Origin of the sequence: Actinoplanes sp. KI2 (genome assembly GCF_025630775.1) — a bacterium.
Lineage (GTDB): Bacteria > Actinomycetota > Actinomycetes > Mycobacteriales > Micromonosporaceae > Actinoplanes.
This window is the reverse complement of the sequence record NZ_JAOSZE010000061.1, coordinates 1-51,490: the sequence shown is the minus strand read 5'-3', so window position 1 is coordinate 51,490 and position 51,490 is coordinate 1. Positions and strand designations below refer to the sequence as shown.

Annotated in this window: 42 protein-coding genes and 1 pseudogene; 24 read left to right on the top strand and 19 right to left on the bottom strand. The window is 71.6% G+C overall.

Translation table 11 applies throughout. The annotated features are described in order from the left end of the window. Positions 1 to 516 (top strand): annotated as a pseudogene (locus ODJ79_RS41705) (hypothetical protein); the annotation flags it as partial. A 361-nt stretch (positions 517 to 877) separates the two neighbouring features. Here the strand turns inward: ODJ79_RS41705 and ODJ79_RS41700 are convergent. The 4 genes from ODJ79_RS41700 to ODJ79_RS41685 all read right to left on the bottom strand — a co-directional run bounded on the left by ODJ79_RS41700 (position 878) and on the right by ODJ79_RS41685 (position 5,156). Next, positions 878 to 2,494 carry a DUF885 domain-containing protein gene (locus tag ODJ79_RS41700; protein WP_263029249.1) on the bottom strand — a complete coding sequence of 539 codons (1,617 nt, stop codon included), beginning with the start codon at positions 2,492 to 2,494 and terminating at the stop codon, positions 878 to 880. A gap of 10 nt (positions 2,495 to 2,504) precedes the next feature. Next, positions 2,505 to 3,470 (bottom strand): MazG family protein, encoded by a 966-nt coding sequence (locus ODJ79_RS41695; protein WP_263029248.1) that lies wholly within the window; start codon positions 3,468 to 3,470, stop codon positions 2,505 to 2,507. Positions 3,471 to 3,472: 2 nt separating this feature from the next. Further along, on the bottom strand, positions 3,473 to 4,117 hold the full coding sequence (locus ODJ79_RS41690) for a hypothetical protein (RefSeq protein WP_263029247.1): 645 nt from the start codon (positions 4,115 to 4,117) through the stop codon (positions 3,473 to 3,475). Positions 4,118 to 4,259: 142 nt separating this feature from the next. Next, the gene (locus ODJ79_RS41685; RefSeq protein WP_263029246.1) at positions 4,260 to 5,156 is read right to left on the bottom strand and encodes a rhomboid family intramembrane serine protease; all 897 of its coding nucleotides are present in this window, start codon (positions 5,154 to 5,156) and stop codon (positions 4,260 to 4,262) included. A 242-nt stretch (positions 5,157 to 5,398) separates the two neighbouring features. Between ODJ79_RS41685 and ODJ79_RS41680 the strand changes: the two genes are divergently transcribed. Beyond that, positions 5,399 to 7,123: an ATP-binding protein gene (locus ODJ79_RS41680; RefSeq protein WP_263029245.1), complete on the top strand. Its 1,725-nt coding sequence runs from the start codon at positions 5,399 to 5,401 to the stop codon at positions 7,121 to 7,123. Between the two features lie 6 nt (positions 7,124 to 7,129). Here the strand turns inward: ODJ79_RS41680 and mfd are convergent, their stop codons facing one another. After that, positions 7,130 to 10,762 carry a transcription-repair coupling factor gene (gene mfd, locus ODJ79_RS41675; RefSeq protein ID WP_263029250.1) on the bottom strand — a complete coding sequence of 1,211 codons (3,633 nt, stop codon included), beginning with the start codon at positions 10,760 to 10,762 and terminating at the stop codon, positions 7,130 to 7,132. Positions 10,763 to 10,932: 170 nt separating this feature from the next. Between mfd and ODJ79_RS41670 the strand changes: the two genes are divergently transcribed. The 6 genes from ODJ79_RS41670 to ODJ79_RS41645 all read left to right on the top strand — a co-directional run bounded on the left by ODJ79_RS41670 (position 10,933) and on the right by ODJ79_RS41645 (position 19,100). Next, positions 10,933 to 12,687: a hydrogenase maturation protein gene (locus ODJ79_RS41670; protein WP_263029244.1), complete on the top strand. Its 1,755-nt coding sequence runs from the start codon at positions 10,933 to 10,935 to the stop codon at positions 12,685 to 12,687. A 120-nt stretch (positions 12,688 to 12,807) separates the two neighbouring features. Further along, on the top strand, positions 12,808 to 15,603 hold the full coding sequence (gene ppc / locus ODJ79_RS41665) for a phosphoenolpyruvate carboxylase (protein ID WP_263029243.1): 2,796 nt from the start codon (positions 12,808 to 12,810) through the stop codon (positions 15,601 to 15,603). A 108-nt stretch (positions 15,604 to 15,711) separates the two neighbouring features. Then, complete coding sequence (locus ODJ79_RS41660) at positions 15,712 to 16,626, top strand: ABC transporter ATP-binding protein (protein WP_263029242.1); 915 nt, start codon at positions 15,712 to 15,714, stop codon at positions 16,624 to 16,626. After that, entirely contained in the window at positions 16,619 to 17,482 is an 864-nt protein-coding gene (locus ODJ79_RS41655; RefSeq protein ID WP_263029241.1) for an ABC transporter permease, read from the top strand. Before ODJ79_RS41660 ends, ODJ79_RS41655 begins: the two co-directional genes overlap by 8 nt. Then, positions 17,479 to 18,390 (top strand): ABC transporter ATP-binding protein, encoded by a 912-nt coding sequence (locus ODJ79_RS41650; protein WP_263029240.1) that lies wholly within the window; start codon positions 17,479 to 17,481, stop codon positions 18,388 to 18,390. The genes ODJ79_RS41655 and ODJ79_RS41650 overlap by 4 nt, the downstream gene beginning before the upstream one ends. After that, positions 18,390 to 19,100: an ABC transporter permease gene (locus tag ODJ79_RS41645; RefSeq protein WP_263029239.1), complete on the top strand. Its 711-nt coding sequence runs from the start codon at positions 18,390 to 18,392 to the stop codon at positions 19,098 to 19,100. Before ODJ79_RS41650 ends, ODJ79_RS41645 begins: the two co-directional genes overlap by 1 nt. Positions 19,101 to 19,227: 127 nt before the next feature. Here ODJ79_RS41645 and ODJ79_RS41640 read toward each other — a convergent pair whose 3' ends face one another. After that, positions 19,228 to 20,388, bottom strand: a complete 1,161-nt coding sequence (locus ODJ79_RS41640; protein ID WP_263029238.1) for an endoglucanase — start codon at positions 20,386 to 20,388, stop codon at positions 19,228 to 19,230. 157 nt (positions 20,389 to 20,545) lie between these two features. Between ODJ79_RS41640 and cysC the strand changes: the two genes are divergently transcribed. From cysC to ODJ79_RS41600, 8 genes are all read left to right on the top strand, one after another. Next, positions 20,546 to 22,054 carry an adenylyl-sulfate kinase gene (cysC, locus tag ODJ79_RS41635; protein WP_263029237.1) on the top strand — a complete coding sequence of 503 codons (1,509 nt, stop codon included), beginning with the start codon at positions 20,546 to 20,548 and terminating at the stop codon, positions 22,052 to 22,054. 97 nt (positions 22,055 to 22,151) lie between these two features. Then, entirely contained in the window at positions 22,152 to 24,032 is a 1,881-nt protein-coding gene (locus tag ODJ79_RS41630) for a Wzz/FepE/Etk N-terminal domain-containing protein (RefSeq protein WP_263029236.1), read from the top strand. Further along, positions 24,029 to 25,417: an O-antigen ligase family protein gene (locus ODJ79_RS41625; protein ID WP_263029235.1), complete on the top strand. Its 1,389-nt coding sequence runs from the start codon at positions 24,029 to 24,031 to the stop codon at positions 25,415 to 25,417. Before ODJ79_RS41630 ends, ODJ79_RS41625 begins: the two co-directional genes overlap by 4 nt. Next, on the top strand, positions 25,414 to 26,643 hold the full coding sequence (locus ODJ79_RS41620; protein WP_263029234.1) for a hypothetical protein: 1,230 nt from the start codon (positions 25,414 to 25,416) through the stop codon (positions 26,641 to 26,643). The genes ODJ79_RS41625 and ODJ79_RS41620 overlap by 4 nt, the downstream gene beginning before the upstream one ends. 10 nt (positions 26,644 to 26,653) lie before the next feature. After that, positions 26,654 to 27,532, top strand: coding sequence for a sulfotransferase domain-containing protein (locus ODJ79_RS41615; protein WP_263029233.1), 879 nt, complete (start codon positions 26,654 to 26,656; stop codon positions 27,530 to 27,532). Beyond that, positions 27,529 to 29,085 (top strand): polysaccharide biosynthesis C-terminal domain-containing protein, encoded by a 1,557-nt coding sequence (locus ODJ79_RS41610; RefSeq protein WP_263029232.1) that lies wholly within the window; start codon positions 27,529 to 27,531, stop codon positions 29,083 to 29,085. The genes ODJ79_RS41615 and ODJ79_RS41610 overlap by 4 nt, the downstream gene beginning before the upstream one ends. Beyond that, positions 29,082 to 29,816, top strand: a complete 735-nt coding sequence (locus ODJ79_RS41605) for a class I SAM-dependent methyltransferase (protein WP_263029231.1) — start codon at positions 29,082 to 29,084, stop codon at positions 29,814 to 29,816. Before ODJ79_RS41610 ends, ODJ79_RS41605 begins: the two co-directional genes overlap by 4 nt. After that, positions 29,809 to 30,804, top strand: a complete 996-nt coding sequence (locus ODJ79_RS41600) for a glycoside hydrolase family 26 protein (RefSeq protein ID WP_263029230.1) — start codon at positions 29,809 to 29,811, stop codon at positions 30,802 to 30,804. The genes ODJ79_RS41605 and ODJ79_RS41600 overlap by 8 nt, the downstream gene beginning before the upstream one ends. On the opposite strand, the gene ODJ79_RS41595 is transcribed toward ODJ79_RS41600, so the two are convergent. Both ODJ79_RS41595 and ODJ79_RS41590 read right to left on the bottom strand, forming a co-directional pair. Continuing rightward, positions 30,794 to 31,174 carry a glyoxalase gene (locus tag ODJ79_RS41595; protein WP_263029229.1) on the bottom strand — a complete coding sequence of 127 codons (381 nt, stop codon included), beginning with the start codon at positions 31,172 to 31,174 and terminating at the stop codon, positions 30,794 to 30,796. The two genes, ODJ79_RS41600 and ODJ79_RS41595, sit on opposite strands and share 11 nt — an antisense overlap. Positions 31,175 to 31,197: 23 nt before the next feature. Next, positions 31,198 to 32,043 carry a WecB/TagA/CpsF family glycosyltransferase gene (locus ODJ79_RS41590; RefSeq protein ID WP_263029228.1) on the bottom strand — a complete coding sequence of 282 codons (846 nt, stop codon included), beginning with the start codon at positions 32,041 to 32,043 and terminating at the stop codon, positions 31,198 to 31,200. A gap of 62 nt (positions 32,044 to 32,105) precedes the next feature. On the opposite strand from ODJ79_RS41590, the gene ODJ79_RS41585 reads away from it, so the two are divergent. The 5 genes from ODJ79_RS41585 (at position 32,106) to ODJ79_RS41565 (ending at position 36,476) form a co-directional block, all read left to right on the top strand. Next, positions 32,106 to 33,041 carry a sulfotransferase gene (locus tag ODJ79_RS41585; protein ID WP_263029227.1) on the top strand — a complete coding sequence of 312 codons (936 nt, stop codon included), beginning with the start codon at positions 32,106 to 32,108 and terminating at the stop codon, positions 33,039 to 33,041. After that, positions 33,038 to 33,952 (top strand): glycosyltransferase family 2 protein, encoded by a 915-nt coding sequence (locus ODJ79_RS41580; protein WP_263029226.1) that lies wholly within the window; start codon positions 33,038 to 33,040, stop codon positions 33,950 to 33,952. The genes ODJ79_RS41585 and ODJ79_RS41580 overlap by 4 nt, the downstream gene beginning before the upstream one ends. A gap of 84 nt (positions 33,953 to 34,036) precedes the next feature. Beyond that, a complete protein-coding gene (locus ODJ79_RS41575) occupies positions 34,037 to 34,813 on the top strand; it encodes a DeoR/GlpR family DNA-binding transcription regulator (RefSeq protein ID WP_263029225.1) in 777 nt (258 codons plus the stop codon). Beyond that, the gene (gene galT, locus ODJ79_RS41570) at positions 34,810 to 35,898 is read left to right on the top strand and encodes a galactose-1-phosphate uridylyltransferase (RefSeq protein ID WP_263029224.1); all 1,089 of its coding nucleotides are present in this window, start codon (positions 34,810 to 34,812) and stop codon (positions 35,896 to 35,898) included. Before ODJ79_RS41575 ends, galT begins: the two co-directional genes overlap by 4 nt. A 44-nt stretch (positions 35,899 to 35,942) precedes the next feature. Next, entirely contained in the window at positions 35,943 to 36,476 is a 534-nt protein-coding gene (locus ODJ79_RS41565) for a DinB family protein (protein WP_263029223.1), read from the top strand. A 413-nt stretch (positions 36,477 to 36,889) separates the two neighbouring features. Here ODJ79_RS41565 and ODJ79_RS41560 read toward each other — a convergent pair whose 3' ends face one another. The 3 genes from ODJ79_RS41560 to ODJ79_RS41550 all read right to left on the bottom strand — a co-directional run bounded on the left by ODJ79_RS41560 (position 36,890) and on the right by ODJ79_RS41550 (position 40,122). Continuing rightward, entirely contained in the window at positions 36,890 to 37,522 is a 633-nt protein-coding gene (locus tag ODJ79_RS41560) for a DJ-1/PfpI family protein (protein ID WP_263029222.1), read from the bottom strand. A gap of 12 nt (positions 37,523 to 37,534) precedes the next feature. Then, the gene (locus tag ODJ79_RS41555) at positions 37,535 to 38,452 is read right to left on the bottom strand and encodes a GlxA family transcriptional regulator (protein ID WP_263029221.1); all 918 of its coding nucleotides are present in this window, start codon (positions 38,450 to 38,452) and stop codon (positions 37,535 to 37,537) included. A gap of 455 nt (positions 38,453 to 38,907) precedes the next feature. After that, the gene (locus tag ODJ79_RS41550) at positions 38,908 to 40,122 is read right to left on the bottom strand and encodes an NADP-dependent isocitrate dehydrogenase (RefSeq protein WP_263029220.1); all 1,215 of its coding nucleotides are present in this window, start codon (positions 40,120 to 40,122) and stop codon (positions 38,908 to 38,910) included. Between the two features lie 149 nt (positions 40,123 to 40,271). On the opposite strand from ODJ79_RS41550, the gene ODJ79_RS41545 reads away from it, so the two are divergent. Then, positions 40,272 to 41,072, top strand: a complete 801-nt coding sequence (locus ODJ79_RS41545; protein WP_263029219.1) for an MBL fold metallo-hydrolase — start codon at positions 40,272 to 40,274, stop codon at positions 41,070 to 41,072. A 137-nt stretch (positions 41,073 to 41,209) separates the two neighbouring features. Here ODJ79_RS41545 and mdh read toward each other — a convergent pair whose 3' ends face one another. The 8 genes from mdh to ODJ79_RS41505 all read right to left on the bottom strand — a co-directional run bounded on the left by mdh (position 41,210) and on the right by ODJ79_RS41505 (position 49,436). Further along, positions 41,210 to 42,160 carry a malate dehydrogenase gene (gene mdh, locus ODJ79_RS41540; RefSeq protein WP_263029218.1) on the bottom strand — a complete coding sequence of 317 codons (951 nt, stop codon included), beginning with the start codon at positions 42,158 to 42,160 and terminating at the stop codon, positions 41,210 to 41,212. Positions 42,161 to 42,265: 105 nt separating this feature from the next. After that, entirely contained in the window at positions 42,266 to 42,862 is a 597-nt protein-coding gene (locus ODJ79_RS41535; protein ID WP_263029217.1) for a pentapeptide repeat-containing protein, read from the bottom strand. 7 nt (positions 42,863 to 42,869) lie between these two features. Continuing rightward, entirely contained in the window at positions 42,870 to 44,420 is a 1,551-nt protein-coding gene (gene purH / locus ODJ79_RS41530; RefSeq protein ID WP_263029216.1) for a bifunctional phosphoribosylaminoimidazolecarboxamide formyltransferase/IMP cyclohydrolase, read from the bottom strand. Continuing rightward, positions 44,417 to 45,034, bottom strand: a complete 618-nt coding sequence (gene purN, locus ODJ79_RS41525) for a phosphoribosylglycinamide formyltransferase (protein WP_263029215.1) — start codon at positions 45,032 to 45,034, stop codon at positions 44,417 to 44,419. The genes purH and purN overlap by 4 nt, the downstream gene beginning before the upstream one ends. A 30-nt stretch (positions 45,035 to 45,064) precedes the next feature. Further along, complete coding sequence (locus tag ODJ79_RS41520; protein WP_263029214.1) at positions 45,065 to 46,435, bottom strand: DUF6350 family protein; 1,371 nt, start codon at positions 46,433 to 46,435, stop codon at positions 45,065 to 45,067. A 98-nt stretch (positions 46,436 to 46,533) separates the two neighbouring features. Beyond that, a complete protein-coding gene (gene sucD / locus ODJ79_RS41515; RefSeq protein ID WP_263029213.1) occupies positions 46,534 to 47,415 on the bottom strand; it encodes a succinate--CoA ligase subunit alpha in 882 nt (293 codons plus the stop codon). A gap of 4 nt (positions 47,416 to 47,419) precedes the next feature. Beyond that, positions 47,420 to 48,598 (bottom strand): ADP-forming succinate--CoA ligase subunit beta, encoded by a 1,179-nt coding sequence (sucC, locus tag ODJ79_RS41510; protein WP_411267425.1) that lies wholly within the window; start codon positions 48,596 to 48,598, stop codon positions 47,420 to 47,422. Positions 48,599 to 49,031: 433 nt separating this feature from the next. Beyond that, positions 49,032 to 49,436, bottom strand: a complete 405-nt coding sequence (locus ODJ79_RS41505) for a cobalamin B12-binding domain-containing protein (RefSeq protein WP_263029211.1) — start codon at positions 49,434 to 49,436, stop codon at positions 49,032 to 49,034. A gap of 381 nt (positions 49,437 to 49,817) precedes the next feature. Here ODJ79_RS41505 and ODJ79_RS41500 point away from each other — a divergent pair, with 381 nt between their 5' ends. Next, on the top strand, positions 49,818 to 50,558 hold the full coding sequence (locus ODJ79_RS41500; protein WP_263029210.1) for a M23 family metallopeptidase: 741 nt from the start codon (positions 49,818 to 49,820) through the stop codon (positions 50,556 to 50,558). Between the two features lie 121 nt (positions 50,559 to 50,679). Continuing rightward, positions 50,680 to 51,489, top strand: a complete 810-nt coding sequence (locus ODJ79_RS41495) for a M23 family metallopeptidase (RefSeq protein ID WP_263029209.1) — start codon at positions 50,680 to 50,682, stop codon at positions 51,487 to 51,489. The last annotated feature ends 1 nt before the right edge of the window (position 51,490 follow it).

Here is a 51,490-nt window from a genome sequence, read left to right as displayed (position 1 = left end):
AGCAGCGGAGGCGGCGCGACCAGCAGCGGAGGCGGCGCGACCAGCAGCGGGGGCAGCGCGACCGCGAGCCAACCCGACGGCACGACCGGCAGCAAGGCCGGCGACCAAGCCGGTGGCAAGGCCGGCGGCCAACCCGACGGCAAGTCCCCGGCCTGCACCGAGACCGACCCGGCGCCCGCGACGACCGCCCCGCTGGCCGGCAGCGCGCTGATCACACCCGAGGCGGCCCTGGCGATACTCAACACGGCCGCGCTGGACGAGGACGTCGACGCCATCCAGCACGACACCACGATCGCCGGCCGCCACGCGATCTGCCTCGACCTGGACAACGTCGACGGCACCCCGACACGCCGGTTCAGCCTCTGCGTTACCAACGAGGGGGCGCTGGGCAGCTTCGCCGCCACGATCGCGGGCACGCATTACGAGCAGGCCCTGACCGCGTACGCGGAAACGGCCCCGCCGGACGCCTTCGACCTCCCCTCCACCGCCAAACTGGACGACAAGCGCACCAAGTAGGCGAGGCGCCCCCACCGGCAACCTGACACGCCCCGCCGAGGTGGAGAGCCGCGCTCCGGCATCGCCACCGCCCTGGCACGCCCAGCGAATGGCGCGGAAGCCGTGCGCCAACGCCGACCACGGTCGACCTCCCATGTCACGCTCGCAATGGCGCTGGAGGAGGAGCCGCGCGGCGGCGCCGCCCCTCCGATGCCCAGGAGCGTGCGCAGGTGGCCCCGGGCCGAGAGCCCGGCATTGGCGCCGCCCTCAAACGCCCAGGAGCGTGCGCAGGCGCCCCGGGCCGGGAGCCCCCGGCATCGGCGCCGCCCGCAAACGCCCAGGAGCGTGCGCAGGCGCCCCGGGAGCCCGCGTCGCGGCGGCCTCAGACGCCCAGGAGGGTGCGCAGGTGGCGCGGGGCCGGGGAGCCGTGCGCCAGCATCGCGTCGTGCCAGGCTTTGGGGGTGGCGCCGAACGGGCGGGCCGCGGCGATCGCGGCGACCTCGGTGTAGCCGACGAAATAGGTGCTCAGCTGGGTCGACGTCAGCAGGGCGCGGCGCCACTTGCCGGCCGCCTCGCCCTCCTCCTGGAAGCCGGCGCCGGTCATCAGGCCCATCGCCTCGGCCTCGGGCAGCTCCTCGCAGTGGACCAGCTGGTCGATGATCGCGTTGAGCGACATGCGGAGCTGCATCTTCAGCTGCTGGAGCCGCACCGGGAGACCGCCGAAGCCGAGGCCGGCCATCAGCTCCTCGGCGTAGACCGCCCAGCCCTCCACGAACGGGCCGGACCAGCCGAGCGCGCGCACCCGGGTCTCGGCACGGAACCGGCGGGAGTGTGCCAGCTGCAGGAAGTGGCCGGGCATCGCCTCGTGCACGGTCAGCTCGCGGATCATGTGGTCGTTGTACTCCCGGTAGAACGACTCGACTCGCTCCGGCGACCAGCCGGCGGGGGTGGGCGAGATGCAGTAGAAGGTGGGCACGTCGGCGGTCTCGAGCGGGCCGGGCGGGTCGCAATAGGCCACCGCGACGCCGCGGGCGAACTCGGGCATCTCCTCGATCACGCACGGGTCGTCGAGCAGGGTGAGCACGTCGTGCTTGCGGACGAACTCGGTCGCCTCGTCCATCGTCACGCGGGCCAGGTCGACGATCGTGGCGTCGCCGGGGTGGTCGGCGGCGAGCTGGCTCAGCGCGCGGCGGACCGTCTCGTCGCTTTCCGGCCCGCCGATCAGCTCGGCGGCGGCCGCCCGCAGCTCGGCGCCGACCCGGTCGAGCCGCGCGCGGGCGCGGGACAGCACCTCGGCGGCGGGCAGCTCGGTGTCGAGCGTGTGCCACAGCCGTGCCTCCCACAGCGGGCGGCCCAGGCGCGGGTCGCGGCCCGGGTCGCCACCGTCGAGCAGGCCGTGCAGCCAGCCGTCGAACTCGTCGAGCGCGACCAACGCCGCCGCGGCGGCCGGCTCGACCGCCGGGCGCATGCCGGGCTCCTCGGCGAGCAGGGCGGGAAGCTCGTCACGGATCAGCGCGGCGGTGCCGGCGAACTGGCCGATCGCCGTCTCGGCGTGGATGCGCGGCACGTCGCGCAGCACCGCCCGAGCGGTGGCCAGCGCGTCGGGGATCGCCGCCAGCCGGCCGCCCAGGCTGGCCAGCCGCTCCTCGGCGGGCGCGAACTGGCGGGCGATCAGCGCATGCAGCAGCGGGCCGGGGTTGTGGTGCAGCGGGTTCCACTCGTGCTCGCGCACGTCGGTCAGCTCGAAGAGCCCGCGCTCGACGATGGCCGAGAGGATGGCGTGGTCGGCCTGGTCCTCGGGGCCGAACGCCTCGGGGTCGATGCCGGAGAGCGCGTCGGCCGCGTCACGCAGCATGGCCACCTGCTCGGACACGGCGCCCGGGGAGAGGTCGGGCATGCGGTCGTCGAATCGGTGGTCGCCCGTGGCGGACGCGAGCCCCGGATCGCTGCGCAGGATGGCGTCGACGATGCTCTCGGCGAGAGGAACGAACTCCGGCATGCCGTGAAAGCTACTCGGCCGGTCTGACACTTTCCCGCTCGGCGCTCCGCGCGACCTCCGCGTAATCGAGAGTGGCGCGGCGTACCTCCGCCTCGGGATCGGCGCCGGCGGCGCGAGCCTCGGCAACCAGCCGGAGCAGCGCCGGGCCGAGTCCGTCGCCGTCGGGCAGCGGCACGTCGAGGCCGGCCCGTTCGACCCGCTGCAGGATCTGAGCGGCCAGCGCGAGCGCGGGCTGGCTCAGCGCGACGCCGTCCAGGATCGAGTCGCGGGACTTCTCGGCCTTCTTGATCCGCTCCCAGTTGTCGGTGATCTCGTCGAGGCCGGTCACCTCGGCGCCGGCGAAGACGTGCGGGTTGCGCCGCACCATCTTCTCCACCAGCCCGCCGGCCACGTCGTCGATGCCCCAGGCCGCGCCGTCCGGCAGCTCCTCGGCCAGCCGGGCGTGCAGCACGATCTGCAGCAACACGTCGCCCAACTCCTCACGGAGGGCGGCCATGTCCTCGTCGACGATCGCGTCGTACGCCTCGTACGCCTCCTCCAGGATGTACGGCGCGAGCGTGCGATGGTTCTGGGCGCGCTTCCACGGGTCGCCGCCCGGCGAGACCAGGCGATCCATCACGGCGACCGCGTCCAGCAGGCGGGCGCCGGGCGGGTCCCAGGAGCCGTACATCAGCTCGAGCTCGGCCAGATCGGGCCGGCGGGTCAACCGCAAACCCAGCTGGCGGGCGAAGTCCTGGTCACCGGCCGGTCCGGCCAGCCAGATCACGGCCTCGAGCGAGCCCAGCTCGGCGAGCAGCCGCTCGGGATCGGGCTCGATCACGGTGACCGGCACGCCGGACTGGCGCAGCACGGCGGCCTGCTCGGACTCGGCGGCGGCGAAGACCGGGTAGGCCCGGACGGCGTCCCACGCGGCCGCGGTCAGCAGGCCGGCCGGGAGGCGCGGAGAGGTGACGAGCAGGACGATCCGCGCGGTCATGCTCAGGGGGCGGCGTTGACCGGGGCCGGGCTGACCGGGGCCTTGTCGTCCGGGGCGAGGGGGGCCGTCATCAGGACCACGACCTCGCCGTTCTGCAGCTGGGTCTGCAGCAGCGGAAGGGCGGCCGGCTGGAACCGCGGGTTGATCCGGAGATCTGCCTTCGCGGCGGCGTTGTCGATCTCGTTGCGCACCCCGACGGCGGCCTGCACGGCCTGCTTGCTGTTGTCGTTGAGGCTGCCCTTGAACTGCTCGAACGTGGTGGCGCCGCTGCTGCCGCCGCTGGCCTTGATCAGGGCGTCGTAGACCTCGCGCAGGTCGGCGTCGGTCGGCGCGGGACCGCCGGTCACCTTCTGCAGCAGCTGGTTGGCGTACATGCTCGCCTGGACGTAGAGGCGGGTGTACTCGGCGTTCGCCGGGAGGCCGAGGGCCGACGCGTAACTCTCGACCGGCAGCTCGGCCGGCAGCGACACGCCGTGCTGCTTCGCCACCTCGGGCAGCAGCTCGGCACCGACCAGCGCGGCCACCACGTCGGCACGGCTGACCTGGGCCGCGCCCGACCCGCCGGCGGCAGGCGCGTTGTGCACCTCGTCGTACACGGCCTGCACACGCGTGTCGGCGATCTGCACGTCGCCCACGTAGGCGGCCATCGTCGGAGCGGAACGACAGGCGGAAAGCCCGGTCACGGCCAGGGTGGCGACGACGGCGACGGATACGAGTCGGCGAGCACGGCGCATGGCCATGACTCTCTCACGTCCTCTGTGACGCACGTCGCCGACCCCCGGAAATCGATCAACCGGTCGCCTTGGCCGCAATCGCGGCGATCAATACCAGCGTGACCACCGCCAGGACGATCAGTTGCGCTTGCGTCTGGTGCTTCTTGGGCGCGTACGCGATCCCGAGCGCGACAACCGCACCCGTGAGCAAGCCACCGAGGTGCCCCTGCCAGGACGTGAACCCGGCGGCGAGCACCAGCCACAGCACGAACGAGAGCATCAGCCGGTTCCGGTCGATCGGGTAGTGGTGCAGCTTCCGTGTGACCACGAAGTACGCCGCGGCCAGGCCGAACCCGGCGCCCGACGCGCCGATCGAGCGCTGGTGCGGGTCGAGGACCACCTCCAACACCGAACTGCCCAGCGCCGCGAGCAGGTAGACCGCGAGGAACCGGGCCCAGCCCAGCTCGCGCTCCAGGAACACGCCGAGCGTGAAGATCCACATAAGGTTGAAGGCGATGTGGGTGAGCCCGAACCCGCCGCCCGGCAACTCGTGCAGGAACGCGCCGGTGAGCAGCCGCCACACCTCGCCGTGCAGCACGCCGATTTGGTGGTACCCCGGGTACGCCCCGTCGTCGATGTAGTAGTGGCCGGCACTGTCGACCAGCGCCGTCCCGAGCGTGTCGAACCGCTCGATGATCGCCGGCCGGAGCAGTTCGACCAGGTACACGAGAAGATTGATCGCGATGATCGAGTAGGTGACGTAGGCGGTGGTCACGCCGGCCGGCGCCCCGAAGATCGTGCGGGCCTGTCGGATGGTGCGGTTCTCGCCCTTCACACACTCGGGGCAGCGCTGGCCGACCGGCGCCGCGCGCATGCAGTCCGAGCAGATGAACCGATCGCACCGGCTGCACCGGACGTACGTCTCCCGCCGCGGATGGCGATAACAGGTGGTCTCCGCACCCACGGTCTCCACTGCGCAACTCCCCCGTCTCCAAGAACCAGGCCGCGGAGATTCTGCCCGCTCGATGCCGGCAAACGCACCTCCCGATGCGCACCTGCAATCAGCTCGTCCTCTGGTGTCCGGCGCCCGGAGGAGCCTCTGTGTAGTACAGGTGGGCTCCTGTGTAGTACCACAGTGCGTCTGTGTTGCACGTCGGCGCTGCTGTGTGGGAAGCTGTGTCGCAGCGATGGCGTCAGCCGAATCGGAGACCGCCAGTGGAACAGTCGGAGCTCACCGAACTGATCGAGTCGCTGCGCGCGCACGGCGCCGACCACCTCACCTGCGAGGTGAAGCGGGCGAAGGGCGGCTTGCCGGCCACGCTGTGGGAGTCGATCAGCGCCTTCGCCAACGCCGGTGGTGGCCAGATCCTCCTCGGCGTCGACGAGAAAAGCGGCTTCACCGTTACCGGAGTCGACGACCCCGGCATGACGGAAGCCCAGGTGGGTGCTGTCTGCTCCGAAATGGAGCCGCCAGTCCGAGCCGAGATCGTGACCTTGACTCTTGACCGTCGGAGCGTGGTGCTGTGCACGGTCCCGCCCGTCCCGCGCGACCAGCGCCCCTGTCACAAGCGGGCCCTCGGGCCGTGGGCGGGTTCGCGGATCCGCATCGCGGATGGCGACCGCAAACTGACCGACTATGAGGTCGCCGTTCTCCTGGCCAACCGGACGGAGCCGCGCCACGACCTGACGCCCATTCCCGCGGCAACGTTGGAGGACCTGGACCCCGCTCTTGTCACGGCGTTCCTCAGACGCGTTCGGGACACGAAGAGCGACATCTTTCGCCGGGTGGACGACCAGCGCGCACTCACGATGCTAAATGTCTTGACCGTGCACGAGGGAAGGGTGGTGCCGACCCTGGCGGGGCTGCTCGTCTTCGGCTTCTATCCGCAGACATTCGAGCCTCAACTCGACCTCACGGTCGTCGCCTTCCCCGCCACCGAGGCCGGCGTCCTGGGAAAGTTCGGGGAGCGCTTCACGGAGAATCGCTCGATCGACGGCCCGATCCCCGCGATCGTCGCCGAGTGCATCCGCGTACTCAAACGGAACATGCGCCGACGCAGCATCGTCTCCGGCATCTTCCGTGTCGACGAATGGGAGTACCCGGAGGAGGTTCTCCGCGAGGCGCTCGTCAACGCGCTCGTCCACCGCGACTATTCGGAGTTCGCCCGCGGCATGCAGGTGCAGGTCGAGATGTACCCCGACCGACTGCTCATCCGGAACCCGGGCGGACTGTACGGTCCGGTCGACGTCGGCTCACTCGGCGCGTCCACGGTCACGTCCTCGCGGAACCGTGCGCTGCTCAAGATCCTCGAGGACACCCCGTTCGGCGACGGGCACATGGTCTGTGAGAACAGAGGCACCGGTATCACCCGCATCCTCGTGGCGCTGGGCGAGGCAGGCATGGAGCCCCCGCGGTTCACCGACGACATCTCCTCGTTCGCCGTCGAGTTCCCGAACCACACCCTCCTGGACGAGGACGCGCTCACCTGGCTCGCTTCTCTTCCCGTACCGCCGCTGTCCCGCTCGCAGATGACTGCGCTGGTGATCATGCGGAATGGCGCCGCGCTGACCAACAGCACTTTCCGGTCGTCGACCGGCGTGCAGGACAGCCGGATCGCGACTCGCGAGCTCAAGGAACTCGTCGATGCCGGCGTGGTCGAGCAGGCGGGAACCCGCGGCTCCGCGACGTATCAACTGACGACGCTGGCCCGAGCCGGCTCGGGCGATGACCCGCTACACGACGGCGACCTCACCGCCAACGAGCGGCATATCCTGGCTGCGCTGGCGGGCGAGCCTCGCCTCCGAGCCGAGCTGGAGCAGACCACGGGATTGACCAAAGTCCAGGTGCAACACGCGTTGGAGACTCTTCGGAAGAAGGGCCGCATCGTGATGCTCGGCAAGCCTCGATCGCGGAGCGCCCGGTGGTCGGCGAGCCCGTGACGCGGTTCAGGCCGGGATCTTGGCGGGCACCTCCCCCAGGACGTCCTTGAGGAGCTGGGCGCACCACTGCAGCAGCGCCTGGTCGCGCAGGGGCTCGCCGCCGATGCGGCGGGTGGCCGGGCGGGGGACGCTGACCTGGTCGGTCGCCTGCTTGTAGACGGCGTCGGGGTGGTAGCGCTTCAGGCGCAGCTGCTTCGAGTCGGGCAGGGGCAGCGGGGAGAAGCGGATGTGCTTGCCCTGCATCGACACGTCGGTCAGGCCGTACGCGCGGGCCACCTGGCGGAAGCGTGCGACCGCGATCAGGTTGGCGACCTGCTCGGGGGGCTCGCCGTAGCGGTCGGTCATCTCGGCGACCACCTCGTCGAGCTGTTTGTCGTCGCGGGCCTCGGCCAGTTTGCGGTACATCTCCAGGCGGAGGCGCTCGACCGCGATGTACTCGACCGGGAGGTGGGCGTCGACCGGGAGGTCGATCTTCACCTCGGGCTCCTCCTCGGGGCGCTCGCCCTTGAAGGCCTGGACTGCCTCGCCGACCATGCGGACGTACAGGTCGAAGCCGACGCCCTCGATGTGGCCGGACTGCTCGCCGCCGAGCAGGTTGCCGGCGCCGCGGATCTCGAGGTCCTTCATCGCCACGTACATGCCGGCGCCCAGCTCGGTGTGCTGGGCGATGGTGGCGAGGCGCTCGTGGGCCTGCTCGGTCAGCGGCTTTTCCCGCGGGTAGAGGAAGTACGCGTACGCCCGCTCGCGGCCCCGGCCGACCCGGCCGCGGATCTGGTGCAGCTGGGCCAGGCCGAGCAGGTCGGCGCGCTCGACGATCAGCGTGTTGGCGTTCGGGATGTCGATGCCGGACTCGACGATCGTGGTGCAGACCAGGACGTCGAACTCCTTCTCCCAGAAGCCGACCATCACCTTTTCCAGCTGGTCCTCGCTCATCTGGCCGTGCGCCACCGCGACCCGGGCCTCGGGGACCAGCTCGCGCAGCTTGCGGGCGGCCCGGTCGATCGACTCGACCCGGTTGTGCAGGTAGAAGACCTGTCCGTCGCGCAGCAGCTCGCGGTGGATGGCCGCGGCCACCTGCTTCTCGTCGTGGGCGCCGACGAAGGTGAGCACCGGGTGGCGTTCCTCGGGCGGGGTGGCGATGGTGGACATCTCGCGGATGCCGGTGATCGCCATCTCGAGCGTACGAGGGATCGGGGTGGCCGACATGGTGAGCACGTCGACCGACGCGCGCAGGGCCTTGAGCTGCTCCTTGTGCTCGACGCCGAAGCGCTGCTCCTCGTCCACGATGATCAGGCCGAGGTTTTTGAACCTGGTCGAGTTGGCGAGCAGGCGGTGCGTGCCGATCACGATGTCGGCCGTGCCGGCGGCGGCCTCGTCGAGCGTCTGCCGGGCCTCGGCGGGGGTTTGGAAGCGGGACAGCTGCTTGATCTTGACGGGGAACTGGCCCATCCGGTCGGTGAAGGTGTTGAAGTGCTGCTGGGCGAGCAGCGTGGTGGGCACCAGCACGGCGACCTGCTTGCCGTCCTGCACCGCCTTGAACGCCGCGCGCACCGCGATCTCGGTCTTGCCGTAGCCGACGTCGCCGCAGATCAGCCTGTCCATCGGGACGGCCAGCTCCATGTCGTGCTTGACCTCGCTGATCGCGGCCAGCTGGTCGGGGGTCTCGGTGTACGGGAACGCGTCTTCCAGCTCGCGCTGCCAGGGTGAGTCCGGCCCGAACGCGTGGCCCTTGGACGCCTGGCGGGCCGCGTACAGCTGGATCAGCTGCGCGGCGATCTCGCGTACCGCCTTGCGGGCCCGCGCCTTGCTCTTCTGCCAGTCGGCGCCGCCCATCTTGTGCAGCGAGGGCTGCTCGCCGCCGACGTAGCGGGACAGCTGGTCGAGCTGATCGGTCGGGACGTACAGCCGGTCGCCCGGCTGGCCGCGCTTGGACGGCGCGTACTCGATGACCAGGTATTCCCGGTCGGCGCCGTTGACCGTGCGCTGCACCAGTTCGACGTACTTGCCGATGCCGTGCTGCTCGTGCACCACGAAGTCACCGGGCTTGAGCTCGAGCGGGTCGATCGTGTTGCGCCGGCGCGACGGCATCCGCCGCATGTCCTTGGTGGAGGCACCGCGGCCGCCGCTGATGTCGTTGCCGGTGATCACGGCGAGCTGGGAGCCGGCGTCGACGAAGCCGTGGTTGAGCCCGCCGCAGGTGATCAGCAGCTGGCCGGGCTCGATCGGGGTCTCGATCGAGTCGACCGGGGTGACGCCGACGCCGGAGTCGCGCAGCACCTCGGTGGCCCGCTGGGCGGTGCCGTGGCCCTCGAAGACCAGCGCGATCGCCCACCCCGCGCTCGACCATTCGGAAATGTCCGAGACGAGCCGGGAGGTGTCGCCGTGATAGAGCGCCACCGGCTGCGCGGAGAGCGCGATCGCGTCCCCAAGATCCGGCGAGACCTCCACCGACGGCGCAGCCTCGAGCCACGGCTGATCGTCGGCCGGCGCGTCGTCGGAAGAAGCCAGGCCGAACGGCGACACCGTCCACCACGGCTGCGACAGGGTGGCGGCGTGCGCGCGTACGTCGGCAAGGGTTTTGAAGGCGGCGGCGCCGACGTCGATCGGCGCCTGGCCGCCGACCGCCGCGGCCGCCCAGGAAGCCTCGAGAAACTCGTCCGACGTACGGGTCAGGTCGTGCGCGCGGGTGCGGATCCGCTCGGGGTCGCAGAGCAGCACGTGGGTGCCGGCCGGCATGCAGTCGAGCAGCAGCTCCATGCTGTCGGTGCCGTGCAGCAGCGCCGGGGCCAGCGATTCCATGCCCTCGACCGGGATGCCCTCGGCCAATTTTTCCAGGATCTCGGAAATTTCCGGATGCGCGGCGGCCAGCGAAGCCGCCCGCGCGCGCACGTCAGGCGTCAGCAGCAGCTCACGACAGGGCGGCGCCCAGAGCCGCGAGACGGGGTCGATGGTGCGCTGGTCGGCGACGGCGAAGGTGCGAATCTCCTCCACCTCGTCGCCCCAGAACTCGACCCGGGACGGGTGCTCGTCGGTCGGCGGGAAGACGTCGAGGATGCCGCCGCGCACCGCGAACTCGCCGCGCTTGGTGACCAGGTCGACCCGCGCGTACGCCATATCGGTCAGGCGCCGCGCCACCGCCTCGAGCTCGGCCTCGCCGCCGGTGACCAGCTCGACCGGCTCGAGGTCGCCGAGGCCCTTGAGCTGGGGCTGCAGCACGCTGCGCACCGGCGCCACGATCACCTCGAGCGGCTGGCCCTCGGGGTGGGCGAGCCGGCGCAGCACGGCGAGCCGGCGGCCGACGGTGTCGGAGCGCGGGGAGAGCCGCTCGTGGGGCAGCGTCTCCCAGGACGGGAAGACCGCCACCCGGGCCGGGTCGATCAGGCAGCCCAGCGCGTCGGCCAGGTCGTCGGCCTCGCGGCTGGTGGCGGTGACCGCGAGCACGGGGCGGCCCGCGCCGCCGAGACGGGCCTCGCCGGCGACGGCGGCCACCACGAACGGGCGCAGCGAGGCCGGCGCGGTCAGGTCGAGCGAGTCGGAGTCGACACTGAGCTCACCGGGATTGGCCTTGCGCGCCAGGTCGCGGGCACGCGCGAGCCCTCGGTCGCGAAGGGCGGCGGGAATCAGGCCGGAGAGTTGCATGGTCACCCCACGTCGAATAACCCCAAGCGCCCAGACGGGCGGGGGTATGCGAGGAAGTCTAGTCCGGACCTCTGACAGAACGGGGTCGGACAACATGTCCGACATAGCCGTCGATATGCGGAGAAAACTCGCAGGTCCCGCGTTCCCAAAACGTTCCCAGGAGGGCAAACGTGCGGATCCTGCTGCTCGTTACGGCGTTCAACGGATTGAGCCAGCGGGCCTGGTGTGCCCTGCGCGAGGCCGGGCACGAGGTCGGCGTGCTGTTCGCGACGAGCGAGACGGGCATGGTCGAGGACGTCGCCCGGGCCAACCCCGACCTGATCATCTGCCCGTTCCTCAAGGACCGGGTGCCCGCCCGGGTCTGGCGGCGGTGGCGCACGGTGATCATCCACCCCGGCCCGGTCGGCGACCGCGGTCCGTCCTCGCTGGACTGGGCGATCAGCGAGAGCGCCCGGACGTGGGGGGTAACCGCGCTGCAGGCCGTCGAGGAGATGGACGCCGGGCCGATCTGGGCCACCCGCACCTTCGCCGTCCCGGCCGTGCCGCCGCGCAAGTCGTCGATGTACAACGGGCCGGTCGCCGACGCCGCGATGGAGTGCGTCTTCGAGGTGGTCGCCAAGGCCGGCGACCCGGCGTTCACCCCGGTGCCGGCCGACCGGGCGCCCACCGAGGTGCCCGGCGCGCGGCTGCGCCCGCTGATGCGGCAGTCCGACCGGGCCTTCGACTGGGGCGACCCGACCGAGCAGATCGTCCGGAAGATCCGGGCCGCCGACGGCGCGCCGGGCGTCCGGGCCGAGCTGGGTGGGCTGCCGGTTTTCGCGTACGACGCGTCGCCCGGCCTCGGTCACGCCGGCCGGCCCGGTCAGCTGCTCAGCCGCCGGCAGGGCGCGGTGCTGGTCGGCACCGGCGACGGCAGCGTCTGGCTGGGCCACCTGCGGGCCGCCGAACTCGGCGACGGGCGGGCCGGGATCAAGCTGCCGGCCACCACGCTGCTCGGCGCCCGGCTGCGCGGGGTGCCGCACTCGCCGCTGCCGCCCGGCGCCGAGCCCGAGCACCCGGCCGCCTACCGGCAGATTCGGTACCGGCGCACCGGCGCGGTCGGCTGGCTGGCATTCGACTTCTACAACGGCGCGATGGCGCCCGGGCACTGCCGCCGGCTGCTCGCCGGGCTGCGGCACGCGGCCGGCCAGGACACCGAGGTGCTGGTGCTGCGGGGCGGGGCGGACGCGTTCAGCAACGGCGTCCACCTCAACGTCATCGAGGCGTCGCCCGACCCGGCCAGCGCGGCCTGGGCGAACATCCGGGCGATCAACGAGGTGTGCCGGGAGATCATCACGTGCACCCGGCAGGTGGTGATCGCCGCGTACGCGGGCAGCGCCGGCGCCGGGGGCGTGATGCTCGGGCTCGGCGCGGACATCGTGGCCGCCCGCGACGGGATCGTGCTCAACCCGTACTACGACATCGGGCTCTACGGCTCCGAGCTGCACACCTTCACCCTGCCCCGGCGGGTCGGGCCGGTGCGGGCACAGCAACTGGTCGACGACAAGCTGCCGCTGAGCTGCTCGGGGGCGCGCTCGATCGGCCTGGTCGACGAGGTCGGGCCGGGCGGGCTCGACGCGTACGGGGAATGGTTGCAGGCCCTCGCCGAACGGGAGAGCGAGGGGCGCACGGCGCGCAACCGCCGTCAGCAGAAGGCCCGGCGGCTCGCCGCCGAGCGCGTCCCGCTGGAGGTCTACGAGGCGCGCGAGCTGGCCGAGATGAGCCGCGACATGTACGCCGACCGGTCCGGTTTCGCCGCGGCCCGGCACGCCTTCGTCCGCAAGGTCAAGCCGGCCGAGACGCCGTCGCGGCTGCTGTTCAAGAGAAAGAAGGCGGCCCGCTCCCGCGCGACCGTGCTGCGCCCGGCGGTGCCCGTGTCCGCCTGACGATTCCGGGGCACTGAGGTGAGACTTGCCTCAATTCACCCGGTCCTCGGGTCGCGCCGATACCATCGGCGGGTCGGGACAGCGCCGTCCTGGAGCACTCAACGGGTAAGGAGCTCCCCGATGACCGACCAGCACGGCCACCTCGACCCCGACGGCCCGGACGCCGCGCTACGCGCCGATATCCGGCGCATCGGCACGCTGCTGGGTCAGACCCTGGCCCGCCAGGAGGGCCGCCCCCTGCTCGACCTCGTCGAGGAGGTCCGGGCCCTGGTCCGGCAGGACGCGCCCGCCGCGGCCGAGCGCCTCGCGGCGATGGACGTCACCACCGGCACCAAGCTGGCCCGCGCGTTCTCCACCTACTTCCACCTCGCGAACATCACCGAGCAGGTGCACCGCGCCCGCGACCTGCGGCGGCGCCGCGCTCGCGACGGCGGCTGGCTGGACCAGGCGGCCAAGCGGATCGCCGAGCGCGGGGTGCCGGCCGACGAGATCGCCGCGGCCGCCCGCCGGCTCGCGGTGCGCCCGGTCTTCACCGCGCACCCGACCGAGGCCGCCCGCCGGTCGATCCTCTCCAAGCTGCGCCAGGTCGCCGACGAGCTGGACAACGAGGCCGCCGCCCAGGTGCTCTACGGCGCCTCGGACACCACCGCCTCGACCCGCCGGTTCGCCGAGCTGATCGACCTGCTCTGGCAGACCGACGAGCTGCGGCTGGACCGGCCGGACCCGACCGACGAGGCCCGCAACGCCGTCTACTACCTGCGCGACCTGTACGCCGACGCCGCCCCGCAGGTGCTCGCCGATCTGGCCGAGACGCTGCGCAACCTGGGCGTGGAGACCGCGCCCACGGCCCGCCCGCTGACCTTCGGCTCGTGGATCGGCGGCGACCGGGACGGCAACCCCTTCGTCACCCCGGCGGTCACCCGCGACGTCCTGATGATCCAGCACGAGCAGGGCATCCAGGCCACCGAGCGGGCGATGGACAAGCTGATCGACGAGCTGTCGGTCTCCCGGCGGCTGCGCGGCGTCTCCCTCGACCTGTCCGCGTCGCTCGCCAAGGACCTGGACAACCTGCCCGAGGTCGCGCCCCGGTTCCGCAAGACCAACGCCGAGGAGCCGTACCGGCTGAAGGTACGGGCGATCAAGGCGAAGCTCGCGAACACCCGCAAGCGGCTGGGCGCCGGCACCCGGCACGTGCCGGGCCGCGACTACCTCGGCAACGACGAGCTGATCAGCGACCTCGAGCTGATGCGCGCCTCGCTGGCCCGCAACTCCGGTCAGCTCACCGCCGTCGGCGCGGTGGCCACGGCGATCCGCACCGTCTCCGCCTTCGGCCTGCAGCTGGCCACCCTCGACGTCCGCGAGCACGCCGAGAAGCACCACGAGGTGCTCCAGCAGATGTACGCCCAGGTCGGCGAGGTCGAGGACTACGCCGCGCTGGACCGGCCCGAGCGCACCAAGCTGCTGGCCGCCGAGCTGACCGGCCGGCGTCCGCTGGCCAGCGCCGACACCCCGCTCACCGACGCGGCCCGCAAGACCTTCGACGTGTTCAACACGATCCGCGAGGTGCAGGACCGGTTCGGGATGGACGTCATCGAGACGTACATCATCTCGATGACCCTCGGCGTCGACGACGTGCTCGCCGCCGCGGTGCTGGCCCGCGAGGCCGGCCTGGTCGACATCCACACCGGCCGGGCGCGGGTGAACATCGTGCCGCTGCTGGAGACGCCGGCCGAGCTCGACGCGGGCGGCGACCTGCTGGACGAGATGCTGTCCCTGCCCGCCTACCGGGAGATCGTCCGGGCCCGCGGCGACGTGCAGGAGGTCATGCTCGGCTACTCGGACTCCAACAAGGAGGCCGGGATCACCACCAGCCAGTGGCGGATCCACAAGGCGCAGCGCTCGCTGCGGGACGTGGCGGCCCGGCACGGCGTACGCCTGCGCCTCTTCCACGGCCGCGGCGGGACCGTCGGCCGGGGCGGCGGCCCCACCCACGAGGCGATCCTGGCCCAGCCGTACGGCACGCTGGACGGCGCGATCAAGGTGACCGAGCAGGGCGAGGTCATCTCCGACAAGTACACGCTGCCCGCCCTGGCCCGGGAGAACCTCGAGCTCACCGTGGCCGCGGTGCTGCAGGCGACGCTGCTGCACACCACGCCGTCGGTCGACAAGCAGCACCTCGAGCGCTGGGACGCGACCATGGACACCGCCTCGGACGCGGCGTTCGCGGCGTACCGGTCGCTGGTCGAAGACCCGGACCTGCCGGCCTACTTCTGGGCGGCCACCCCCACCGAGCTGCTCGGCCAGCTCAACATCGGCTCGCGACCGGCCAAGCGGCCGAACGCCGACGCCGGGCTGGGCGGCCTGCGCGCGATCCCGTGGGTGTTCGGCTGGACCCAGACGCGGCAGATCGTGCCCGGCTGGTTCGGCGTGGGCTCCGGCCTCGCCGCGGCCCGGGCCGCCGGGCACACCGAGGCGCTCCGCGAGATGTACGGCAGCTGGCAGTTCTTCAAGACGTTCCTGTCGAACGTCGAGATGATGCTGAACAAGACCGACCTGGAGATCGCCCGCCGGTACGTCGAGACGCTGGTGCCGGCTGAGCTGCACCCGATCTTCTCCAAGATCGTCGCGGAGTACGAGCTGACCGTCCGCGAGGTGCTGACGATCACCGGCGGAAACGACCTGCTGGCCTCGCAGCCCGAGCTCAAGCGGACGCTGGGGGTGCGCGACACCTACCTGCTGCCGCTGCACCACCTGCAGGTCGCGCTGCTGCGGCAGTACCGCGACCTGGGCGACGGCGAGCGGCAGCAGGCCACCGCGCCGGGTGCGCGGCGCGCGCCGTCGGACTCGACGGCGCTGGAGCGGGCCCTGCTCACCTCGGTGAACGGCATCGCCGCCGGCATGCGCAACACCGGCTGAGATGATCTGGTCACGGGCCGTAAGCTGAGAGCGGGCTGAGAGACCCCGAGAGGACCCTCAGGGATTCTCCGGATCCGCCGAGGTGCGGTCAGTTCCTAGGCTGGGCCCGTGACCATCATCGCGACTCAGGCGCTGACCAAGACCTATGGCGGCGGGGTGACGGCGTTGTCCGACCTCACCGTCGCGGTCGACGCGGGCGTCATCGGGCTCGTCGGGGCGAACGGCGCCGGCAAGAGCACCTTCATCAAAATCATGCTGGGGCTCCTCGCGCCCAGCTCGGGCGCCGTACGGGTGTTCGATATCGACCCGGTCACCGAGACCGACAAGGTGCGCGCCCGGGTCGGCTACATGCCGGAGAACGACTGCCTCCCGCCGGATGTCTCGGCCTCCGAGTTCGTCACCCACGTGGGCCGGCTCAGCGGGCTGCCCAAGACCGCGGCGCGCGAGCGGGCCTCCGAGGCGCTGCGCCACGTCGGCCTCTACGAGGAACGGTACCGCCAGATCGGCGGCTACTCGACCGGCATGAAGCAGCGGGTCAAGCTGGCCCAGGCGCTCGTGCACGACCCCGACCTGCTGCTGCTCGACGAGCCGACCAACGGCCTCGACCCGGCCGGCCGCGACGCCATGCTGACCCTGGTGCAGCGGATCGGCAACGAGTTCGGCATCTCCGTGGTGGTCTGTTCGCACCTGCTCGGCGAGGTCGAGCGGATCTGCGACTCGCTCATCGCGATCGAGGGCGGCCGCCTGCTGCGCGCCGACCGCATCTCGTCGATGACCGCGGCGTCCGACGTGCTCGCCGTCGAGGTCAGCGAGGGCACCGACGAGCTCGCCGCGTGCCTGCGCGATCTCGGGTTCGAGGTCACCCCCGAGGGCCGGGTGCTCCTGGTGCCGCTGGAGTCGGATGACGCGTACGACCGGATTCTCCAGGCCGTCGCCGAGCTGGACCTTCCGCTGCACCGCCTGGACCAGCGGCGCCACCGCGTCGCCGAGCTCTTCACCAAGAAGGAGACGGCCGATGTCTGACGCCGGCGTGATCCACGACATCGGATACCAGCGGTATCAGGGGCCCCGTCTCGGCCGGGCCGCCGTGCTGGGCGCGCTCTACACGCACGGCCTGCGGGCCTCGTTCGGGCTGGGCCGCAGCGCCAAATCCAAGATCTTCCCGTGGGGCGTGGCCGGCATCGTGCTGCTCGTCGCGGTGATCAATGCGGGCGTACGCTCGCAGATCGGTCGCTGGCTCTTCGACTACTACGAGATCGCCAACACGATGAGCCTGCTGGTCATCTTCTTCGTCGCGATCGTGGCGCCCGAGCTGGTCTCCCGGGACCTGCGCTCGGGGGTGCTGCCGCTGTATTTCAGCCGCCCGCTGCGCGCCGCCGACTACGTGCTGGCGAAGGTGGCCGCGCTGGTCACCGCCGTCTGGCTGCTGCTCGGCGTACCCCAGTTCGTGATGTTCCTGACCGGCGCCTTCACCACGAAGACCGGCATGAAGGGGGTGTGGCACGAGCTCGGGCTGCTCATTCCCGGCTGGGGCTACAGCCTGCTCTGGGCGCTGGTCTTCACGAGCATCAGCCTGCTGATCGCCTCGCTCACCGGCAAGCGCGCCTTCGCGGCCGGCGGCATCGTCGCGGTGTTCCTGATGACCGCGCCGGTGGTCGGCGTGCTGAGCTCGCTGCCCTCGGAGACCGCACACCACCTGGCCGGGCTCGCCAGCCCGATCGCGCTGGTCAACGGCGTGGAGATCTGGCTGCGCAACCGCGCCGACCTGGGCCTGGACCTCGGCGACTTCGGCCCGATCTACGGGATCGAGGCGTTCTGCCTGATCGCCGCCTGCCTGCTGCTGCTGTTGGCCCGCTACCGGAAGGTGGCCTCGCTGTGAGCGTCGTCGAGTTGCAGAACGTCTCCCGCTGGTACGGCAACGTGGTGGCGGTCAACGACATCAGCATGAGCCTGCAGCCCGGGGTGACCGGCCTGCTCGGCCCGAACGGCGCCGGCAAGACCACGGTGCTGCACATGATGGCCGGCTTCCTCTCCCCGTCGAAGGGCACCGTCACCATCGACGGCAAGCCGACCTGGCGCAACCCGTCGATCTACCGTTCGCTCGGCCTGGTCGCCGAGCGGGAGGCGGTGCACGGCTTTCTCACCGCCCGCGAGTTCGTGACCGCCTGCGCGAAGATGCAGAAGCTGCCCGACCCCGCGGCCGCCGCGGCCCGCGCGCTCGAGATGGTCGAGATGACCGACGCGCAGGACCGCCGGATCGAGACGTTCTCCAAGGGCATGCGGCAGCGCACCCGGGTGGCCGGCGCGCTGGTGCACGAGCCGCAGGTGCTGTTGCTGGACGAGCCGTTCAACGGCATGGACCCGCGGCAGCGGATGCACATGATGGACCTGCTGCACACGCTCGGCGGCCGCGGCCACACCATCCTGTTCAGCTCGCACATCCTGGAGGAGGTCGAGCAGCTCTCCGGCCTGGTCCAGGTGATCGTGGCGGGCCGGCTCGCGGCCTCCGGCGACTACCGCCGCATCCGCCGGCTGATGACCAACCGGCCGCACGTCTTCGCCGTGCAGAGCTCCGACGACCGGCGGCTCGCGGTCGCGCTGATCGGCGAGAAATCGGTGAGCGGGGTCGAGATCGAGCCGGGCGGCCTGAGCGTCCGCGCCTCCGACTACGGCAGCTTCACCCGCGCGCTGCCCCGCATCGCCCTCGGCCAGGGCATCCGGCTGCGGCGTCTGCTGCCGTCCGACGAGTCGCTGGAGAGCGTCTTCTCCTACCTGCTGGAGGCATGATGTCCACGGTCGCCTACATCACCGCTCGTGGCCTCCTCGGCCGCCGCCGGCTGCTCCTGCTGCTGCCGTTGCCGCTCCTGCTGATCGGGCTGGCGGCGCTCTGCCGCTCGTACGACGTCCACCCCGACCAGTGGGGTCAGGCGGTCATCGTCGGCCTCGGCTTCGCCGTGGTCCTGCCGGTGACCAGCCTGATCGTCGGCACCGGCGTGCTCGGCTCCGAGATCGACGACGGCACGATCATCCACATCCTCACCAAGCCGCTCCCCCGGCGCGACATCATCCTGGCCAAGCTGCTGGTCGCGGCCGGCGTCTCGGCGGTGGTCGCCGCGGTGCCGCTGTTCGTGACCGGCGTCCTGGCCGACAACGTCCACTTCGGAGTGGCCCTGGCCGTGGCCGCGGCGATCGGCGCGGTGGCGTACTCCGCACTGTTCCTGCTGCTGAGCCTGCTGACCCGGCGGCCGGTGCTGCTCGGCCTGGTCTACATCCTGGTGTGGGAGGGCCTGCTGGGCCGCTTCGTGAGTGGCACCAGGGTGCTCTCCATCGAGCAGTACGTCATCACGATCGCCGACAAGATGGCACCGACCGCCATCCTGCCCGGCAAGGTGGACCTGTGGGTGGCCGTCGTGATGAGCGCGATCTTCGCGGTCGGCGGCACGCTCTACGCGATCAACCGGCTGGGCAGCTTCAGCATGGCCGGCGAGACCAGCTAGGCCACCGGCTGCTTCGCCTCGGGGTCGACCGAGGGTCTCCACTCGCCACGGAGACCCTCGGCCTACCGGAAACCAGACCAGCCGGCGGCCGCCACCACGCGCACTGCCTGTGCGACTTGAGCGCGGTCTACGACGTCACGGCCACCTGGAAGATCGGGAGATTGCCCAGGTTGCGGTACGCCTGCAGGGCGGCGGGCGTGCTGTCGACCGAGGAGTCCTGGCCCTTCTTGTTGTGCGGGGTATCGAACTGGACCATCGCCCGGACCATCGGGAAGCGGACGAGCTCGGTGCCGAGGTCGCGGTAGAAGTCCGCCTGGAACCGCGGATTGGCCTTCGACGACCACACGCCCCACTCGGCGAGCATGATGGGCCGGCCGGGGTGGCGGGTCACCGCCCAGGTGTAGAAGCCGGGCCAGCTGCGCCGGCCGGCGACGTCGATCGGCCGGTTGAAGATCTCGTTGAAGTCGCCGTGGCCGTATCCGGGGTCGCTGTACGCGTACGTGTCGAAGCCGATCCAGTCGACCACGTCGTCGCCGGGGTCCATCTGGTTGAACCAGCTCTGCGTCGCGTGCGGCACGTACGTCATGTGCACCAGCACCGTCACCATGTTGGTCACGCCGTGCGCCCGCAGCCGCAGGACCACGTGCCGGAACATCGCCGCGTAGTCCTGGGCGGTGTAGCCGGAGCCGGCCTCGGGCCGTACCTCGTTCTCGCCCTCGTGGTGGATGGCGAGGAAGAACTGCTCGGGGAACGTCTGCTTGATGTGCGCGGCGAGCCGGTCGAGGAAATCGTCGGTGGGCTTGTCGCCGCGGGCGATCGCCGCCCAGGAGGCCGACTCGGGCTTCCAGTTGAGGAACAGGATGCGATGCCGGCCGGGCTCGCGGGCGATCGCTATCTCCTGCGGCGTCGGGAACAACTGCCGGATCCCGCCGTGGTAGGAGTGGTAGATCGCCTGCGTACGCCCCGTCTTGCGCTCGAACTCGGCAAGCGCGTCGGCGCCGCGGGTGTCGGTGTGCGCGCCGGGCGCGGCGCCCCAGAGGACGCCACAGGTCGGCACCAGCTTGACCCCGGTGCGGCAGGCGCCCCGCGGAGATGCCACGTCCGGCTCGGACGAGGGCTGCGGATCGACGACCGCGGGCGGCCCGTCCGAGGTGGTTTCGGCCGCCGGGGTCGAGGGTGACGGCGACGGCGTCGACGCCCAGGCGGAGGTCGTCGCGAGCGCGAGGACGAGTGCCGCCGGGACGACGGCGCGGGGAAGCAGCCGGAAGCGGCGCGGGCGTCGAGTCACGAGGAGCCAGTATTATGACGAATGTCTTGTTTGTCCATAACCGGACGAGAACTAATCAGACAAAAGAGTTAACCGGAGACCCGTCTCGACCGCGATCAGGCGGACTGAGAAACTGTCCCCTAATCGGCCGCAGGGGGATGCAAAGGTGAATGGTTCGGTGCTTCCCGAGGACGTGCTGCGCGACGCCCCGTCGTACACGCCGCACGCGCACGAGCTCGCGGACCTCGAACTGCTGCTCTCCGGCGCGTATGCCCCGCTCACCGGCTTCCTGGGCCGCGCCGATCTGAACTCGCTGCGCCGCCGTGGCCGGCTCGCCGACGGCACCCAGTGGCCGGTCCCGGTCACCCTCGAGGTGCCCGCCGAGCTGGCGAGCGACCTGGTGCTCGAGGACCCTTTGCACCGCACGATCATCCTGACCGACCCCGAGGGCGCGCCGGTCGCCGCGCTGGAGGTCACCGACGCCTGGTCGACCGGCGAGCGCACGTACGGCGTGGGCGGCACGGTCCGCCGGATGGGCGACGGCGGGCACGGCCCGTTCCAGCGGCTCCGGCGCACCCCCGCGGAGGTCCGGGCGCTACTGCCGCCCGGCCGGGTGCTCGGCGTGATCGCCGACCGGCCGCTGCACCGGCCGCAGCTGGCCCAGATCGCGCACGCGGCTCGCACCCTCGCCGCGCACCTGCTGATCCTCATCCCGGTCAGCGGCCCCGGCCCGGACGGCGTGCCGCCCGAGGCGCTGGTCCGGGCGGTCTTCGCGGCCCGCGACCGGATGCCGCCGGCCACGATCGTCGCGGTTTCGCTGCTCAACCGCGGCGACGAGATGCGTGACGCGCTGCTGCGGGCGCGCGTCGCCGGTGCGTACGGTGTCACGCACATGCTCTCCACCGGCGAGATGCTCTCCGGCGGCGGCCTGCGGGTGCTGGTGCCCCGCGAGCTCGCCTACGACAACCGGGACGGCCAGTGGCGCTGGCGGGACGACATCCCGCCGCGCAACCGCCGGCTCGCGATGACCCCCGCCGAGATCAATGACGTGCTGGACCGCGGCTTCCCGCTGCCGGAGTGGCACACCCCGCCCGCGGTGGCCAAGGAGCTGACCCGGGCCCGCCCGCCGCGCCGGCACCGCGGCCTCGTGGTGTTCTTCACCGGGTACTCCGGCTCGGGCAAATCGACCATCGCCCGCGGTCTCGCCGACTCGCTGCGCGAGTCCGGCGAGCGCACCATCACCCTGCTCGACGGCGACGTGGTGCGCCGTGAGCTCTCCGCGGGACTGGGCTTCAGCAAGGCCGACCGCGACCGCAACGTCCGCCGGATCGGCTGGGTCGCGGCGGAGGTGGGCCGGCATCGGGGCATGGCGGTGGCCTGCCCGATCGCACCGTACGAGTCGGCCCGCGCCGCCGTGCGCGGAATGGCCCAGGACGCCGGCGCCGGGTTCGTGCTCGTCCACGTGAACACCCCGCTCGAGGTCTGCGAGCAGCGCGACCGCAAGGGCCTGTACGCCCGGGCGCGGGCCGGCCAGCTGCGCGGGCTGACCGGCATCGACGACCCGTACGAGGAGCCGGCGCACGCCGAGCTGACCATCGACACCACCACCATCACGGTGCCCGAGGCGATCGAGCTGGTACTCGCCTACCTCGTGGAGAACGGCTGGGTGGAGCCGAAACTGACCTAGGCCCATTACGTCGGCGGGAGTGAGCCGTTTACCCCCCTGGGGACAAAACGCCCGTTTGCATCAACGACTCACTCGACCCCCGAAAGGGCCGCCACCAATGGAAGCGTCTCGCCCCGCCGATGTCTCGCACTATCTCGGCATCTTCCGCCGTCACTGGTGGATCGCCCTGATCGCGACCGGTGCGGGTCTGGGTGCGGGTGTCGTGCTGACCAGGACGCTGCCCAAGACGTACGAGTCGTCGGCCTCCGTCCTGGTGCAGGCGCTCGACCAGGACACCAACGCGCAGGGCGGCCGCACCAAGGGAGCGGTCAACCTGGACACCGAGGCGCAGCTGGTGCGCTCCGGAGCGGTGGCCACCGGGGCGGCGCAGCTGCTGCGGACCAGCCGATCGCCGATCGACCTGGCCAAGGACGCCTCGGTCGAGGTGCCGGCGAACACCACCGTGCTGGTCATCACGTTCCAGGCCGGGACGGCGCAGGAGGCCCAGTCCGGCGCGCACGCGTTCGCCGAGGCCTACCTGCGCAACCGCCAGAACACCGCGCAGAGCGAGCTGAACCAGCAGATCAAGACGCTGAGCTTGAAGATCAAGCAGCTCACCACGACGCTGACCGGGATCAACAGCCGGCTGGCCCGCACCTTCCGGGGCAGCCCGGACGAGGGCAACCTGATGAGCCTGCGGAACAACTCGCAGAACCAGCTGAACGGGCTGACCAGCCGGCTCAACGAGCTGACCACGACCACGGTCGGCGCCGGCGACATCATCAGCGACGCCCGCCTGCCCGACACCCCGAGCAGCCCGAACCCGATGATCAACCTGGCCACCGGCGGCATGGTCGGGCTGCTGCTCGGAGCGGCGCTGGCGTTCCTCCGCGAGCGGTTCGACCGGCGGTTGCGCTCGGCGGCCGACGTGCGCGACCGCGGCCGGGTGCACGTGCTGGCCGCCTTGGACGAACGCACCACGCCGCACTTCGACGACGTGTTGCAGCCGTACGGCGCCGGGGGCCGGATCTTCAACCGGCTGCGCAACGAGATCCTGGCGACCCTGAGCCCGAGCGACCAGGTCATCGTGGTGACCGGCACCAGCCGCGGGTCGGCCGCGACCCTGGTGGCCGCGAACCTGGCCGCCGCGCTCGCCCGTACCGGCAGCGACGTGGTGCTGATCGGCGCGCACCTGCCGGACAGCGTCGTGGACGCCGCACCACTGGCCCGGATGCTCGGCGTCTCCGCCGTGCCGGGCCTGTCCGACCTGCTGGCCGGGCGGGTCGGCCTGGCGCGGGTGCTGCAGCGCACCCCGCGCATCCCGTCGCTGCGGGTGATCACCACGGGCGGTGCGGCCACCGCGGCCGGCCTGATGCAGTCGCAGCGGCTCAAGGACACCCTGGAGGCGCTGCGCCGGCAGGGCGGGTACGTGGTGATCGAGGCCCCGTCGACCAGCAGCAGCGCGGACGCGCAGGGGCTGGCCAGCCTCGCCGACGCCGCCCTGCTCGCGGTGGAGCTGCGCAAGTCGCGCCGGCCGGCCCTGCTGGACGCGGCCGAGCAACTGCAGCGGGTGGGCACCCCGCTGCTGGGGGCGGTGGTCCTCCCCCGCCTCACCAACCTGCGTGGCCCCGAGCCGAGCGGCCCCGCGGTCGTCCTGTCCGCGGCCGAGAGGGACAGCAAGGCGGCCCGTCCGGAGGGGCCCGGTAGCGGCACGGATCCGGACTTCACCCAGCCGATGCGCTTCCCGACCAACACGATGTCGGCGGCGGAGAAGGCCAGGGCCTCCGCAGCGGCCTCCGCAGCCGCCGCGCCGGCCTCCGCAGCCGCGCCGGCCTCCGCAGCCGCGGCGACCTCCGCAGCCGCCGCAGCCTCCGCGGCCGTCGCGGCCGAGAAGACCGCGGAGAAGCCGCAGGTCCGCCCGCGCACCGCGGAGTCGGCCGACGAGGTCACCGCCGTGATCGACATGTCCACGGTGGCCAAGGACGGCGACGGGAAGTGACGCCGGCCGCCAGGGCCGCCACAGCCACCGCGGATACCGGACGGACCGCCGGCCCCGCGCACGGCGCCGGTAAGCCCCTGACCCTGCCGGCCTGGCCGGTCGTGAGCATCCTGGCGCTCTATCCGCTCTGGTGGGCGCTCGGCCTCGGCGTGCTCATCTTCGCCGTCATGGCCGTGCCCATGCTCTTCCTGCTGCTGCGCCGCCGCCTCGCCGGGCGCCCGCTGCGCCTGCCACCGGGTTTTCTCTGGTGGGCACTGTTCCTGATCGCGGTCGTGGTGAGCCTCGGCGCGCTCGGCGTCGACCCGCCGGGCACGATCGCCGAGCACGCGACCGCCCGGCTGCCCGGGGCGGCCTACAAGCTGGTCATGTACGCGGCGCTGACCGTCCTGCTCCTGTACGCCGGCAACCTGACCGAGGCCGAGCTGCCGAAGCGTCGCCTGGTCAAATACCTCGGCTGGCTGTTCGTGGTGACCGTGGCCGGCGGGCTGCTCGGCATGGTGGCCGGGCACTTCCAGTTCACCTCGCCGGTCGAGATGCTGCTGCCGGCCGCGGTGCGCAACAAGGGCTTCGTGCAGTCGCTGGTGCACCCGTACGCCGCACAGATCATGGACCTGGTCGGCGGTGACCGGCCGCGCCCGGCCGCACCCTGGGGATACACCAACACCTGGGGCAACAACTTCTGCCTGCTGGCCGGCTGGCTGGTGGTCGCGGCCGGGCAGAGTCGAAAGCGATCGGTCAGGTTCTGGGCGATCGTGTGCCTGCTGGTCTCGATCGTGCCGGCGGTGGTCTCGCTCAACCGGGGGCTGTGGATCGGCCTCGGCCTCCTGATCGTCTACGTCGCCGCCCGGTACGTGCTGGCCGGCAAGATGTGGATCACCGGGGTGCTCGCGGTGGCCATCGCGCTGCTCGGCCTGGCCCTGACGGTCACGCCGCTCGGCGACGTGGTCGGCGCCCGGCTGGACAACGGCAAGTCCAACGGCGTCCGCTCGTTCCTGGTCGACCGGGCGCTGGACGGCATCGGCGGCTCCCCGATCGTGGGGTACGGCGGCACCCGGAACACCGCCGGCGGACGGCAGTCGATCGCCGTGGGCGAGACCTCGAGCTGCGAGCGCTGCGGGAACTTCACGGTCGGCGGTAACGGCCAGCTCTGGCAGCTGCTCTACTCGCACGGCATCGTCGGCACCGCCGGCTACCTGGGCTTCTTCACGTACGTCCTGTGGCGTTTCCGGCGCGATCGCAGCGCGATCGGGGTGGCCGCGAGCGCCGCGCTGGTGACCTCGTTCTCCGCGATGCTCTGGTACAACTCGCTGGTCACCCCGCTGGCCTTCATGGTTCTGGCCGTTGCGCTGCTCTGGCGCAACTCGATGGAGGGGGATCCGACATGAGTCCGGTGAAGACCGCGCCCGCCGAGCTGACCGCCGGCGACGCGGCGCTGCGCACCCAGTACCTGAACGAGGTGCTCGACCTGCTCTACCCGTGGCCCTGCCGCACGGACGGGTCGCCCGGCACCCCGATCGCCGAGTACCTGGTCGTCCCGGACGCGCGCCGGCCCCGCCTGCTGGTCCCGTCCGCCTCGCGCCGGGTGGCCGCCGCAGCGGTCCGCCGGTACGCCGAGCCGCAGTCCCGGGCCGCCCGGCTGAAGCGGGACGCGGTGGTCGCCGCCGTTCGCACCGGCGCGTCCGCGGTGCTGCTGCGCGACCGGGTCCGGGTGACCGGCCCGTTCTCGTCCAGCATCGACGGCCACCTGAGCGAGCAGCTCGGCCGGGAGCTGTCGGTCAGCGTCCACATCGGACCGGCTCGGGCCAACCGCAAGCCGGTGCTGCAGCTGATCGATGCCGACGGCGAGACGTTCGGCTTCGGCAAGCTCGGCACCGGCCCGCTGACCTGCCGGCTGATCCGGGCCGAGACGGCGGCGCTGAACGCGCTCGGCGCCAGCGGCCTGACCAGGCTGGCCGTGCCGCGGGTGCTGCACGCGGGCGAGTGGCGCGGGCTGGAGGTGCTGATCCAGTCGGCGCTGCCGGTCTGGCTGCCGCGCGCGCGGCTGACCCAGCGCCGGCTGGTCGCCGCCATGCTGGACGTCGCCGGCTGCTGCGGCTACACCACCGGGCCGCTCGACTCCAGCGGGTACTGGCAGGAGCTGCGCGGCCGGCTGGCCGCGGTGACCGGCCGGCCGGAGGGCGCCGGCCTCGGCCCGGCGGCCGAACTGCTGGTCAAGCACGCCGGCGACACCGTCTTCCGGTACGGGTCGTGGCACGGCGACTGGGCGCCGTGGAACATGGCGAACGTCGCCGAGACGCTGCTGGTCTGGGACTGGGAGCGGTTCGCCACCGGTGTGCCGATGGGCTTCGACGCCGTGCACCACGAGCTGCAGCGACGGATCCAGGCCACCGACGACGCCACCGACGCGGTCGAGCAGACCGTGCGCCGGGCCGGCGAGCTGCTGGTCCCGTTCGGGGTGCCGCCGGCCGGCCGCGAGGTGACCGCGCTGCTGTACCTGGTCGACCTGGCCGCCCGCTATCTGACCGACCGCCAGGCCGAGGCCGGCGCCCGCCTCGGCGTGCTGGGCACCTGGTTGCTGCCGGTGCTCGTCCGCCGGGTCGAGGAGCTCTGAGGAGAGCACGATGGACGTACGCAACATGCCGGCCCCGATGAAGCGCGTCGTGCACCTGGGCACCCGCTCGTACGGCCGGCTCACCGCGCCGGGCCGGATGATCCCGTCGTTCCTCATCTGCGGCGGCCAGCGCTGCGGGACGACCTCGATGTACCGGGCGCTGGCCGCGCACCCGGTGGTGCTCAAGGCCGTGCTGCACAAGGGCGTGCACTACTTCGACACGTCGTACGAGCGCGGTCCGTCCTGGTACAAGGCCCACTTCCCGATGGTGCGCCGCGGCGCGAAGGTCGCCGAGCGGTACGGCGTGCCGGTGCAGACCTTCGAGTCGAGCCCGTATTACATGTACCACCCGCAGGCCGCCGCCCGGATCGCCGTCGACCTGCCCAACGCGCGTCTGCTCGTGCTGGTGCGCGACCCGGTCGAGCGGGCGTACTCGCAGCACCACCACGAGGTGGCCCGCGGCTTCGAGACCGAACGGGACTTCGGCGCGGCGCTCGCGCTCGAGCCGGCCCGGCTGCACCGGCAGGAGGAGCGGCTGGCCGCCGACCCGTCGTACTACAGCTTCGCCCACCAGCACCACGCCTACCGGGCGCGCGGCGAGTACGCCCGCTACCTGGGCATGATGGCGCAGCACGTGGGCCGGGAGCGGATCCACGTGGTGGAGAGCGAGCGGTTCTTCACCGAGCCGGAGGAGGTCTACGACGAGGTCTGCGCGTTCCTCGGCCTGCCCACCTACCTGGAGCGACCGCCGTTCGAGCGGCACAACGCCCGCCCCCGGCAGGCCGACATGGACCCCGGGCTGCGTCGTGAGCTGTCCGACTACTACCAGTCGCACGACGAGGCGCTGGCGCGCTGGCTGAGCCGAACGCCGGTCTGGCGCCGCACATGACCGCCCGTCCAACCACCCCGCCGCCGCCCTTAACCGGACTGAAGGCAGATTGGTTAGCGGAGGAGGGCACCAAGGCCGTCGCCCGCGGCGGCCTGGCCAACATGGTCGGCTCGGCGCTCGCGGGCGGCACCGGCTTCGGGGTCACCTGGATCGTCGCTCGCTCGCTGGGCCCGGATCAGGCCGGCGCGTTCTTCGCCTCCACGGCCGCGTTCGTGCTCGCCGGCGGGCTGGCGAAGCTCGGCACCCAGACCGGCCTGGTCTACTGGCCGGCCCGGCTGCGCGCCACCGGCCGCGCCGAGCTGCTCGGCGCCTGCCTGCGCACCGGGCTGGCCCCGGTGATCGGCATGTCGCTGCTGCTGGCGGTGGGCCTGTGGCTGACCGCGCCGGCGATCGCCCACGCCACCGCGCACGATTCGCGTGCGGTGGTCGGCACGCACACCGCCGGGCTGCGGGTGCTGGCGCTGTTTCTGCCCCTGCAGGCGCTGACCGACGCGCTGCTCACGGCCACCCGCGGCTACCGGATGATGCGCCCGACCGTGCTCTACGACCGCATCGTCCGCAGCGCCCTGCAACTGCTGCTGGTGGCCGCGGCCGGGGTCGCCACGCTGTGGACGGCCGGCACCCTGCCGGTGTTCGCGTTCGCGTGGGCCGCGCCCTACCTGCCCGTCACGGTGCTCTCGGCGTACGCGATCCGGAAGCTCTATCTCGCGAGCAAACCGCCCGGGGTGACCACCCGCCGGGTCGAGCGGCGCGGATTGCGCCGGGATTTCTGGCGCTTCACCGGGCCGCGCGCCCTCGCCAGCGTCGCCCAGCTCGCCCTGCAACGGGTGGACGTGCTGCTGGTGGCGGCGCTGGGCGGGCTGGCGCCGGCCGCGATCTATGCGGTTGCCGGGCGATTCGTCGTGCTCATCCAGTTCGCCAACCAGGGCATCTCGCAATCGGTGCAGCCCCGGCTCGCCGAGGCGCTGACCATCGGCGACCGGGCGAACGCCAACCACCTCTACCAGACCGCGACCGGCTGGCTGGTGCTGGTGACCTGGCCGATCAACCTGGTGGTGATCCAGCTCGCGCCGCTCTACCTGCGGTTGTTCGGCGACGGCTACACCGCCGGGCGGGCCGTGGTGGTCATCCTGGCGAGCGCGATGCTGGTCGCGACCGGCTGCGGCATGGTCGACATGGTGCTCGCGATGGCCGGGCGTACCTCCTGGAACCTGGTCAACGTGCTGATCGCGCTGGGCGTCACGATCGGCCTGGACGTGCTGCTCATCCCCCGGTTCGGGGCGCTCGGCGCGGCGATCGGGCTGGCCTGCGCGATGGTCGCGAACAACGTGCTGCCGCTGGTTCAGGTCGGCCGGGCCGTCGGCCTGCACCCCTTCGGCCGGGGTACCCGGGCCGCCGCGCTGCTGTCGCTGGCCTGCTTCGGCGTGCTGCCCCTGCTGGTGGGCGCTCTCGCCGGTCTCGCACTGGCCGTACCGACCTTCCTGGCGGGGGTCTGGCTGCTTCGCGGCCCTCTCGCGCTGGACGCGTTCACGAGCACAAGGAGAACCCGTTGACGACGGACTACACCAAGGTCTTCCAGGACACCGAGGCGGTCGAGAAGTACGAGAACATCACGTACGCGCCGGACAGCTACGCGTCGCAGATCAACCAGCGGCAGCGCGACTACCTGCGCACGCTGGTGCGGCACGAGTTCGGCCCGCGCGCGCCGGTGCAGCACGACTTCGCCTGCGGCACCGGCCGGGCGATCCGCACGCTGCACGGGCTGGTCCGCGAGGCGCACGGGTATGACACGTCGGCCGCGATGATGGCCAAGGCCGCCGAGGTCGGCTCGCACGCGCACTGGCATCAGATCGCCGCGGACGGCCCTGTGCCGTCCCCGGCGGAGGCCGGCTTCCCGGCGATCGTGACCATGTTCCGCCTGCTGCTCAACGTGGACGAGGCGGTCCGCGACCGGGCGCTGGCGTTCGCCGCGAAGGCGCTGCCCGACCCGCTGGCCGGCGTGCTGGTGGTGGAGAACCACGGCAACGCCGGCTCGCTGCGCCACCTGCGGGCCCGGCGGCACCGCGGCGACCGCTGGTTCGCCGAGCTCTCCCACGACCAGGTGGAGTCGCTGCTCGATCGGCACGGCTTCGAGATCGTCGAGCGCCGCGGGTTCTCGATGATCACGCCGTCCTTGCACGGGAACCCGCTCGTCCGGGCCGCCGACGCCGCCGTGCGCCGGGTGCCGGGCAGCGACGGGTACGCGGTGAACGTGCTCTACACCGCGCGGCGCACCCATGCGTAGGACGCTGGCGGCCGCGGCCGCGGTGCTGGTCGTGCTGCTGGCCGGCTGCTCGTCCGAGCCCAAGAAGCAGACCCCGCCCCCGCCGCCCGATCTGACCGAGAAGCCGGCCGCGGTCGCGGTCGACCCCGGGCCGTTCGAGAGCGGCCCGGTGCGTGCCCCGGAGAAGGGTGCGCTGGTCGGCGCCTGGATCAAGCCGGACGAGCTGACCCACCTGGGCCGGCTCGCCGCGGTCGACACGCTGGAGAGCGACCTCGGCCGGCGGCTGAGCATCATCAACACGTACCGCCGCTTCGAGCAGCCGGTCGGCACCCCCTCGGACCTGGAGTTCCTCGCCACCGGCGCGACGCTGATGATCAGCTGGGCCACCGGCGACAACCGCTCCATCCTGGACGGCGAGTACGACGACCTGATCCGCCGGCAGGCCGTCGCGATCCGGAAGATCCATCGGCCGGTGCTGCTGCGGATGCGCTGGGAGATGGACCGGCCCAACCTGCGGGCGACGATGTGGTCGGCCGGCGACTACATCGCGGCGTGGAAGTACGTCCGGGCGATCTTCCGCGAGGAGCGCGCGGACAACGTCTCCTGGGTGTGGTGCCCCACCGCGGAGGGGTTCTTCCGCGGCGATGCGCCCGGCTTCTATCCCGGCGACGACCAGGTCGACTGGACGTGCGTGGACGTCTACGCCGGCGTGAACTTCCAGCCGATCGGCGAGCTCATGGGCCCGTTCCTGCAGTTCGCGGCGCAGCACCCCAAGCCGATCATCATCGGCGAGTTCGGGGTGGCCAAGGCGTGGGGGTCGCAGCGCCGGGCGGCCTGGCTGGCGGACGCCGAGCGGACCTTCAAGGCCAACCCGCAGATCAAGGCGGTCGCCTACTTCGAGTCCGACCCCGACGGAAGCGGCCCGACCAAGCAGTTCCAGCTGACCGGCGACCGGGCCGCATTCAAGGCGTTCCAGTCCCTGGTCCGGGACAGCTACTTCAATCCCTGACCTTTTCCGTGCGCAGTGGCTCCAGGAACTCCAGCCGGTTGCCGTGCGCGTCGTGCGCGTAGAGCCGCCGGTGACCCGGGAAGTGCGGATCCCATTCGACCGGGTGACCGGCGGCCTCCAGCCGCGCCGCGAGCAGATCAAGACCATTCACGAGTACGCCCGGATGCGCCTTGCGCTCCGGGGCGAAGCCGGGCACCGGGCTCACGTGCACCTCCCAGCCCCCGCCGCGGAACCAGCACCCGCCTCGGGCCGCGAGCACCGGCGGCTTGACCAGCTCGGCCATGCCCAGCACCCCGGCGTAGAACGCCCGGGCATCGTCTTCGCCGCCGGGCGGGCAGAGCAGTTGAACATGGTGCAGACGCTCGAACATGCCTATACAGTACGCCCGTACTGCTAGCGGCTGCGCACCCGCTGGGCCGGCGCCTGGGCCAGCAGCTTCAGCGCGTACGGTGCGTCGCGCCGCAGATAGCGACCGGCCAGCCGGCGCGGCTCGCTGCCCAGCCGGTGCGCCCACTCCAGGCCGGTCCGCTGCATCCAGCGCGGCGCCCGGGCGGTGTCCCCCGCCACGAAGTTGACCGCCGCACCGCATCCGATGAACCACGTGGCCGGCAGCGCCGGCCGCAGCTTGGCGATCATCCGCTCCTGCTTGGGGAAGCCGAGCCCGACGAAGACCAGGTCCGGCGCCGCGTCGATCACTTTCGCGCAGAACTGCTCGTACGTGGCCGGATCCCGCTCGAAGCCGAAGTCCGGGCAGAGCGTTCCCGCCACGCGCAGCCCGGGACAGCTCGCGGCCAGCCGGTCGGCGGCCCGCGCCGCGCCGTCGCCGGCTCGCATCGCGCCGTCGCCGGCTGGCGCCACGCCTCTCGCGGCCCGCACCGCGCCGTCGCCAGGCGGATCGCCGCCGATCACGAAGATCGATCGCCGGTCCAGGCCCAGCCCGGCGGAGAGCGACCAGATCAGGCTGCTGCCGGCCACCCGCTCCGGCAGCGGGTTGCCGCCGAGCCGGCTCGCCCAGACGAGTGGCATGCCGTCCGCCACGATCAGGTCGGCGTCGTCGAGGTGCTCGCGCGCCTCGGTGTCGGTCTGCGCCCGGCGCAGGATGTCGATGTTCGGAGTGACGATCCGCCCCCCACGGCCATGGGCGAGCGCATCTCGCACCACCGCTACGACCTCGGCCTCGGTGATGCGGTCGATACCTGTTCCATCCAGGTCGACCCGCTCGAAAGCCTCGATCGGCACCTGTCGCCTCCTTCACGGTGTTTGCCTCGTTATACGAGCGAAACGAGCGAAGGTGGGCCAAAGTGGCACGGGTGTTATTTCTGGGCGGATTAGGACGTAGCGGGACAACGCTCGTCGAGCGTCTGCTCGGCGAGCTTCCCGGCGTGTGCGCACTCGGCGAGGTCGTCCACCTCTGGCAGCGAGATCTGCGCGACGACGAGCGCTGCGGCTGCGGCGCCCGCTTCTCGGGCTGCGGATTCTGGCGGCGGGTCGGCGCGCTCGCCTTCAACGGCTGGCACAACGTCGACGTCGACCGGGTGCACTACCTGCGCGACGCGGTCGAGCGCACCCGGCACATCCCACGGCTGGCCACCGCCGTCGAGGCCCCCGAGGAGGTGCACGAGTACGCCGAGTACTACTCCCGGATCTACTCGGCCGCGCACGAGGTCTCCGGCGCGCGGATCATCGTCGACTCGTCCAAGCATTCGGCGCTGGCCCACGTGCTGCGCTGGTCGGGCGAGATCGACCTGCGGGTGGTGCACGTGGTGCGGGACGCGCGCGGGGTCGCGTACTCGTGGACCAAGACGGTGGAGCGGCCGGAGACCGACGGCGCCCAGCAGATGACCCGCTACTCCCCCGCCCGCTCGGCGCTGCTGTGGACCGCGCACAACGCCGCGTTCGGCCTGCTCGCCCGCCGCGGCGTGGCGGTGCGCCGGATCCGGTACGAGGAGTTCGTGACCGACCCGCGGGCCGCGCTCGCCGACATTGCCACCTTCGCCGGCCTCGATGTCACCCCGGCCGACCTGGACTTCGTGCACGACGGCCAGGCCGACCTGCGGGTCGGGCACAGCGCGGCGGGCAACCCGATGCGGTTCACCGTCGGCCGGCTCGCGCTGCGCCGGGACGACGCCTGGATGGACGCCCTCCCGTTACGACAGCGCCGGCTGGTCGGCGCGGTCTGCGCCCCGATGCTGCGGGCCTACGGCTACCCGCTGAACCCGCTCGAGGTGGCGCGGTGAACTGGCCGTCGGTGGGGGTCGTCATCCCCACCCGCAACCGGCCGGAGCTCGTCCGCAAGTCGATCGCCGCGGTACGCGAGCAGCGCTACCCCGGCGAGCTGAAGGTCCTCCTCGTGTACGACCAGGCCGAGCCCGACGACCTGCTCGCCGCCACCGTGGGCGTCCGGGTGCAGGTGCTCACCAACTCGCGGACCGCCGGGCTGGCCGGTGCCCGCAACACCGGCATCCTCGCGCTGGACACCGAGCTCGTGGCGTTCTGCGACGACGACGACCGCTGGCAGCCGGACAAGCTGCGCCGGCAGGTGGCGGCGCTGCTGGCCGACCCGGACGCCGAGATGGCGACATGTGCGATCGAGGTCGAGTACGAGGGCCGGTGTACGCCCCGGCTGGCCGGGCGCAGCCGGGTCACCGTCGACGAGCTGGCCCGCTCCCGGATGGCGATGCTGCACTCGTCGTCGTTCCTGATCCGCCGCGAGGCGCTGGCCCCGGACGCGATCGGCCTGGTCGCCGAGGACGCGCCGGGCAGCCAGAACGAGGACTGGGACCTGCTGCTGCGGGCCGCCCGCCGGGCGCCGATCGTGCACCTGGACGAGCCGCTGGTGCGCGTGCTCTGGGGGCGGAGCTCGCACTATGCGTACGAGTACGCCACCAAGATTTCGTCGCTGCGATGGATGATGCAGCGGCACCCGGAGATCGGCGGATGCAAGCCCGGCGCGGCCCGCGTCTACGGGCAGCTCGCCTGCTGGTCGGCCGCGAGCGGGAACCGCAGCCAGGCCTGGAAGTTCAGCAAGGAGGCCGTGCGCGCGAACTGGAAGGAGCCGCGGACGGCGATCGCCCTGGCCGCGATGACCGGGGCGGTCAAGGTCGAAAATGTTCTCTCGGCGCTGCACAAGCGAGGGCGGGGCATCTGAGACCCCTCTAGCCAACCCACTCTTTCCATCACGCCCGATCGCAAGGTAATGTTCGGGCGTGTTCGAAATAGTGCGGATGCCTTAATGCTTGCCCAACAACGCCAGGCCGCCATCCTCGACCGGGTCCGGGCCGCCGGCGGCGTCCGGGTCAGTGAGCTGGCCACCGAGTACGGCGTCTCCGACATGACCATCCGCCGTGACCTGGAGTCGCTGGCCGACCGGGGCCTCCTGGCGAAGGTACACGGTGGCGCCACCACGGTGAGCCCCGGTTCCGCGCACGAGCCCGGCTTCGCCGCCAAGTCCGTCCGCCAGCGCGCGGAGAAGGCGGCCATGGCCATGCACGCCGCCTCGCTGGTCTCGCCCGGCGACGCGATCGCGCTCTCGGCCGGCACCACCACCGCGGGCCTCGCCCAGCGGCTGGTCGACCTGCCCTCGCTGACCGTCGTCACCAACTCGATCCCGGTGGCCGACGTCTTCTACCGCGCCGGCCGCCCCGACCAGACCGTGGTGCTCACCGGCGGGACGCGGACCCCGTCGGACGCCCTGGTCGGCCCGGTCGCCGTCGCCGCGATCGGCACCCTGCACCTGGACATGCTCTTCCTCGGCGTGCACGGGATGAGCGAGCGCGCCGGCTACACCACCCCCAACCTGATGGAAGCGGACGTCAACCGTGCGCTGGTCGAGGCGGCCGAGCGCCTGGTCGTGCTCGCCGACCACACCAAGTGGGGCACGGTCGGCATCTCCTCGATCGTCCCGCTGGAGCGCGCCGACGTGCTGATCACCGACGACGGCCTGGACGAGCAGGCCCGATCCCTGCTGGAAGAGACGGTGCCCGAGCTGGTGATGGTGAGCGCGCAGTGACCTTCAAGAGCCGCCAGGCGATCCGCCTCTCCGACGGCCGCGAGCTGGTCTACTTCAACGAGGAGGCGCAGGTCCACCGGGCGGAGTACCCGGACACCCGGCAGCTGCCGCCCCCGCCGCCCACCTCTCAGCTGCGCTACGACCCGCTGATCGACGAGTGGGTCGCGGTCGCCGCGCACCGACACACCCGGACGTTCCTGCCGCCCAGCGACGCCTGCCCGCTCTGCCCGTCGAGCCCGTCGTTCGCCAGCGAGATCCCGGCGCCCGACTACGACGTGGTGGTCTTCGAGAACCAGTTCCCGTCGTTCAGCGACCGCCTCCAACCCGACGAGATCACGTCCCTGACCGACCAGGTGCCGGTGCGCGCCGGGGTCGGCCGCTGCGAGGTCATCTGCTTCACCAGCGACCACAACGGCTCGTTCGGCAAGCTCGCGCCGTCCCGGGTGCGTACGGTCGTCGACGTGCTCGCCGACCGCACCGCCGAGATGTCGGCGCTCACCGGCGTGGCCCAGGTCTTCCCGTTCGAGAACCGGGGCGTCGAGATCGGCGTGACCCTGCATCACCCGCACGGGCAGATCTACGCGTACCCGACCGTGCCGCCGCGCACCCAGCAGATGCTGCGGGCGGCCGGCCGCTACCGGGACCGGACCGGTCGCGACCTGTACACCGACGTGCTCGCGGCCGAGCGGGCGGCGGGCGTGCGGGTGGTCGCGTCCAACGAGCATTGGACGGCCTACGTCCCGGCGGCGTCCCGCTGGCCGTACGAGGTGCAACTGGCGCCGCACCGCAAGGTGCCGGACATCCCGGCCCTCTCCGACGAGGAGCGGGACGCGTTCGGGCCGCTCTACCTCGACGTGCTGCGGCGCTTCGACGCGCTGTTCGGCAAGCCGATGCCGTACATCTCGGCCTGGCACCAGGCGGTGGTGGGCGAGGGGCGCGAGCTGGGCTACCTGCACCTGCAGCTGTTCAGCATCCGCCGCGCCGCCGACAAGCTGAAGTTCCTGGCCGGCTCGGAGTCCGCGATGGGCGCCTTCGTCAACGACGTCGTCCCGGAAAGGGCCGCGAAGACCCTTCGTTCCCTCTGAAAGCACGGTTGCCAACCATGATTCCTTCCTAGAGGGTCGGAGTTATGGGATTCGCCTGGTCCAACATGTTCGTCACGCCGGAGGACGACCCGCGCACCGACGGCGGCTTCACCGGCGAGCGGGACACGCTCATCGGTTACCTCCGCGACCAGCGGCTGACGCTCGAGCTGAAATGCGCCGACCTGGACGCTTCGGAGCTGGCCGCCAGGGCGGTCGAGCCGTCGCCGATGTCGCTGCTCGGGCTCGTGCGCCACATGGCCCGGGTCGAGCAGAACTGGTTCCGGGTGCACATGGCAGGCTTCCAGGCGCAGCGCCACTACCGCCTGCCCGACGACCACGATTTCGACTTCCACGGTGCGATCGCCGACCCCGCGGTGGTCGACGAGGCGTTCGCGACCTGGCGGTCCGAGATCGCCTTCGCCGAGGACTACGTCGACTCGATCGACGACCTCGGCTACGTCGGCGACGGCGGCCTGGCCCTGCGCGAGGTGCTGGTCCACATGATCGAGGAGTACGCCCGCCACAACGGCCACGCCGACTTCCTACGCGAGCGAATAGACGGCCGAATCGGCCAATAGCCACCACCACCGCGATCTCCGGGACCTCCCACCTCAGTCGCGATCTGCAGGGTGCCCCGTATCACTCAACGGCCCGCGATCGCCCCGCCGATGAGGAGGCAGTCGATTTCCCGTCGTCGCGGGGTGTGCGACGCCGGGAAATCGGCTGACTCCTCATCGGCCTGAAAGGGGCGATCGCCCGCGGAGCGAAGCGGAGCCAGCCAGTAGAGGGCGGGGGGCCTGGGACAAGGCCCCCCGCAGGAAGGCGCTGACCGCGTCCGGCAATCCGGGGGGAACCGAGCGGCGCCCGGGACAAGGCGGCCATCGGTTTGGGCGAAGAGCCCTCGGCGACACGACCAGCGTCCGTTTCGCTGGGAAAAACGACGGCCAGAACCACAGGTTACGGGAATAACCGTGCGATTTGCCGCATAGGTTTAAAGTCGGACAACTAGGTCGCGGTTCTCGCGGAGGAAGGCGACGATCGGGTCCGGCGCCTTCGCCGGCGAGCCGGCCTCGAAGGGCGGCGCCGGGTCGTACTCGATGCCCAGTTGGATGGCCATCGCCGCCTCCGGGCCGGCGATCTCGCCGACCAGCGTCAGCGCCAGGTCGATGCCCGCCGAGACGCCGGCCGCGGTGGCGTACTTGCCGTCGATGACCACCCGCTCGGCGGCCGGCATCGCGCCGTACCCGGTCAGGTTGTCCAGCGTCATCCAGTGCGAGGTCGCCCGGCGCCCCGCCAGCAGGCCGGCCGCGCCCAGGACGAGCGAGCCGACACAGACCGAGGTGGTCCAGGTCGAGGCGGCGTCCGCGGCGCGCAGCCACTCGTGCACCGGGCCCGTCCGCAGCGGCGGCGCGAAGCCGCCCGGCACCAGGATGATGTCGGCCGCGGGCGCCTCGTCCAGGGACGCGTCGGCGACCAGCGTCAGGAAGCCGGTGTCGGTGCGCACCGGGCCGGCCCGATCGGCGACGAACAGCACCTCGTTGCCGGGGAATCGGCTGAGCACCTCGTAGGGACCTACCGCGTCGAGGGCGGTCATCCGGTCGTACAGCAGGATCGTGGTCTTCATGGTTCGGCTCCTTTAGAAGCGGCGGCGGTACTCGGCCGGGGAGACGTCGAGGGCCTGCCGGAAGGCGCGGCGCATGGCCTCGGCGGTGCCGTAGCCGGCCTTGCGGGCCACCTCGGCCACCCCGTCGGCGGTGTCCTCCAGGAGGCGGCGGGCGGTTTCCAGGCGTACGCGATCGACATAGCGACCCGGCGAAACCCCGGTCTCGGCGGTGAACGCCCGGCTGAACTGCCGGGGCGAGAGGCTCGCGGCGGCGGCGAGCGCGGGCACCGAGAGGTCGGCCTCGGGATGCTCGGCGATCAGCCGCTGGACGTCGCGCACCGGCTCGCGGTGCGCGACCTGGCCGGAGAGCGGGGCGCTGAACTGGCTCTGCCCGCCCGGCCGGCGCAGGAACATGACCAGCCCGCGGGCGATGGCGAGCGCGACGTCGCGGCCGCGGTCCTCCTCGACCAGGGCGAGCGCGAGGTCGATGCCGGTGGTGACGCCGGCCGAGGTGGCGATCCGGCCGTCCCGGATGAAGATCGGCTCGGGGTCGACGTCGACCTTGGGGTGGCGGCTGCGCAGCGTCTCGCAGTACAGCCAGTGGGTGGTGGCCCTGCGGCCGTCGAGGAGGCCGGCCTCGGCGAGAAGGAAGGCGCCGGTGCAGACGGACATGACGCGCCCGGGTTTGTCGCCGTGGGCGCGGAGCCAGGCGACCAGGTCGGCGGGCGGCTCACGGGTGCCCTCGCCGCCCGGAACGATCAGCGTGTCCGACTTATCCGATAAAGCGTGATCAGGCATTATGTGCAGCCCGCTCGACGTGCGCACGGCCGCACCGCCAATGCTGGCGGTCGTCACGCGATAGCCACCGGCGTAGCTGAAAACCTCCACCGGACCCGTCACATCAAGGCTCTGCACCCCGTCAAAGAGCACAACCTGCACGTGGTGACCCATGCCTCGATCGTCGCGGCGCCCCACAATGACCGCAACGACAAAGATCCCACCTTTTACGCCACCCAGACCCCCTTTTACTGGGGACTCCCCATCAGGGAACGGCCCGCGATCGCCCCGCTGATGAGGAGAGGCCGATTTTCGGCACCGCGGGGTTTGCGGTACCGAAAACCGGCCTCTCCTCATCAGCCTCAAGGGGGCGATCGCCCGCGGAGCGAAGCGAAGCCAGCCAGCTCAGCCGCACGGGACAGTCCCCCCACGTGACTCACCCGGCCAACCGCAACCAAACGCCCCGCGACACCAGCCAGCTCAGCCGCACGGGACAGTCAACCCACGTGACTCACCCGGCCAACCGCAACCAAACGCCCCGCGACACCAGCCGGCACAGCCACACGGGACAGACCCCCACGCGACTCACCTGGTCGACCGCAACCAAACGCCCCGCAGCACCAGCCAGCTCAGCTGAGTTTGCGCGCCAAATTCTCGTCCAGGGCGTTCATGAACTCGTCGGTGCTGAGCCAGGGGGCGTCGCGCGAGATCAGCAGCGCGAGGTCCTTGGTCATCTGGCCGCCCTCGACCGTCTCGACGCAGACCTGCTCGAGCGCCTCGGCGAACTGGCTGACCTCGGGGGTGCCGTCGAGCACGCCGCGGTGCTTGAGGCCGCCGGTCCAGGCGAAGATCGACGCGACCGGGTTGGTCGACGTCTTCTCGCCCTTCTGCCACTGGCGGTAGTGCCGGGTGACCGTGCCGTGCGCGGCCTCGGCCTCGACGGTCCGGCCGTCCGGCGTCATCAGCACGCTGGTCATCAGGCCGAGTGAGCCGAAGCCCTGGGCCACGGTGTCGGACTGCACGTCGCCGTCGTAGTTCTTGCAGGCCCAGACGTAGCCGCCCTCCCACTTCAGCGCGGCGGCGACCATGTCGTCGATCAGCCGGTGCTCGTACGTGAGCCCGGCCTTGCGGAAGTCCTCGGCGAACTCGGTCTCGAAGATCTCGGCGAACAGGTCCTTGAACCGGCCGTCGTACGCCTTCAGGATCGTGTTCTTGGTGGAGAGGTAGACCGGGTAGTTGCGGGCCAGGCCGTACCGGAACGAGGCGCGCGCGAAGTCGCGGATCGACTCGTCGAAGTTGTACATGCCCATGCCGACGCCGCCGGCCGGGAAGTCGGCGACGTGCAGCTCGATCGGCTCCGAGCCGTCCTGCGGCGTGAAGGTCATGGTGAGCGTGCCGGCCGAGGGGGCCACGAAGTCGGTCGCCTTGTACTGGTCGCCGTGCGCGTGCCGGCCGATGATGATCGGCTTGGTCCAGCCGGGTACCAGCCTCGGTACGTTCGACATGATGATCGGCTCGCGGAAGACCACGCCGCCGAGGATGTTGCGGATCGTGCCGTTCGGCGAGCGCCACATCTTCTTGAGGCCGAACTCGTCGACCCGCGCCTCGTCCGGTGTGATCGTGGCGCATTTCACGCCGACGCCGTGCCGCTTGATGGCGTTGGCCGCATCGATCGTCACCTGGTCGTCGGTCTCGTCGCGGTGCTGGATCGACAGGTCGTAGTACTCGAGGGGGACATCGAGGTAGGGCAGGATCAGCTGCTCCCGGATCTGCTTCCAGATGATCCGGGTCATCTCGTCGCCGTCGAGCTCCACGACCGGGTTTGTGACCTTGATCTTCGCCATCGGCCGGCGCTCCTCTCCCGAAAATCGTGTTTAGCAGTACGAGCGTACTGCCCGGCCGGGAAAGATCGTCGACCGCCCCCGACCTGGCGTTATCCACAGCTTGGCAAATGGACACGCACGACGAGCCACGCACGCGACAGAATCTCCCCATGCCGCTGACCCACCGCGCCGGAAAGCTCACGATCGTCGCCCTGGAGGATGCCGCCGGCCCGTTCTTCCTGCCTCGTGCCGAGGCGTTCCCCGATGCGACGCCTGAGCAGTGGGCCACCGCCGACGCGGCCGATCCGGCCGCCGTGACGTCGTCCGGCGAGTGGTGGCTGCGCTTCCGCAGCTACGCGATTCGGGTGGCCGACGGCCCGGTCACCCTGGTCGACGCGGGCATCGGGCCGGCCGGCTCGTTGGCCGCCGACTGGGCCCCCGTCCCCGGCCACCTCCCCGCCGAGCTCGCGGCGGCCGGCATCGCCCCCGCCGAGGTCACCGCGATCGTCCTGACCCACCTGCACAACGACCACGTGGGCTGGGCCGTCCCGCACGACTCCCCGTTCACCGGGGCCCGCGTCGTCGTGCAGCAGGCCGATGTGGATGTGTACAAGGCGAACAGAGACCAGGCCGGCCAGTACGACGTGCTGATCGAGCCGCTGCTGGCCCAGGGCCGCCTGCAGGTGCTGGCCGGCGACGCGCCGGTCGCCGAGGGGGTCCGCGTCGTCGCTACGCCGGGTCACACCCCCGGCCATCAGTCGGTGCTGGCCGAGGACGGCGACGAGAGCCTGCTGGTCGCCGGTGACCTGGCCGTCCACATGATTCAGCTGCTCGACCCCGAGCTGGCCTATGCGAGCGACATGGACCCCGATCAGGCCCGGGCCACCCGCAGGCGGGTCGTCGGGGAGGCGGCCGCCCGAGGCATGACACTGGCCGTCTCCCATCTGGGCGAGGCGTTCCGGCGGCTGTAACAAGACCGGCGGCTGCAGCAAGACCGGCAGCTGCAGCAAGACCGGCAGCTGCAGCAAGACCGGCAGCTGCAGCAAGACCGGCAGCTGCAGCAAGAAAGGGCCGGGGCGCATCGCCCCGGCCCTTTCCGTAAGAGCTGTCAGAGGTTCGCGACGTCCGCCTGCTTGGCGCGGACCGCCTCGGCCGCCTCCTTGAGACCGGCGACCTCGGAGTCGGTCAGCTTCTCCTCGACGACCCGCTTGATGCCGTCCCGGCCGATCTGCGCCTCGACGCCCAGGTACACGCCGGAGATGCCGTACTCGCCGTCGACCCAGGCGCAGACCGGGAGGGTCTCGCCGGAGTCCTCGATGACCGCCTTGGCCATCCGGGCCGCGGCCGCCGACGGCGCGTAGTACGCCGAACCGGTCTTGAGCAGCGCGACCACCTCGGCGCCGCCGTTGCGGGTGCGGACCACGAGCTCCTCGATCTTCTCGGCCGGAAGCAGGTCGGACAGCGGCTTGCCGTCGACCGTGCAGCGCGAGGGGACCGGCACCATGGTGTCGCCGTGCGAGCCGAGGGTGAGCGCCTTGACGCTCTTCACCGGCACCGCGAGGGTCTCGGCGATCGAGTTGGTGAAGCGGGCGGTGTCCAGCACGCCGGCCTGGCCGAAGACCCGGTTCTTCGGGAACTGGGTGGCGATCTGGGCCAGCGCGGTCATCTCGTCGACCGGGTTGGACACCACGATGACCACGGCGTTGGGCGCGTACTTCGCGATGTTCTCGGCGACCTGGCGGACGATCTTCGCGTTGACCTCGAGCAGGTCCATCCGGCTCATGCCGGGCTTGCGCGGCAGGCCGGCGGTGACGACCACGACGTCCGAGCCCTCGATCGCCTCGTAGCCCTCGCCGTTCGGGCCGGTGGTGACACCCACGACCGTGGTCTCGAAGCCCTCGATCGGCCGGGACTGGTTGAGATCGAGGGCGAGGCCGGCCGGCTTGCCGTCGATGATGTCGGTGAGCACCACGGTGTCGAAGATGTCGTACTCGGCCAGACGCTGCGCCGTCGTCGAGCCGTAGAAACCGGCGCCTACGACGGTTACCTTCTTGCCCATAGCTCTCTCACTCCCAGTCTCCGGGGCCACTTTTCCGGACCGTATCAGTCGGTTAACGGGGCGTTTCCCGCCGGTCGGCTGAACGCGAAGTAAGCCACTTCGGGCTCAGGCCGAGACGATCGCGCCGTACGCGGAGGCGAACAGCGCGGCCTGCGCCAGGTCGATCTTGGCGCCGCCGAGGTCGACGCCCCGCAGCTCGATCCGGTCGAGATCGGCGCCGCGCAGATCGGCGCCCTTGAGTACGGCGTCCTTGAGCCGCGCCCCGGCCAGGTCGGCCCCGCGCAGGTCGGCCCGGGTCAGATCGGCGCCCGTCAGGTCCGCCTCCCGCAACCGCAGGCCGCCCAGCTTCGCCGCGGTCAGGTTCTGCCCGCGCAGCGCCACGAAGCCCCAGTCGCCGCCGTCCACGGTCAGCGGCCGCAGCCCACAGTCGACGAACTGGCTGCCGGTCAGCTTGCAGCCGATCAGCGCGGCGTCGAAGAAGTTGCAGCGCTCGAGCGTCGACTGCAGGATCGCCACCCGGTCGAGGGTGGCCGCGTTGAACCGGACGTTGCCGAAGGTGCAGTGGGTGAAGACGCAGCCGGTGAGCCGCGCCTCGGACCAGTCGACGTCGTGGAAAGCGCAGTCCTCGTAGCGGACACCGGCGACCTCCTCGAGCGCCCAGTCGGCGCCCGCGAAGGTCTGGTCCTGCACCAGGTCGGTCATCGGGGAATCAGTGGTAGAAGTGCCGGGTGCCGGTCAGGTAGACGGTCAGGCCCGCCTTCGCCGCCGCCTCGATCACCAGGCTGTCCCGGATCGAGCCGCCCGGCTGCACCACCGCGGTGATCCCGGCGGCGATCAGCACCTCGAGCCCGTCCGGGAACGGGAAGTACGCGTCGGAGGCCGCCACGCTGCCCTTGGCCCGCTCGGCCCCGGCCCGCTCGACCGCCAGCCGCGCCGAGTCGACCCGGTTGACCTGGCCCATCCCGATACCGACGGCCGCACCCTCGTGCGCCAGCAGAATCGCGTTGCTCTTCACGCTGCGGATCGCCCGCCAGGCGAAGACCAGGTCGGCGAGGACCTCGGGCGAGGCCGGCGCGCCGGTGGCGAGCTCCCAGTTGGCCGGGTCGTCGCCGGGGGCGTCGATCCGGTCGGACATCTGCACCAGCACGCCACCGCCGACCTGCTTGATCTCGGCAGGCGGCGGGTTCCACGCCGGGGCGAGCAGCACGCGCAGGTTCTTCTTCTCGCGCAGCAGCTCGAGCGCGCCGGCCGCGAACGACGGCGCGACGATCACCTCGGTGAAGATCTCGGCGACCTGGGCGGCCAGCTCGACGGTCACCTCGCGGTTCACCGCGATCACGCCGCCGAACGCCGAGACCGGGTCGCAGTCGTGCGCCTTGCGGTGCGCCTCGGCCACGTCGGCGCCGACCGCGATGCCGCACGGGTTGGCGTGCTTGATGATCGCCACGCACGGGTCGGGGAAGTCGTTGGCGCTGCGCCAGGCGGCGTCCGCGTCGACGTAGTTGTTGTAGGACATCTCCTTGCCGTGCAGCTGCTCGGCCTGGGCGAGCCCGGCCGGCGCGGCCTGGTCCACGTAGAGCGCGGCCTGCTGGTGCGGGTTTTCCCCGTAGCGCAGCGCGGCTTCCCGCTTCAATGCGAGACCGGCGAACTCCGGCCACTCCTGCGGGTCGAGCGTGGTCGCGCACCAGTTGGCGACGGCCACGTCGTACTCGGCGATGTCGGCGAAGGCCCGGGCCGCGAGGTGCTTGCGCTGCGCGAGCGTGAAGCCGCCGTCCTGCAAGGCCTCCAGGATCAGGGGGTACGCCTGGACGGCCGTCACCACGGCCACCGAGGGATGGTTCTTCGCGGCCGCCCGCACCATCGCCGGACCGCCGATGTCGATCTGCTCGACGCACTCGTCGACGTTCGCGCCCGAGGCCACCGTCTCGGTGAACGGGTACAGGTTGCTCACCAGCAGGTCGAACGGCTCGACCTCGAGCTCGGCCAGCTGCCGCTGGTGGGTGTCGAGCCGCAGGTCGGCGAGCAGGCCGGCGTGCACCCGCGGGTGCAGCGTCTTGACCCGGCCGTCCAGGCACTCGGGGAAGCCGGTCAGCTCCTCGACCCGGGTCACCGGCAGGCCGTCGGCCTCGATGGTGGACGCGGTCGAGCCGGTCGAGACGAGCTGGACGCCCGCCGCGTGCAGCGCCCGGGCGAGCTCGACGAGGCCGGTCTTGTCGTAGACGCTGAGCAGCGCCCGTTTGATCTGGCGACGGCCGGTCATGGAATGCGTACCTTCCTGTTCTCAATCGTCCAGCCCTCGCGGACCAGGCGGCCGACTTGGTCGACCAGTTGGGCGCGCTCGGCCACCTTGATGCGCTCGGTGAGCGTCTCCTCCGTGTCGTCGTCGAGCACGGGGACGGCCACCTGGGCGATGATCGGGCCGGTGTCGACACCGGCGTCCACGAAGAAGAGAGTGGCCCCGGCGACCTTCACGCCGTACGCCAGCGCGTCCCGCGGGCCGTGAATGCCCGGGAAGGACGGCAGCAGCGCGTTGTGCGTGTTGAGGTAGCGATCGCCGAACGCGGCCAGGAACGCGGGGCCGACCAGTTTGAGGAAACCCGCCGAGATCACCAGGTCGGGCTTGTGCTCGGCGACGTGGGCGGTGAGGGCGGCGTCCCAGTCGGCGCGCGTCTCGTACGCCTTTACCGCATCGACGAACGTGGGCAGCCCGGCGGCGGCGGCCCGGTCGAGGCCGGCGATGCCGTCCCGGTCGGCGCCGACGGCGACGACCCGCGCGCCGTAGGCGGGGTCGGCGGTCGCGTCGAGCAGGGCCTGAAGGTTGCTGCCTGATCCGGAGACGAGGACGACCAGGCGGGCTGGCGCGGGGTCGGTCACCCCAGCACCCTATCGCTGTGAGCGGCGCTACTACGCCTTGGGGCGGGGCCCGAAGGTACGCGCGGCGGCCGCCCCGATCGCCGCCGAGACGCCGAGCACGACCGTCGCCATCAGCCCGACCTGCCACGGATCGGCGCCGATGGTGGCCAGCCGCCCGTCGCCCAGCGGCCCGCTGGACGCCCGGCACAGTGCCGCGAGCACCAGCCCGGCGGCCGGCCCGGCGAGCAGCCCGCCGCCGAGCACCTGCGACCACGGCGGACCGTCCTGGTCGCCGGCGCGGTTGAGCCGCAGCGTGAGCAGCCAGCCGGCCGCCGCCCCGGCCACCACCGGCACGGCGAGCAGCGCCGTGCCGGCCGCGCCCATCGGGCCGTCCGGCAGGCCGGCCAGCAGCGGCAGCGTCGGCAGCGGCCCGGCGGTCACCTCGGTCAGCCGGATCGCCGAGCCGGTGCCCAGCGCGAAGCCCGGACCGAGCAGGTACGCCGCGGCCCACACCGCCGCGTTCGCCCCGTACGCGAGGCTGAGCAGGGTGATCCCGGCCTGCCCGGCGACCCCCGTCCGGTACGCCGCGATGGTGTCCGCGGCCTGCCCGCCGCCGATCGCCACCGACAGGCCGGTGACCGCGGCGCCGGCCGCCAGCAGGAACAGCGCCGCCATCGCGCCGGTGCGCACCCCGGCGCGCAGCGCGCCCGGAGTGTGCCGGGCCAGGGCACTCAGCGCGTCGGTGCCGCGCAGCGCCCCGGCCAGCGCGCCGAGCAGGCCCAGGACGAAGAAGTTGATCGCGGCCCGGGCCGGGGCGACCTCGGTGCCCTTGCCGTCGACGGCCAGCGCGGCCACCGAGCCGAGCAGCGCATACGTCAGGGCGATGCCGAAGGCCGCCAGCAGCGTGTCACCGACCTTGCCGGAGCGCCGGGCCCCGATCGCACGGGTGACGTGCAGGCCGGCCCGGTTCAGCCGCCACACGATCAGCATGGTGAGCAGCAACGGCGGCAGCCCGAGCGGGCCGATCGAGGTGCCGATCGGCACACCGTGGCCGAGCAGCCAGCCGGCCAGCCCGGCGTGCGCGGCGCCGCCGAGCCCGCCCTCGCCCTCGAGGGTGCGGGCCAGTCCGATGACGGCGGCCACCGGCAGGTAGCAGAGGGCCGCGGCCCAGGCCGTGGCGAAGGCGACCGCGACCGGCAGCGGGGCGCGCCGGGCGGGCCGGGGCGGGCGGCGCTGGGCGGGCACCTTGACCGTCGGGCGCCGGCCCAGGGTCTGCTCGTCCACCAGAACCGTGGGCCGCTCCTCGACCTCGACCGGCCCGGTCGGGCGCTCGAGCGGCACCGTCGGCCGGGCGTCGAGCGTCGCCTCGGCGACCGCGAACGGGTCGTCCGAGTCCTCGGGACGGTCGGCAGGGGTCGGCATCGCCGCCTACTTTTCCACGCCGGCGGGCGAGCGGCGACGCAGATGCGACGGCGCGCCGCCGAACAAGGGGCGGCGCGCCGAAATCACACGTACCTCAATCAGCTCATGACCTCGCGCATGAGCCGCGCGGTCTCGCTCGGCGTCTTGCCGACCTTGACCCCGACGGCCTCGAGGGCCGCCTTCTTGGCGTCCGCGGTGCCCGCCGAGCCCGAGATGATCGCGCCGGCGTGGCCCATGGTCTTGCCGGGCGGGGCGGTGAAGCCGGCGATGTAGCCGACCACCGGCTTGGTGACGTTCGCCTTGATGAACTCGGCGGCCCGCTCCTCGGCGTCGCCGCCGATCTCACCGATCATCACGATCGCGTCGGTGTCCGGGTCGTCCTGGAACGCCTTGAGCGCGTCGATGTGGGTGGTGCCGATGATCGGGTCACCACCGATGCCGACGCAGGTCGAGAAGCCGATGTCCCGCAGCTCGTACATCATCTGGTAGGTCAGCGTGCCGCTCTTGCTGACCAGGCCGATGCGGCCGGCCGGGGTGATGTCGGCCGGAATGATCCCGGCGTTCGACGCGCCGGGCGACGCGATGCCCGGGCAGTTCGGCCCGATGATCCGGGTCTTCTGCCCCCGCTCGACGTTGAGCGCCCAGAACGCGGCCGAGTCCTGCACCGGCACGCCCTCGGTGATCACCACGGCGAGCGGGATCTCGGCCTCGATCGCCTCGACCACGGCGGCCTTGGTGAACGCCGGCGGCACGAAGATGACCGACACGTCGGCGCCGGTCTCCTTCATCGCCTCGGCCACGGTCGCGAAGACCGGCAGCGAGGTGCCGTCGAAGTCGACCGTGGTGCCCGCCTTGCGCGGGTTCACGCCGCCGACCACGTTGGTGCCCGCGGCGAGCATCCGCTTGGTGTGCTTGGAGCCCTCGGAGCCGGTGATGCCCTGGACGATGACCTTCGAGTCCTTGGTGAGCCAGATCGCCATTACGTCACTTCCCCGCAGCCGCGAGCTCGGCGGCGCGCTCGGCCGCTCCGTCCATCGTGTCCACCCGCTGGACCAGCGGGTTGTTCGCGCCGTCGAGGATGGCGCGGCCAGCCTCGGCGTTGTTGCCGTCGAGGCGCACCACGAGCGGCTTGGTGACCGTCTCGCCGCGCTCGGCGAGCAGGGCGAGGGCCTGGACGATGCCGTTGGCGACCGCGTCGCAGGCGGTGATGCCGCCGAAGACGTTCACGAAGACCGACTTGACCGCCGGGTCCCCGAGCACGATCTCCAGGCCGTTCGCCATCACCTGGGCGCTCGCGCCGCCGCCGATGTCGAGGAAGTTGGCCGGCTTGACGCCGCCGTGCCGCTCGCCCGCGTACGCCACCACGTCGAGGGTGGACATGACCAGGCCGGCGCCGTTGCCGATGATGCCGACCTCGCCGTCGAGCTTGACGTAGTTGAGGTTCTTGGCCTTGGCCGCCTGCTCCAGCGGGTCCACCGCGGACTGGTCGACCAGCGCCTCGTGGTCGGGGTGCCGGAACGACGCGTTCTCGTCCAGCGTGACCTTGGCGTCGAGCGCCAGCACCCGGCTGTCGCCGACCTTCGCGAGGGGGTTGACCTCGACCAGCGTGGCGTCCTCGGCCACGAAGGCCTGCCACAGCTTCACGGCGATGTCGACGACCTGGTCGGCCACCTCGGCCGGGAACTGCGCGGCGGTCACGATCTCGCGGGCCTTCGCCTGGTCGACACCCTTGCTGGCGTCGATGGCGATCTTGGCTACTCGATCGGGCTGCTCCTCGGCCACCTGCTCGATCTCCATACCGCCGGCGACGCTGGCGATGCAGAGGAAGGTGCGGTTGGCGCGGTCGAGCAGGTAGGAGAAGTAGTACTCCTCCTTGATGTCGGCCGTCTCGGCCAGCATCACCTTTCCGACCGTGTGGCCCTTGATGTCCATGCCCAGGATGTCGGCGGCGCGCGCCTCGGCCTCGTCCGGCCCGTCGGCCAGCTTCACGCCGCCGGCCTTGCCACGGCCGCCGACCTTCACCTGAGCCTTGACGACGACCTTGCCGCCGAGCCGCTCCGCGATCGCGCGGGCCTCCTGCGGGGTCTCGGCGACACCGCCGCCCAGCACGGGCAGCCCGTGCCGTTCGAACAGGTCACGCCCCTGATACTCGAACAGGTCCACGTGTCTCCTTTCGCTCGCGACGCCAAGCGCCGGCAAGCCGCACCATTGCGTCCCGACCTGTGTGCGCGGCGGCCGTGCTGGCGTCGCCGGCGTGAAGATTGACCCGGCCCTACGGGGCCTTCATCCGCAGACTAGCGACCTGCGGGAGCGCCATGCAGCGGCGGGTGCGAGGTGTGCAAGACCGCACACCACCGGCCCCACGGAGCACAACAAACACATCGATCTTCCCGTACGGCGCGGCCCGCGGGCCGCGAGAAAAAGGTCGGACGACGGTCGTAACCGGGCAGGTAAGGCGTCGTTGAGAGTGATGTCGGTGCGCTACGGCGAACCGAATGCGAGACGGCCGATGCCCTGTCGGTCGAGGGGTGGCGGCGGGGCATCGCGCATAGAGAGGCCGGACGTGTGAGGGGTGCGTCCGGCCTCTCCCCTTGCGTTATGCGACCGGCGTCGTCACATTGGCGCGTACCCATTCGATGATGGATGCGGTGGTCGCCCCCGGAGTGAAAATCTTGGCGACCCCCAGGGCCTCCAATTCGACAATGTCGTCGGCCGGAATGATGCCTCCGCCGAATACCACGACGTCGCTTGCATCGCGTTCCGCCAGCAGTTCGACGACGCGGCGGAACAGCGTCATGTGCGCTCCCGACAAGACGGACAAACCGATCGCGTCGGCGTCCTCCTGAATGGCGGTCTCGACGATCTGCTCCGGGGTCTGGTGCAGACCGGTGTACACGACCTCCATACCCGCGTCACGCAGGGCGCGGGCCACCACCTTGGCGCCCCGGTCATGCCCGTCCAACCCGGGCTTGGCCACGACCACCCTGATCCGTGCCTGCATAACGACCCTCCGTGTCCGGCGAACGCCATCGTCCTGAACGAACGGTAACCTGCCACCCCGGGCCTGGGTAGTGAGGTTCCGGCAACTGGCGATCACCTTGGGTGACCAGAAATGTATTCAGAGTGATCTGACGTTACGTTTCCCCGTCCATTACAGAGCGTGCATGGCACGTCCCCAAATTCGGGCATTAGCCGCGCAATACGGACGAGGAACTGTCAGCGATTTGGCGCTGCGACTTGTGACACGGCAGCCGTTTCGTTACCGTGGCTCCCGGCTGTCAACCGGTTAACGCCGATCCGACAGCACGGACCACCGACGTTCACCAGGAATTATCTGGAGAACGGCCAGGTCCGACGTAATGCCACCGACGGAGGGTTGTTCGTGCGCCAGCGCTTGTCGTCTGAGCCCGACCGGTATCGCGGCCGACGCCGCGTACCCACCCCTCCCCGCAGCCGCTATGCGGTTGTCACCACCGCCGCCTTCATCGGCGCCGGAGTGGTCGCCATCGGCGCCGCCTCCAACCTGCCCGACCAGAAGGCCGTCAACCCCGACGTGCTGCAGGGCCTGGAGAGCGCGCACGTCGCCGCGGACGCCCTGAACGCCCGCGACAGCCACAACGCGGCCTCCCGTGGCGAGGACCGGAGCGCGGTCAGCAAGACCAAGGTCAGCGCCGACGAGGCGGCCAACGACATCTGGCTTCTCCCGCTCGACGACTACACCTTCACCTCGCCGTACGGGATCCGCTGGGGCAAACTGCACGCTGGCGTCGACCTGGCCGCGCCCGAGGGCATGCCGTACAAGGCGGTGCACGCCGGGCAGGTGACCCAGGCGGGCTACTACGGCGGCTACGGCTACACGATCACCGTGAAGAACCAGGACGGCACCGAGGTCATCTACGCCCACTCCCGGCGCGTGCTGGTGCACGTGGGCGACCAGGTCAAGGCCGGCCAGGTGATCGGCGAGGTCGGCAACACCGGCGCGTCGTACGGGACGCACCTGCACCTCGAGGTGCACGTCAACGGCCAGCCCTGCGACCCCATCCCGTACCTCCGCGATCGCGGCGTCGACATCAAGCTCCAGGTCGAGTCGGTGTACGCCGGCATGGCCGCCGCCGCGTCCTGATCTCCCCCGGGTCGTTCCCGGTTGCCGTTCGGTGGCGGCGTCTCGTTCCTCTCAACACCCTCCCGGGTGAAACCGACCAGGCAGAAGTCGGTCGGTTTCGTCTGCCTGGAGGGTTCGCCGCGTGCCTCTCACCCCGCCACGCCACGTCGGCCGGCACCGCGGCGAAAATCTGCACCGGCACCGCGCCCCACGCGCCTCCTTCGCCGCCGCCCTCCCGAGCACCCACCTCGCCGCCGTCCTCCCCCTCTCCGACAAGCACGGCCAGATCGCGCTGACCGCCACCCTCGGCGCGGCCCTCGTCGTCGGCGTCGCGGGCGGAAGCGCCGCCGCGGCCGCCACCCATCACGCGTCGGAAGCGCTGCCGGCCGCCGAGTCGAACCCGAGCGTCGCGCCGAGCACCGACACCGGCCGCGAGCCCACCGCGACGCCCTGGAGCCCACCCGCGCTACCGCTCCGGGCCGCCGCCGACCGCGTACAGCCGAAGGCCCGCCCGGGCATGGCCGCCGCGGCCGCCCGCGCCGCCTGGGTCAACCCCGACCCCACCGCCACGGTGACCTCCTGCTTCGGTCCGCGCTGGGGACGGATGCACGAGGGTGTCGACCTGGCCGCCCCGAACGGCTCGCCGATCGTCGCGGCCGGAGCCGGGGTCGTGGTCCGGGCCGGCGTGGCCGAGGGGTACGGCAACGCGGTGCTGATCGACCACGGCAACGGGTACCTCACCCACTACGGCCACCTGTCGCTGATCACCGTGAAGGTCGGGCAGCACGTCGCGGCCGGCCAGCAGATCGGCAAGGAGGGCGAGACCGGCGACGCCACCGGCCCCCACCTGCACTTCGAGGTGCACCAGGGCTACTACCAGCACCCGATCGAGCCGACCCGGTGGATGCACGAGCACGGCGTCGACATCCCCGGCTGCGTACCGCTGACCTAGA

Excerpts from the sequence above, each read along its gene's own strand:
- ODJ79_RS41700 (WP_263029249.1), bottom strand. The coding sequence starts at position 2,494 with ATGCCGGAGTTCGTTCCTCTCGCCGAGAGCATCGTCGACGCCATCCTG.
- ODJ79_RS41695 (WP_263029248.1), bottom strand. The coding sequence starts at position 3,470 with ATGACCGCGCGGATCGTCCTGCTCGTCACCTCTCCGCGCCTCCCGGCC.
- ODJ79_RS41690 (WP_263029247.1), bottom strand. The coding sequence starts at position 4,117 with ATGGCCGCCTACGTGGGCGACGTGCAGATCGCCGACACGCGTGTGCAG.
- mfd (WP_263029250.1), bottom strand. The coding sequence starts at position 10,762 with ATGCAACTCTCCGGCCTGATTCCCGCCGCCCTTCGCGACCGAGGGCTC.
- ppc (WP_263029243.1), top strand. The coding sequence starts at position 12,808 with ATGACCGACCAGCACGGCCACCTCGACCCCGACGGCCCGGACGCCGCG.
- ODJ79_RS41655 (WP_263029241.1), top strand. The coding sequence starts at position 16,619 with ATGTCTGACGCCGGCGTGATCCACGACATCGGATACCAGCGGTATCAG.
- ODJ79_RS41645 (WP_263029239.1), top strand. The coding sequence starts at position 18,390 with ATGTCCACGGTCGCCTACATCACCGCTCGTGGCCTCCTCGGCCGCCGC.
- ODJ79_RS41630 (WP_263029236.1), top strand. The coding sequence starts at position 22,152 with ATGGAAGCGTCTCGCCCCGCCGATGTCTCGCACTATCTCGGCATCTTC.
- ODJ79_RS41620 (WP_263029234.1), top strand. The coding sequence starts at position 25,414 with ATGAGTCCGGTGAAGACCGCGCCCGCCGAGCTGACCGCCGGCGACGCG.
- ODJ79_RS41615 (WP_263029233.1), top strand. The coding sequence starts at position 26,654 with ATGGACGTACGCAACATGCCGGCCCCGATGAAGCGCGTCGTGCACCTG.
- ODJ79_RS41610 (WP_263029232.1), top strand. The coding sequence starts at position 27,529 with ATGACCGCCCGTCCAACCACCCCGCCGCCGCCCTTAACCGGACTGAAG.
- ODJ79_RS41600 (WP_263029230.1), top strand. The coding sequence starts at position 29,809 with ATGCGTAGGACGCTGGCGGCCGCGGCCGCGGTGCTGGTCGTGCTGCTG.
- ODJ79_RS41595 (WP_263029229.1), bottom strand. The coding sequence starts at position 31,174 with ATGTTCGAGCGTCTGCACCATGTTCAACTGCTCTGCCCGCCCGGCGGC.
- ODJ79_RS41575 (WP_263029225.1), top strand. The coding sequence starts at position 34,037 with ATGCTTGCCCAACAACGCCAGGCCGCCATCCTCGACCGGGTCCGGGCC.
- ODJ79_RS41565 (WP_263029223.1), top strand. The coding sequence starts at position 35,943 with ATGGGATTCGCCTGGTCCAACATGTTCGTCACGCCGGAGGACGACCCG.
- ODJ79_RS41560 (WP_263029222.1), bottom strand. The coding sequence starts at position 37,522 with ATGAAGACCACGATCCTGCTGTACGACCGGATGACCGCCCTCGACGCG.
- ODJ79_RS41555 (WP_263029221.1), bottom strand. The coding sequence starts at position 38,452 with ATGGGTCACCACGTGCAGGTTGTGCTCTTTGACGGGGTGCAGAGCCTT.
- ODJ79_RS41550 (WP_263029220.1), bottom strand. The coding sequence starts at position 40,122 with ATGGCGAAGATCAAGGTCACAAACCCGGTCGTGGAGCTCGACGGCGAC.
- ODJ79_RS41545 (WP_263029219.1), top strand. The coding sequence starts at position 40,272 with ATGCCGCTGACCCACCGCGCCGGAAAGCTCACGATCGTCGCCCTGGAG.
- mdh (WP_263029218.1), bottom strand. The coding sequence starts at position 42,160 with ATGGGCAAGAAGGTAACCGTCGTAGGCGCCGGTTTCTACGGCTCGACG.
- ODJ79_RS41535 (WP_263029217.1), bottom strand. The coding sequence starts at position 42,862 with ATGACCGACCTGGTGCAGGACCAGACCTTCGCGGGCGCCGACTGGGCG.
- purH (WP_263029216.1), bottom strand. The coding sequence starts at position 44,420 with ATGACCGGCCGTCGCCAGATCAAACGGGCGCTGCTCAGCGTCTACGAC.
- ODJ79_RS41520 (WP_263029214.1), bottom strand. The coding sequence starts at position 46,435 with ATGCCGACCCCTGCCGACCGTCCCGAGGACTCGGACGACCCGTTCGCG.
- sucD (WP_263029213.1), bottom strand. The coding sequence starts at position 47,415 with ATGGCGATCTGGCTCACCAAGGACTCGAAGGTCATCGTCCAGGGCATC.
- ODJ79_RS41505 (WP_263029211.1), bottom strand. The coding sequence starts at position 49,436 with ATGCAGGCACGGATCAGGGTGGTCGTGGCCAAGCCCGGGTTGGACGGG.